The 57434-nt window shown below is 63.2% G+C and carries 52 protein-coding genes (1 of these 52 only partly in view); 31 read left to right on the top strand and 21 right to left on the bottom strand.

The genetic code is table 11. The features are described 5' to 3' along the window. Together GSQ88_RS13340 and GSQ88_RS13335 are read left to right on the top strand one after the other, a co-directional pair. Window positions 1-800, top strand: partial view of a polyprenyl synthetase family protein gene (locus GSQ88_RS13340; RefSeq protein WP_159008215.1) — the 3' portion only. It extends 124 nt beyond the left edge of the window; only the last 800 of its 924 coding nucleotides appear in the window; its start codon lies beyond the left edge, outside the window; its stop codon occupies window positions 798-800. A gap of 8 nt (window positions 801-808) precedes the next feature. Beyond that, window positions 809-1495: a DUF1345 domain-containing protein gene (locus GSQ88_RS13335; protein ID WP_159008214.1), complete on the top strand. Its 687-nt coding sequence runs from the start codon at window positions 809-811 to the stop codon at window positions 1493-1495. A gap of 218 nt (window positions 1496-1713) precedes the next feature. Here GSQ88_RS13335 and GSQ88_RS13330 read toward each other — a convergent pair whose 3' ends face one another. Continuing rightward, window positions 1714-3564, bottom strand: coding sequence for a caspase family protein (locus tag GSQ88_RS13330; protein WP_159008272.1), 1851 nt, complete (start codon window positions 3562-3564; stop codon window positions 1714-1716). Between the two features lie 126 nt (window positions 3565-3690). Between GSQ88_RS13330 and GSQ88_RS13325 the strand changes: the two genes are divergently transcribed. The 5 genes from GSQ88_RS13325 (at window position 3691) to GSQ88_RS13305 (ending at window position 7413) form a co-directional block, all read left to right on the top strand. Further along, window positions 3691-4065 (top strand): nuclear transport factor 2 family protein, encoded by a 375-nt coding sequence (locus GSQ88_RS13325; RefSeq protein WP_159008213.1) that lies wholly within the window; start codon window positions 3691-3693, stop codon window positions 4063-4065. Between the two features lie 90 nt (window positions 4066-4155). Further along, entirely contained in the window at window positions 4156-5037 is an 882-nt protein-coding gene (gene bla / locus GSQ88_RS13320) for a class A beta-lactamase (RefSeq protein ID WP_159008212.1), read from the top strand. A gap of 202 nt (window positions 5038-5239) precedes the next feature. After that, complete coding sequence (locus tag GSQ88_RS13315; RefSeq protein WP_159008211.1) at window positions 5240-6838, top strand: Na+/H+ antiporter; 1599 nt, start codon at window positions 5240-5242, stop codon at window positions 6836-6838. A gap of 66 nt (window positions 6839-6904) precedes the next feature. Next, window positions 6905-7135: a hypothetical protein gene (locus GSQ88_RS13310; RefSeq protein ID WP_159008210.1), complete on the top strand. Its 231-nt coding sequence runs from the start codon at window positions 6905-6907 to the stop codon at window positions 7133-7135. Further along, on the top strand, window positions 7132-7413 hold the full coding sequence (locus GSQ88_RS13305; RefSeq protein ID WP_159008209.1) for a type II toxin-antitoxin system RelE/ParE family toxin: 282 nt from the start codon (window positions 7132-7134) through the stop codon (window positions 7411-7413). The genes GSQ88_RS13310 and GSQ88_RS13305 overlap by 4 nt, the downstream gene beginning before the upstream one ends. Before the next feature lie 18 nt (window positions 7414-7431). Here the strand turns inward: GSQ88_RS13305 and GSQ88_RS13300 are convergent, their stop codons facing one another. Continuing rightward, complete coding sequence (locus tag GSQ88_RS13300; protein ID WP_159008208.1) at window positions 7432-8772, bottom strand: Rieske 2Fe-2S domain-containing protein; 1341 nt, start codon at window positions 8770-8772, stop codon at window positions 7432-7434. Between the two features lie 254 nt (window positions 8773-9026). Here GSQ88_RS13300 and GSQ88_RS13295 point away from each other — a divergent pair, with 254 nt between their 5' ends. From GSQ88_RS13295 to GSQ88_RS13280, 4 genes are all read left to right on the top strand, one after another. Continuing rightward, a complete protein-coding gene (locus GSQ88_RS13295; protein ID WP_159008207.1) occupies window positions 9027-9338 on the top strand; it encodes a hypothetical protein in 312 nt (103 codons plus the stop codon). 273 nt (window positions 9339-9611) lie between these two features. Further along, window positions 9612-10943 carry an ABC transporter substrate-binding protein gene (locus GSQ88_RS13290; RefSeq protein ID WP_174248000.1) on the top strand — a complete coding sequence of 444 codons (1332 nt, stop codon included), beginning with the start codon at window positions 9612-9614 and terminating at the stop codon, window positions 10941-10943. Then, window positions 10940-11896 (top strand): carbohydrate ABC transporter permease, encoded by a 957-nt coding sequence (locus GSQ88_RS13285; RefSeq protein ID WP_159008205.1) that lies wholly within the window; start codon window positions 10940-10942, stop codon window positions 11894-11896. The genes GSQ88_RS13290 and GSQ88_RS13285 overlap by 4 nt, the downstream gene beginning before the upstream one ends. Beyond that, a complete protein-coding gene (locus tag GSQ88_RS13280) occupies window positions 11893-12720 on the top strand; it encodes a carbohydrate ABC transporter permease (protein WP_174247999.1) in 828 nt (275 codons plus the stop codon). Before GSQ88_RS13285 ends, GSQ88_RS13280 begins: the two co-directional genes overlap by 4 nt. Before the next feature lie 197 nt (window positions 12721-12917). Here the strand turns inward: GSQ88_RS13280 and GSQ88_RS13275 are convergent, their stop codons facing one another. Continuing rightward, window positions 12918-13814, bottom strand: a complete 897-nt coding sequence (locus GSQ88_RS13275) for a TauD/TfdA dioxygenase family protein (RefSeq protein ID WP_159008204.1) — start codon at window positions 13812-13814, stop codon at window positions 12918-12920. Window positions 13815-13872: 58 nt separating this feature from the next. Next, window positions 13873-15162, bottom strand: a complete 1290-nt coding sequence (gene ispG, locus GSQ88_RS13270; protein ID WP_159008203.1) for a flavodoxin-dependent (E)-4-hydroxy-3-methylbut-2-enyl-diphosphate synthase — start codon at window positions 15160-15162, stop codon at window positions 13873-13875. Window positions 15163-15430: 268 nt separating this feature from the next. On the opposite strand from ispG, the gene GSQ88_RS13265 reads away from it, so the two are divergent. After that, window positions 15431-16306, top strand: a complete 876-nt coding sequence (locus GSQ88_RS13265; protein WP_159008202.1) for a sulfurtransferase — start codon at window positions 15431-15433, stop codon at window positions 16304-16306. 146 nt (window positions 16307-16452) lie between these two features. Beyond that, window positions 16453-18333 carry a hybrid sensor histidine kinase/response regulator gene (locus tag GSQ88_RS13260; protein WP_159008201.1) on the top strand — a complete coding sequence of 627 codons (1881 nt, stop codon included), beginning with the start codon at window positions 16453-16455 and terminating at the stop codon, window positions 18331-18333. 237 nt (window positions 18334-18570) lie between these two features. On the opposite strand, the gene GSQ88_RS13255 is transcribed toward GSQ88_RS13260, so the two are convergent. After that, window positions 18571-19368, bottom strand: a complete 798-nt coding sequence (locus tag GSQ88_RS13255) for a LuxR C-terminal-related transcriptional regulator (protein ID WP_159008200.1) — start codon at window positions 19366-19368, stop codon at window positions 18571-18573. A gap of 447 nt (window positions 19369-19815) precedes the next feature. Here GSQ88_RS13255 and GSQ88_RS13250 point away from each other — a divergent pair, with 447 nt between their 5' ends. The 5 genes from GSQ88_RS13250 (at window position 19816) to GSQ88_RS13230 (ending at window position 25104) form a co-directional block, all read left to right on the top strand. After that, window positions 19816-21048 (top strand): acyl-CoA dehydrogenase family protein, encoded by a 1233-nt coding sequence (locus GSQ88_RS13250; protein ID WP_159008199.1) that lies wholly within the window; start codon window positions 19816-19818, stop codon window positions 21046-21048. Window positions 21049-21121: 73 nt separating this feature from the next. Beyond that, complete coding sequence (locus tag GSQ88_RS13245; RefSeq protein WP_159008198.1) at window positions 21122-21925, top strand: alpha/beta fold hydrolase; 804 nt, start codon at window positions 21122-21124, stop codon at window positions 21923-21925. Between the two features lie 45 nt (window positions 21926-21970). Then, the gene (locus GSQ88_RS13240; protein ID WP_159008197.1) at window positions 21971-22414 is read left to right on the top strand and encodes a cupin domain-containing protein; all 444 of its coding nucleotides are present in this window, start codon (window positions 21971-21973) and stop codon (window positions 22412-22414) included. A gap of 59 nt (window positions 22415-22473) precedes the next feature. Continuing rightward, complete coding sequence (locus GSQ88_RS13235; RefSeq protein WP_159008196.1) at window positions 22474-23742, top strand: MFS transporter; 1269 nt, start codon at window positions 22474-22476, stop codon at window positions 23740-23742. A gap of 390 nt (window positions 23743-24132) precedes the next feature. Next, complete coding sequence (locus GSQ88_RS13230; RefSeq protein WP_159008195.1) at window positions 24133-25104, top strand: Dyp-type peroxidase; 972 nt, start codon at window positions 24133-24135, stop codon at window positions 25102-25104. Between the two features lie 23 nt (window positions 25105-25127). Here GSQ88_RS13230 and GSQ88_RS13225 read toward each other — a convergent pair whose 3' ends face one another. Continuing rightward, window positions 25128-25553 carry a GFA family protein gene (locus tag GSQ88_RS13225; RefSeq protein WP_159008194.1) on the bottom strand — a complete coding sequence of 142 codons (426 nt, stop codon included), beginning with the start codon at window positions 25551-25553 and terminating at the stop codon, window positions 25128-25130. A gap of 80 nt (window positions 25554-25633) precedes the next feature. Next, window positions 25634-25966 (bottom strand): heme-degrading protein HmuQ, encoded by a 333-nt coding sequence (hmuQ, locus tag GSQ88_RS13220; protein ID WP_159008193.1) that lies wholly within the window; start codon window positions 25964-25966, stop codon window positions 25634-25636. A 215-nt stretch (window positions 25967-26181) separates the two neighbouring features. Here hmuQ and GSQ88_RS13215 point away from each other — a divergent pair, with 215 nt between their 5' ends. The 3 genes from GSQ88_RS13215 to GSQ88_RS13205 all read left to right on the top strand — a co-directional run bounded on the left by GSQ88_RS13215 (window position 26182) and on the right by GSQ88_RS13205 (window position 29780). Further along, entirely contained in the window at window positions 26182-27024 is an 843-nt protein-coding gene (locus tag GSQ88_RS13215; protein ID WP_159008192.1) for an amidohydrolase family protein, read from the top strand. 83 nt (window positions 27025-27107) lie between these two features. After that, window positions 27108-28514: a class II fumarate hydratase gene (fumC, locus tag GSQ88_RS13210; RefSeq protein WP_159008191.1), complete on the top strand. Its 1407-nt coding sequence runs from the start codon at window positions 27108-27110 to the stop codon at window positions 28512-28514. Between the two features lie 33 nt (window positions 28515-28547). Further along, a complete protein-coding gene (locus GSQ88_RS13205; RefSeq protein ID WP_159008190.1) occupies window positions 28548-29780 on the top strand; it encodes a threonine/serine exporter family protein in 1233 nt (410 codons plus the stop codon). Between the two features lie 12 nt (window positions 29781-29792). On the opposite strand, the gene GSQ88_RS13200 is transcribed toward GSQ88_RS13205, so the two are convergent. Together GSQ88_RS13200 and GSQ88_RS13195 are read right to left on the bottom strand one after the other, a co-directional pair. Further along, window positions 29793-30668 (bottom strand): DMT family transporter, encoded by an 876-nt coding sequence (locus tag GSQ88_RS13200; protein WP_159008270.1) that lies wholly within the window; start codon window positions 30666-30668, stop codon window positions 29793-29795. A 108-nt stretch (window positions 30669-30776) separates the two neighbouring features. Further along, a complete protein-coding gene (locus GSQ88_RS13195) occupies window positions 30777-31268 on the bottom strand; it encodes a Fur family transcriptional regulator (protein WP_159008189.1) in 492 nt (163 codons plus the stop codon). A 257-nt stretch (window positions 31269-31525) separates the two neighbouring features. Here GSQ88_RS13195 and GSQ88_RS13190 point away from each other — a divergent pair, with 257 nt between their 5' ends. The 4 genes from GSQ88_RS13190 to GSQ88_RS13175 all read left to right on the top strand — a co-directional run bounded on the left by GSQ88_RS13190 (window position 31526) and on the right by GSQ88_RS13175 (window position 36089). Beyond that, window positions 31526-32008, top strand: coding sequence for a MarR family winged helix-turn-helix transcriptional regulator (locus GSQ88_RS13190; RefSeq protein WP_159008188.1), 483 nt, complete (start codon window positions 31526-31528; stop codon window positions 32006-32008). Continuing rightward, window positions 32001-33161, top strand: coding sequence for an HlyD family secretion protein (locus tag GSQ88_RS13185; RefSeq protein WP_159008187.1), 1161 nt, complete (start codon window positions 32001-32003; stop codon window positions 33159-33161). The genes GSQ88_RS13190 and GSQ88_RS13185 overlap by 8 nt, the downstream gene beginning before the upstream one ends. A gap of 6 nt (window positions 33162-33167) precedes the next feature. Then, window positions 33168-34730, top strand: a complete 1563-nt coding sequence (locus GSQ88_RS13180) for an MDR family MFS transporter (protein WP_159008186.1) — start codon at window positions 33168-33170, stop codon at window positions 34728-34730. Window positions 34731-35009: 279 nt separating this feature from the next. Then, complete coding sequence (locus GSQ88_RS13175) at window positions 35010-36089, top strand: LLM class flavin-dependent oxidoreductase (RefSeq protein WP_159008185.1); 1080 nt, start codon at window positions 35010-35012, stop codon at window positions 36087-36089. A gap of 39 nt (window positions 36090-36128) precedes the next feature. On the opposite strand, the gene GSQ88_RS13170 is transcribed toward GSQ88_RS13175, so the two are convergent. The 4 genes from GSQ88_RS13170 to pcaF all read right to left on the bottom strand — a co-directional run bounded on the left by GSQ88_RS13170 (window position 36129) and on the right by pcaF (window position 39655). Beyond that, the gene (locus GSQ88_RS13170; protein WP_174248003.1) at window positions 36129-37022 is read right to left on the bottom strand and encodes a dioxygenase family protein; all 894 of its coding nucleotides are present in this window, start codon (window positions 37020-37022) and stop codon (window positions 36129-36131) included. 15 nt (window positions 37023-37037) lie between these two features. After that, window positions 37038-37631, bottom strand: coding sequence for a protocatechuate 3,4-dioxygenase subunit alpha (pcaG, locus tag GSQ88_RS13165; protein ID WP_159008183.1), 594 nt, complete (start codon window positions 37629-37631; stop codon window positions 37038-37040). Continuing rightward, window positions 37632-38333, bottom strand: a complete 702-nt coding sequence (gene pcaH / locus GSQ88_RS13160; RefSeq protein WP_159008182.1) for a protocatechuate 3,4-dioxygenase subunit beta — start codon at window positions 38331-38333, stop codon at window positions 37632-37634. It lies immediately after the preceding gene. 113 nt (window positions 38334-38446) lie between these two features. Next, window positions 38447-39655, bottom strand: a complete 1209-nt coding sequence (gene pcaF / locus GSQ88_RS13155; protein ID WP_159008181.1) for a 3-oxoadipyl-CoA thiolase — start codon at window positions 39653-39655, stop codon at window positions 38447-38449. A gap of 258 nt (window positions 39656-39913) precedes the next feature. Here pcaF and mutS point away from each other — a divergent pair, with 258 nt between their 5' ends. After that, window positions 39914-42658, top strand: coding sequence for a DNA mismatch repair protein MutS (gene mutS / locus GSQ88_RS13150; RefSeq protein WP_159008180.1), 2745 nt, complete (start codon window positions 39914-39916; stop codon window positions 42656-42658). A gap of 98 nt (window positions 42659-42756) precedes the next feature. Here mutS and GSQ88_RS13140 read toward each other — a convergent pair whose 3' ends face one another. The 5 genes from GSQ88_RS13140 to GSQ88_RS13120 all read right to left on the bottom strand — a co-directional run bounded on the left by GSQ88_RS13140 (window position 42757) and on the right by GSQ88_RS13120 (window position 47159). Next, window positions 42757-43557, bottom strand: coding sequence for a hypothetical protein (locus GSQ88_RS13140; RefSeq protein ID WP_159008179.1), 801 nt, complete (start codon window positions 43555-43557; stop codon window positions 42757-42759). A gap of 212 nt (window positions 43558-43769) precedes the next feature. Then, on the bottom strand, window positions 43770-44279 hold the full coding sequence (locus GSQ88_RS13135) for an OsmC family protein (protein WP_159008178.1): 510 nt from the start codon (window positions 44277-44279) through the stop codon (window positions 43770-43772). A 93-nt stretch (window positions 44280-44372) separates the two neighbouring features. Further along, window positions 44373-45158: an ABC transporter ATP-binding protein gene (locus tag GSQ88_RS13130; protein WP_159008177.1), complete on the bottom strand. Its 786-nt coding sequence runs from the start codon at window positions 45156-45158 to the stop codon at window positions 44373-44375. After that, window positions 45158-45997, bottom strand: a complete 840-nt coding sequence (locus GSQ88_RS13125; protein ID WP_159008176.1) for an ABC transporter permease — start codon at window positions 45995-45997, stop codon at window positions 45158-45160. Before GSQ88_RS13125 ends, GSQ88_RS13130 begins: the two co-directional genes overlap by 1 nt. Before the next feature lie 187 nt (window positions 45998-46184). Next, window positions 46185-47159 (bottom strand): aliphatic sulfonate ABC transporter substrate-binding protein, encoded by a 975-nt coding sequence (locus tag GSQ88_RS13120; RefSeq protein ID WP_159008175.1) that lies wholly within the window; start codon window positions 47157-47159, stop codon window positions 46185-46187. Between the two features lie 203 nt (window positions 47160-47362). Here GSQ88_RS13120 and GSQ88_RS13115 point away from each other — a divergent pair, with 203 nt between their 5' ends. From GSQ88_RS13115 to GSQ88_RS13100, 4 genes are all read left to right on the top strand, one after another. Further along, window positions 47363-50158: a [protein-PII] uridylyltransferase gene (locus GSQ88_RS13115; protein WP_159008174.1), complete on the top strand. Its 2796-nt coding sequence runs from the start codon at window positions 47363-47365 to the stop codon at window positions 50156-50158. A 127-nt stretch (window positions 50159-50285) separates the two neighbouring features. Then, a complete protein-coding gene (locus GSQ88_RS13110) occupies window positions 50286-50522 on the top strand; it encodes a hypothetical protein (RefSeq protein ID WP_159008173.1) in 237 nt (78 codons plus the stop codon). Window positions 50523-50816: 294 nt separating this feature from the next. Then, complete coding sequence (locus GSQ88_RS13105; protein WP_174247998.1) at window positions 50817-51179, top strand: DUF1304 domain-containing protein; 363 nt, start codon at window positions 50817-50819, stop codon at window positions 51177-51179. Window positions 51180-51327: 148 nt separating this feature from the next. After that, a complete protein-coding gene (locus GSQ88_RS13100) occupies window positions 51328-52554 on the top strand; it encodes an ABC transporter substrate-binding protein (protein ID WP_159008172.1) in 1227 nt (408 codons plus the stop codon). 69 nt (window positions 52555-52623) lie between these two features. Here the strand turns inward: GSQ88_RS13100 and GSQ88_RS13095 are convergent, their stop codons facing one another. Next, complete coding sequence (locus tag GSQ88_RS13095; protein WP_159008268.1) at window positions 52624-53049, bottom strand: DUF1330 domain-containing protein; 426 nt, start codon at window positions 53047-53049, stop codon at window positions 52624-52626. Window positions 53050-53248: 199 nt separating this feature from the next. Here GSQ88_RS13095 and GSQ88_RS13090 point away from each other — a divergent pair, with 199 nt between their 5' ends. After that, a complete protein-coding gene (locus tag GSQ88_RS13090) occupies window positions 53249-55507 on the top strand; it encodes a transglycosylase domain-containing protein (protein ID WP_159008267.1) in 2259 nt (752 codons plus the stop codon). A 254-nt stretch (window positions 55508-55761) separates the two neighbouring features. On the opposite strand, the gene GSQ88_RS13085 is transcribed toward GSQ88_RS13090, so the two are convergent. Beyond that, complete coding sequence (locus tag GSQ88_RS13085) at window positions 55762-56601, bottom strand: M48 family metallopeptidase (protein WP_159008171.1); 840 nt, start codon at window positions 56599-56601, stop codon at window positions 55762-55764. Window positions 56602-56843: 242 nt separating this feature from the next. Beyond that, the coding region (phaZ, locus tag GSQ88_RS13080) for a polyhydroxyalkanoate depolymerase (protein WP_159008170.1) at window positions 56844-57434 on the bottom strand (591 nt) is incomplete at its 5' end.

Genomic DNA, 57434 nt, shown 5'->3' with positions numbered 1-57434 from the left:
GGCTGATGGACGCCATGCGTTATTCCTCGCTCGGCGGCGGCAAGCGGCTGCGGCCGTTTTTGGTGGTCGAGAGCTCGGCGGTGTTCGGCGTGGCGCGCGAGTCCGCGCTTCTGGCCGGCGCCGCGCTCGAATGCATCCACTGCTATTCGCTGATCCATGACGACCTGCCGGCGATGGACAACAGCGACCTGCGCCGCGGCCGGCCGACACTCCACAAGAAGACCGACGACGCCACCGCGATCCTCGCCGGCGACGGGCTGTTGACCTTGGCGTTCGACATCATCAGCCGCGACGAGATTCACCAGGACGCCATGGTGCGGCTGTTGCTGACCCGCGCGCTCGCGCGCGCGTCGGGCATCGGTGGGATGGTCGGCGGCCAGATCCTCGACCTCGCCGGCGAGGGCCGCTTCGGCGACCGCGAGCCGGTCGATGTGGCGCGGCTGCAGCAGATGAAGACCGGCGCGCTGTTGCGCTATGGCTGCATTGCCGGCGCGATCCTCGGCCAATCGACGCCAAAGGAATACCAGGCGCTCGACGATTACGGCCGCGCGCTCGGCGAAGCCTTCCAGATCGCCGACGACCTGCTCGACGTCGAGGGCGACGCCGCAGCGCTCGGCAAGCCGGCCGGCGCCGATGCGGCGCTCGGCAAGACCACCTTTGTGACCCAGCTCGGCATCGACGGCGCCAAGCAGCGCGTGCGCGATCTGTTGGCCCGCGCCGATTCCGCGCTCTCGATCTTCGGCGCCAAGGGCGACGTGCTGCGCGCCGCCGCGCGGTTCGTCGCCGAACGCAAGAACTGAAGCGGCCGATGACGGGCAACGAAGCCGAAGACGCGCTTCTTGTTCGTTTTCGCAAGATGTCGAAGCCGGTCCGCGTGGTCTATGCGCGGCCGCGCACGTTCATCTCGATCGTGGTCGGGATCGTGGCGTACGCGCTGCTGCCGGCTTCGCTGCGGCAAGTGACGCGCGCGCTGCTCGGCTGGGACATCTTCATCGCAGCCTATCTGCTGCTGGTCTACGCCATGATGTTCCAATGCGGACTGGCGCGCATCAAGCGCAACGCGGTGCTGCAGGACGATGGCCGGTTCCTGATCCTGCTGGTGGTCGCGCTCGGCGCGTTTGCGAGCATCGCGGCGATCGTGTTCGAGCTCGGCGCCTCGCAGCACAGCGTGCCGGCGCTGGCGCTGGCCACCGTGACCATCGCGCTATCCTGGGCCGCGGTGCACACCATCTTCGCGCTGCATTACGCCCATGAATTCTATCGCGGCGCCAAGCCCGGCGGCCTGCAATTTCCAAGCGGCGACACCCATGAGAACGCCGACTACTGGGATTTTGTGTATTTCTCGTTCGTGATCGGCATGACCGCGCAGGTCTCCGACGTCGGCATCACCGACAAGACCATCCGCCGTACCGCCACCGCGCACGGCATCGTTTCGTTCATCTACAACACCGCGCTGGTCGCCCTGATGGTCAACATCGCCGCCAGTGCGATTTGATGTTCAGCCCACCTCTCCCCGTCGGGGAGAGGTCGATTTGCTCCCGGCGATGCGAAGCATCGTCCGGCACAAATCGGGTGAGGGGCGCTTAACGAGAGGCCGTAACCCCTCACCCCAACCCTCTCCCAACGGGAGAGGGAGCGCGCTGTCGTTGCTGCTATGGCTTGATCTAATCTAATCTCATCTCATGATGCGCTAGCCGCATCCCGGAATGACGCTCAATTACAGACCTGCACATTGCCGCCGCCGCCTTCGACCGGGCCGCCTTGCGCGGTGGTTTTATATTCGACGTGGCATCCCCGGGAGACCGCAGCGCAGCCGCTGATGCCGCAAACGACCTGGCCCGCACCGGATCCCGACGCCCGCTGCGACGCCCTCGGCCTGGGGGCGCTGAATTCCGGCGCGTCGCGCTCCGGCAGATCCCGGTCATATCGATCGGCGCGACCCGCTCGTTCGCGGCGGTCGTTGCGTTCGCGCGCGGCGGTCGGGGTTTTACCGCGCCGCTTCTCGCATTCATTGTCGTCGTTGAGGAACGATCCGTCCCCGCACACGATTCTGCCACAGCGATCGCCCTCGGCCTTAAAACCGTGTTCGCAGACCAGCGGGCACACCCGCGACGATTTCTGCTTGATCGCGTCGAGCGTATCGAGGCTCGCGGCCTTGACGTCGAACCTGGTTCCAGCGTTGCGGTTGAACAGCGTCAGCGAACGCTGCGAGGCCGCGTTCCACTCTCCATCGGCCGCGCCGGTCAGGCAGCCGACCCGGCGCAATTCGATCTGAACGGATTTTGCCAGATCGGCTTGCGGCGGGGGCCCCGACGTCAACGCCGCGACATTGGTTTCGTGGGTCTTTGGGGTCTCTTGCGTCTTTTCGGCGGTGCCGGGAACCGCGACTGCGGCGGATGTCTCTACCGTCGCGCGCTTGCGTTCGGCATCGGCGGCTTGCTCCAACGCCACCTGCTTGGCTTTTTCGGCGGCGATGCGGGCCTGCTCGGCGGCCTTCGCGTCGGCTTCGGCGGCCTGCAATTGCTGCGCGGTTTGCGCGCCTTCAGCGGCCAACCGCGCCCGCTGCTGTTCGGCCAGCCGCGCCTTTTCGGTCGCGGCAATCCCGGCTTCCTCGGCGGCAATTTTGGCGAGCTGAATCCGGGCTAGGTTGGCATAGAAGCCATCTGGATATTGCGCGACAAAAGCGTTCAACGCGTCCTTATTGCCGACCTGAAGCGCCAGTTCGTAGTCGCGGCGCGCCTCGGACTGGGCACTGGGAGCGGGAGTGGTTGGTGCCGCGGCCGGAGCCGGCACCAGCGGCACATCGTCGCCGCCGAGCGAGCCATAGACAAACGGCTCCTGCCGGTTGGCGGTGTCTTTCAGCACGTCGTCGCGGACAAATCCAAAGGCGCGCCGCACATCGAGGCCCGGCGTGGTCAGATGTTTAGACAGAGCAATGGTGAACGGGCTGTTGGTGCTGTCGCCATCCAACGCCGTCGAGCCGGCCTTGGCGGAATAGGCGATCAGCGTATTGGGGCTCGCCGGCTCGACCTGGGCGAGGCCGCGCCCGATCGCGCGCGAGGCCACCGTCCGCTTCATGGATTTGGCGAACGGATTGTCGCGGCAGGCATCGAGGATCACCAGCCGCAACTGCTTGGCGGGCTCGATCGCCACCAGCACCCGGTCCAGCGAAACGGCTTCGTCGTAGACGTCGGTATCCCGTTCCAGTTTCGCATCCACCGGAATCAGATAATTGGTGCCGTTCACCTCCATGCCGTGGCCGGCGTAATAGACCACCGCGATATCGGCGTCGCGGGCGCGATCGGCGAAGTCGCGCAGCGCACGGCGCAACTCGGCTGCCGGAACATCGTGGCGGGAATCGACGACATCGAAGCCGGCATTCTTCAGGGTTGCCACGATCATCGCGCCGTCATGGACCGGGTTCGGCAGCAGCGCCACGTTTTGATAGGCGGAATTGCCGACCACCAGCGCGACGCGCTTGGTGGCAGAGGCCGGCTGACACAGCAGCAGCAACGCCGCGGCGAACAAAAATCGGTGGCATTTTCGCAATGCAGGCCAATTCATCATGACGCGCCCGACTGAGGAACCCTCTGGTCTTTAGTGCGCCCAGACCGCTTTCGGTTCAGCCTTTGCCAACCCCGCTTTTTGCGTCCAAAATCGAGCTCACAACCGGGTTTAGGAGATCTAGCCATGAGTCACGACCGTTCCACCGTTGAAGCCGTCGTCGGCCATTATTTCGACGCCCTCTACGAAGGCAATGCCGACAAACTGGGGGCGATCTTCCATCCCTCGGCCGATTTGCGCTGGCTGGAAAAGGGCGAGTTACAGGTGCTCACCGTGCCCGACTGGCTGGGCCGGGTGCGGAAGCGGCCATCGGCCAAGGCCGAGGGCAAGCCGCGCGAGGATTTTATTGTGACCATCGACCGATCGGACGCCTCCACCGCCTTCATCAAGGTGCGCTGCCAATTGCCGCCGCGCTATTTCACCGACTATCTGGTGGCGATGAAGCTGAGCGACGGCTGGCAGATCGTCTCGAAATCCTACCGCTACGATCTGCGCGAATGAACGCCACGCCGATCTGGCGCGCAACGCCATAATCCTGACGCGGAAGACTGGCGAAGCTCTCGGCCGTCAGTCTTCTAAAAGGATTTGTTCGTGACGCTTAATCGACGTGCTTTGCTGGTGGCGGCATCGGGGTTAGCCGTGTGGCCGGCGCTTGCCCAAAAAGCCGAAGACAAAACGACCGACGCAACGCTCCCTGCCCTCACGGCCTACGAGCGCGAGACCGGCGGAAGGATTGGCGTTTACGCCGAGAATCTCGTGACCGGCGCCAGGATCGCATGGCGTGCCGAGGAGCGCTTCGTGATGTGCAGCAGCTTCAAGGCCTCGCTGGCGGCCTTCGTGCTGGCCCGGGTCGACCGCGGCGAGGATCATCTGGAACAGATGGTGGCCTATGGGCCGCAGGATCTGCTCGAATATGCCCCGGCCGCCAAACAAAACCTCGCCAAGGGCGCGATGTCGGTGGCCGAGATGTGCCAAGCCGCCGTCGAACTCAGCGACAACACCTGCGCCAATTTGTTGCTGGCGCGGGTGGGCGGCCCATCCGCGCTGACCGCATTCTGGCGTTCGACCGGCGATAGCGTGACGCGGCTCGACCACAACGAACCCGAACTGAACCGCTCGCCGCCGGGCGATCCGAACGACACCACCACGCCGACGGCGATGGTTGGCAATCTGCGGCTTTTTTTGCTCGGTGAAGTCTTGTCGCAGCCATCGCGCGAGCGGCTCACCGACTGGATGTTGAACTGCAAGACTGGGAACAACCGGCTGCGCGCCGGCCTGCCGAAAGACTGGCGGATCGGCGACAAGACCGGCAACAACGGCAAGGATGCCTCCGGCGACATCGCCGTGGTGTGGCCGAGACCGGACCGACCGGTGCTGATTGCCGCCTACACGCAAGGGGGCTCGCCGAGCGCTGCGCAGCTCGAGGCCGTTTTCAGCGAAATTGGCCGAACGGTCGGCCGGCAGCTCAGCTAGAGCCCCGTTCCGATGGAATCGGAACGGAGCTCTAGTCTTTTGTTTTGACGCGTTTTCTTCACGCGAACCGGTGCCCACTTCGCTCGAAAACGCTTTGGCCCTCGATATCCTGCGACGGATCGGCGCAGATTCCGCCCGCGCGCGGCATTGACCGCGCTTGCCTTTCCGGGCGAATGGAAAAGGGCGAGGGATTTTCGAGACCGTGGAAGCTACGTTCCAGATTTTTCTGATTTTGCTGGCGGTGCTGGCCGGTACCGCGCTGATGGCGCGGCGCCTCAATGTCGCGCCGGCGATCCTGCTGATATTGACCGGCATCGTGCTGGCCTTCGTGCCGGGCATGCCCTCGCTGGAATTGCCCCCGGAACTGGTGCTGCTGGTGGTGTTGCCGCCGCTGATCTATTCGGCCAGCGTCGCCATGAGCTGGCGCGAATTCAAATCCAATTTGCGCCCGATCATCCTGCTGGCGGTCGGCTGCGTAATCTTTACCGCCTTCGCGGTCGCCGCCGCGACGCATTATTTGATCGGGCTGCCGTGGGACGTCGGCTTCCTGCTCGGCGCGATCGTGGCGCCGCCGGACGTGGTGGCGCCCCTGGCGATCGCCCGCAGGCTCGGACTGCCGCGGCGTATCCTGGTCGTGCTCGAGGGGGAGGGATTGGCCAACGACGCCACCGCGCTGATCCTGTATCGGTTCGCGGTGGTGGCGATTTCGACCGGCGCGTTTTCCCTGCCGAAAGCAGGCGGCAGCTTCGCCGCCATCGTCGTCGGCGAGGTGCTGTTCGGCGCAGCCGTGGGCTGGCTCAGTCTGAGGATGCGCTACCGCGCGCGCGATCCGCAGGTCGAAATCACGCTATCGCTGATCACGCCCTATGTCGCCTATTGGCTGCCTGAGCATTTCGGCGGCTCGGGCGTGATCGCAACCGTTGCCTGCGGGCTCTATATCAGCTGGAACGGCCCGCTGTTGATTTCGGCGGCGACCCGCTTGCAGGGCATCTTCTTCTGGAACTTCGTGATCTACCTGATCGAGGGCCTGCTGTTCCTGCTGACCGGCTTCCAGATGCGGTCGCTCTACGAAAAATCGAAAGCGTTTCCGCTTCACGACATCCTGTTCGCGACCGCTTTGGTCGCGGTGATCATCATCGTCGCGCGTTTCGCCTGGGTCTATCCCGCAACCTATCTGCCGCGCTGGATCAGCAAGCGGATTCGCCAGCGCGATCCACCTCCGTCATGGCGGACCATATTCGTGATCGCCTTCACCGGTGTGCGTGGCTCGGTATCGCTGGCCGCGGCGCTGGCGCTGCCGCTTGTGCTGCCCAGCGGCGAGGCCTTTCCGTATCGCGACCTCATCCTGTTCATCTCGTTCGGCGTCATCCTCGTCACGCTGCTCGGCCTGGGCCTTGGGCTGTCGCCGGTGGTGCGCTGGCTCGGCGTCGCCGAGTTCGGGCGCACCGAGCATGTGGCGGATATCGAAACGGAAGTCGCGGCGCGCCGCGAGGCGTTGGGAGCGGCCCTCGCCTCGCTCGACGCCATCACCGATGACCGCGAATTGTCCGACGAGGTGGTCAAGCTGTTGCGGGCTCGCCATGAGACCCGCATCAACCAGCTACCGGATTCGCTCGATCCCGCCGTCGACGATGTCACCGCGGCCGGTATAGATCTGACCCGCGAACTGATCGGCAAGGAGCGCAAGTTCATTCACGTGCTGCTGCGCGACGGCAAGATCACCGACGAGATCAGGCGCCGGATCGAGCGCGACCTCGACCTGGAGGAAGCCAGCCTCGCCAACCGCGAATATCGGAAGTGATGAATCTGTAAGGGTTAGGCGATCAAACCGCATGCAAAACAACCAAATATCGGGTAAAGTTCGCTCATGACACGAGAAGGACTGGAAATCCTGCTGGAGCGCGTCTCAACCTGGCCTGAAGAGGCGCAGGAGGAGTTCGTGAAATCGGTCGCCAACATCGAAAGCAAGCACTTCGGTATCTATCCACTGAACGAAGATGAACGAAGTGCTGTGCGACGCGGTCTAGCGGAAATGCGTGAGCGCAAGATTGCGAGCGACGACGCCGTCGCTGCGGTATTTGATCGCTATCGTTCGTGAAGGTTCGTTGGTCCGAGACCGCGCTAACCGAAATCGAAAATATTTTCGCCTATGTCCATCAACGCAATCGGTCCGCTGCTGCCGCGGTCGTAAGCCGGATCGAAGGGCTAACCTCATTGCTCGGGGAATTTCCGCTGATCGGACACCTGACCGATGAAACGCACGTTCGTATGCTTCCCGTTGTGCGCTACCCCTACTTGATATTTTACGCGATCGACCATGGCGCCGATGAAGTCGTTATCCTGCACGTCAGGCACGGCGCGCAAAAACACCCCTGATTTAAGCAGGCGAATGCCCTACTCCGCCGCCGCGTTGCGGCCGGGGCCTCCGACATAGCCGTTCGCGTCGCCGAAGCGTTCGACCATGACAGCATTCAGATCCTTGGATTTGTGGGTAACGCAGCCGCCGGAGCGCACGGTGTAGCGGTCCTGATGCGCCAGATGCGCGGGTGGCTGGCCCTGTTGCAGGGCGCGGGCGGCTTCCATCACCAGCTTGCGGAAATGCATGATGCCGAGATCGGTCGGGCCGAGATGTTCGCGGGTTCGGTCGGCGATCGGGCCCTGGCTGTCCTGCACCGCGGCATCCTGCTCGGAGACGCCCTTGATGCCGGTGTAGCTGGAGGTCTTCTGCAGCTTGCGGTCGATCAGATAGTCGTTGGCCTTGTTGCGCAGCGGCACGTAGTTCTCGTCGACCACCGACATCACGCCGTTGCCACGGTTATAGCCATCGCGCTCGGCAGGGGTCAGCGGACGATCCGGATTCCAGGCATAGGTGTAGATCCAGCAACTGGTATCGGACACCGGTACAAAACTCTGGCCGAAAATATTTTCGCCAGGCATCGAACTCGGCGCATAGCTATGCACCGGCATCAGGAACTGGGCGATGCGCCAGTAGATGTTGTCGCCGCCGGTGAGCCGTCCGCCGGCGACCGTTAAGCCTGCCTCGTGCGGGTTGATCTTGATCACGGGCCGCGGGTCTTCGGCGATCCATCGCATGTGATCGGTCGCGACCCTCGTCAGCGGATTGACGAAGTGCTTCTTGATGTCGAGAATTTCGTTCTCTTCCTTGTCGAAGGAAAGATGCGCGAAGGTGAAATGCGCGGTGTCGATCGAGCCTTCCATCGCCTGTACCCAGTTGCAGTCCTGCCATTTCTTGGTGACGTAGCGGTGCGAGGCCGGCACCAGCGCCATCTCCAGCGCCGGCAGTTCGGGCACAGAATCCGCCGGTCCCATATAGGCCCAGATCATCTCGCCCCATTCGCGCACCGGATAGGATTTGATGCGGATCAAATCCTTGGCGTTGAGATCGGGATACGACGTCGGCATATCGACGCAGCGGCCATCGGTATCGAATTTCCAGCCGTGATAGACGCAGCGGATACCGCATTCCTCGTTGCGGCCGAGCCAGAGATTGGCGCCGCGGTGCGGACAATATTGATCGATCACGCCGACCACGCCGCGCGAATCGCGGAACGCCAGCAATTCCTCGCCCATCACCACGATCTTCTTCGGCGGCCCGTCGGCTTCCAGCAATTCCTCCGACAACAGCACGGGCAGCCAGAAGCGGCGCAGCAATTCGCCCATCGGGGTGCCGGCATCGCTTTCGGTGAGAAATCGATTGTCTTCTGCGCGGAGCATGGGTGACCTCCGGGTTTTATGTTGCTTTTGCCCAAGATTGACGCAGGCCGGACCGGGCGTCAACGCGATTGGGAACAGGGGCATCCTCCTGGGCTGCGGGCTGTCCTCTTGGGCCGTCCCCTTGTCGTGCGGCAGACGCGTCCTAAAGCCGCACATCCCAGGATGGAGCCTGACAACACTGCTATTTCAGGTAACAATATTTCCATTGATGCCAACCCATTTACCGCAGCACTATTTTTCAGAGGGAAATAATCATGGCTACATCGGTAACGGAAATTCACGCGGCGCTGGAAACCGCGTGCCAGCTTCTCAAGGGCGTCGTTACGAGCTACCAGCAGACGATCAAGGCCTTGGAAAACCAGATACTCGGCAACGAGGAGAACCTCAACACACTCCATGCGCAGACAAATCCCGATCAGAGCACACTCGACCAGATCAAACAGATCAGCCAGATGCTGACGAGTTTGCGAGACCAGCTCTCCAAGCAGCAGGACGGTCTCGTCGCGGCCCAGGCCGACTACGAGGCCAACTGCCCTCCCCACCCGCCTTCCCCACCGACCAAATAAGGATTCGCCAAGGCGGGAAGCTGGTATTCCCGCGGGACCAAGTGTCCGTCGTGGCTGGAGCGAAAGCTTCGGTCCAGCCACACGGCCTCCTCACGCCGGCCACGCCGCGTGAATCGCCGAACGCCAGCAATTCCTCGCCCATCGCAGCCCAAAGCCTCCGTCAACGCGTGTTCGGAGCGACAAGCCATCACGACCCGGTTGTGAGAAATCCGGCAGATGCTAGTGTCGCATCAAAATAAGATGATCCAAGGAACGCAAAAGGGGGAGGCAACAATGAAAACAATCAAGAACAGCCTGATTTCGCGCCGTCACGTTCTTGCGGGCTCTGCCGCGGCCGGCCTGTTCGGGCTGACGGCGCCGCGGGCCTATGCGGCCGAGGTGAATTGGAAAAAATACGCCGGCACCACGCTCGAGGCCAATCTGGTCAAGGGGCCGCGCGGCGAATTGCTGCAAAAATATGCCACCGAATTCACCGACCTCACCGGCATCACGGTTGAATCGGAAATCATCCCGGAGCAGCAGCAGCGGCAAAAGGCCGTGATCGAACTGACCTCCGGCAAACCCAGCTTCGACATCATCCACCTCAGCTATCACGTGCAGAAGCGGCAATTCGACAGGGCCGGCTGGCTCGCCGACCTCACCGGCTTCATGAACGATCCGGCCATGACGGCGCCGGATCTGAGGGTCGATGACTTCTCCGCCGGCGGCTTGAAATTCGCCCAGAACGACAAGGGCGAAATGCATTCGCTGCCGTTGTCGGTCGACTATTTCATTCTCTACTGGAACAAGGAGATCTTCGCGAAAAAGGGCGTGGCGCTGCCCAAGACCTTCGACGAGATGGTCGTCGCCGCCGAGAAGCTCAACGATCCCGCCGCCGGCATTTACGGCTTCACCGGCCGCGGCTTGCGCAACGCCAACATGGCGCTGTGGACCAATTTCTTTCTCAACTATGGCGGCGAGTTTCTCGACGACAAGGGCAATATCCTGACCGACGGGCCCGAAGCTGTCGAAGCCACCAAGATGTATCAGCGGCTGATGAAGTCGGCGCCACCTGGTGTCGTCGGCTTCAACTGGATGGAATCGATGGCCTCGCTGACACAGGGGCGCGCCGCGATGTGGATCGACGCCGATGGCTGGGCGCCGCCGATCGAGGATCCCACCGCCTCGCGTGTGGTCGGCAAGATCGGCTATGCGCTGGTGCCGGCCGGACCGAAGGGACAATACTCATCGACCTATGGCGACGGCATCGGCATCGCCCAGGCCAGCACCAAAAAAGAGGCCGCCTATCTTTATTGCCAATGGGCGGTCTCTAAAACCATGGGCGCGCGGCTGCTACAGGCCGGCGGCGGGGTGCCGTTCCGCAACTCGATCCTCAACGACGAGGCCGTGCGCAAGGGCGTCAAGACCCAGGAGTGGCTGGATTCGGTGATCGGCTCCGCCAAGATCAGCAAGCTCGGGCTGCCGGTGATCGTGCCGGTCGCGGAATTCCGCGACATCGTCGGCGCGGCGCTGACCGCGACCCTGTCGGGCGCCGATCCCGCGACCGAGTTGAAGAAGGCCAACGATCAATTCCGGCCAATCCTGGAGCGCAGCGAAAAAGCGTGAGCGAAGCAACCGCGACAGCGCAGGGTCAGGTTCAGTCCAAGACTCGACCAGAACCCGACGCGCAGGGGACGGTCGGGTGGGAACGGCCGTCTTATTGGCCGTTCATCGCCCCGGCGTTGACGGTGGTGCTCGCCGTCATCATCTTCCCGTGGGCCTACACGATCTGGATGAGCCTGCACGAATGGAAGGTCGGCTCACCGCCGACCTTTGTCGGCCTCGCCAATTACATCCGGCTGCCGAGCGATGCGCGCTTCGTCGAATCGATCGGGCATACGCTGGTCTATACCGCGCTGTCGGTGGTGCTGCCGCTGATGTTCGGCACCCTGGCGGCGGTGATTTTTCACAACAAGTTTCCGATGCGCGGCCTGCTGCGCGGGCTGTTCATCCTGCCGATGATGGCAACGCCGGTCGCGATCGCGCTGGTGTGGACCATGATGTTCCACCCGCAACTGGGCATCCTGAATTATCTGTTGTCGCTGGTCGGCATTCCAGCACAGCTCTGGGTGTTTCATCCCGACACCGTGATTCCATCGCTGGTGCTGGTCGAGACCTGGCAATGGTCGCCGCTGGTGATGCTGATCGTACTCGGCGGCCTCGCCGCGATCCCGAGCGAGCCCTACGAGAGCGCGCAGATCGACGGCGCCACCCGCTGGCAGACGTTTCGCTACATTTCGCTGCCGCTGATCATGCCGTTTCTGTTCATCGCCGGCATGATCCGGATGATCGACGCGGTCAAAAGTTTCGACATCATCTTTGCCATTACCCAGGGCGGTCCCGGCAGCGCATCGGAGACCATCAACCTGTATCTCTACAGCGTCGCCTTCGTGTACTACGACGTCGGCTACGCCTCGGCGATCGTGGTGGTGTTCTTCGCCCTGATCGTGGCACTGGCGGGCGCGCTGTTGCGGCTGCGCCAGACCACGCACTGGAACGATACCGGAGGCAGCACATGAGCCGCTTCCGGGAGTTGCTCGGCCGTGCCGGCCTTGCCTTCGCCCTGCTGGTGATCGTGTCGCCGGCGGTCTTGTTTTTCCTCTGGATGATTTCGCTGTCGGTCAAGTTCGAGATCGACAACGCCTCCTATCCGCCGGTGTTCATCCCCGAGCATTTCAACTGGGGCAATTATGCCGCGGTGCTGTCGTCGAACCGGTTCTCGACCTATTTCATGAACAGCCTGATCGTCACCGGCGCGGCCACCGCGTTCGCGCTAGTGGTCGGGGTGCCCGCGGGCTATGGCCTCGCCCGGATGCGGGCGCACAAGGCCGCGATCGTGATCCTGATCGCCCGCATCACGCCCGGGCTGTCTTATCTGATTCCGCTGTTTCTGTTATTCCAGTGGCTCGGCCTGCTCGGCACGCTGTGGCCGCAGATCATCATCCACCTCGTGGTCACGGTGCCGATCGTGATCTGGATCATGATCGGCTATTTCGAGACCACGCCGATGGAGCTGGAGGAATCCGCACTGATCGACGGCGCCAACCGCTGGCAGATCTTTCGCTATGTCGCGCTGCCGATCGCGCGGCCCGGCATCGCGGTCGCCTTCATCCTCGCGGTGATCTTCTCCTGGAACAATTTTGTGTTCGGCATCGTGCTGGCCGGGCGCGAGACCCGGACGCTGCCGGTCGCGGTCTACAACATGATCTCGTTCGACCAGCTCAGCTGGGGCCCGCTCGCCGCCGCGGCGCTGATCGTGACGCTGCCGGTGTTGCTGCTGACGGTGTTCGCGCAACGCCAGATCGTCGCGGGACTGACCGCAGGGGCGGTCAAGGGCGGCTAGAAGATAATGGGTTTGGATTAAGCCGGCGACGGCCGGGAGTGCGTTCCCTGGATGCTGCGCAGCACGCCGCTTCGGCGTGATGCGCTGCTGATCCGGGGTCCACGTGCGCTGGAGCCGTAGCTGGGTCCCGGTTCTGCGGAGCAGCGCAGAAGAAGCGCTGCACCGCGCCCGGGACACGAATCCAAAGTCGTCGAGGCCTAAACCGGCCGTTCACCCTTCACGGTGACGCGGGTGCCGGCGCGGGTGTGGGGCCAGTAGTCCCACATCGCGCGGTGCTGGGCACAGCGATTGTCCCAGAACGCGATGGCGTTTTCGGTCCAGCGGAAACGGCACTGGAACAGCGGGTTCTCGGCGTGCTGGTAGAGATAGGCCAGCACCGCGTCGCTCTCGTCGCGGGGGATGCCGATCAGGTGGCGGGTAAAGCCGCGGTTGACGTAGAGCGCTTTCTTGCCGGTCACCGGATGGGTGCGCACCACAGGGTGCTCGGCGCTCGGATAGGCCGGCCGGTCGGCGACGCCGTAATTGGCGTAGAGCCCGCGATAGGTCTGCTCGCCGTCATGCAGCGCGGTGAGCCCGTCGAGATAGGCCTTCATGCGGTCCGACAGCGCCTCATAGGCCGCGTACATATTGGCGAACAGCGTGTCGCCGCCGCGCGGCGGGCATTGCTTGATGTAGAGGATCGAGCCCATCGGCGGCTCGACATCGCAGGAAACATCGGTGTGCCAGCCCTCGCCATTGGCGCGTGGGCTATCCTTGTCGGCATAGATCTTCATCAGCGCCGGATCGTCGCCCTCATGGGGGGCTGCGGGATGAATATGCAATTCGCCGAACTTGCGGCCGAAGGCGAGATGCTGCTGCGGGGTGATGTGCTGGTCGCGGAAGAAGACCACGAGGTTTTCGGCCAGCGCGCGATGAATTTCGTCCATCTGGCGATTGGAGCGCGCCTCGTCGGAAACCAGTCTGCCGATGTCGACCCCGGAAATCTCGGCGCCGATGATCGGTGTCAGCTTCTCGACCGCGATGGTCTCGTAGGGTTCGGTTTCGTCGGCGACGTGCCGATAGCGCGGTCCGGTTTTGCTGGACAACGAACTCATGCGCGTTCCCCCGTTCGTTCGAACACGGTCCTTCTTGTGCGGGACCGTGGCTTGTTGATTATTCCGCCGCCGTCACGGCTTCCGGCTTCTTGGCGCCGGCGCCGTACTTCTGGTCGATGTAGTCGATCACCAGCGCCTTGAAGTCGGCCGCGATCGACGGGCCGCGCAGGGTGCGGAATTTGTGGCCGTCGACGAACACCGGGGCTGCCGGAGTTTCACCGGTGCCGGGCAGCGAGATCCCGATATTGGCGTGCTTTGATTCGCCGGGGCCGTTGACGATGCAGCCCATCACCGCGACGTTGAGCGCCTCGACGCCGGGATATTGCGTCTTCCAGCCCGGCATTTCCTCGCGGATGAAATCCTGGATCGAACGCGCCAGTTCCTGGAACGTGGTCGAGGTGGTGCGGCCGCAACCGGGGCAGGCCGCCACCAGCGGCACGAAGGTGCGGAAACCCATGGTCTGCAAGAGTTCCTGCGCGACCTGAACTTCCAAGGTGCGATCGCCGCCGGGCTCCGGCGTCAGCGAAATCCGGATGGTGTCGCCGATGCCTTCCTGCAACAGAATGCCGAGCGCGGCCGACGAGGCCACGATGCCCTTCGATCCCATGCCGGCCTCGGTGAGGCCGAGATGGATGGCGTAATCCGAGCGCGACGCGAGCGTCTGATAGACCGCGATCAAATCCTGCACGGCGGACACCTTGGCCGACAGGATCATCTTGTTCTTGGGCATGCCGAGCTCTTGCGCCCGCGCCGCCGAGAGCAGCGCCGACTGCACCATGGCCTCGCGCGTCACCGCGCGGGCGTCGCGCGGAGCGGCCGAGGCGGTGTTCTCGTCCATCAATTTCGTCAGCAGTTCCTGGTCGAGCGAGCCCCAATTGGCGCCGATGCGCACCGGCTTGTCGTTCTTGTTGGCGATCTCGATGATGTCGGCGAACTGTGTGTCGCGCTTGTTCTTGAAGCCGACATTGCCGGGATTGATGCGGTATTTGTCCAGCGCCTCGGCGCAGGCCGGATAATCCGTCAGCAGCTTGTGGCCGATATAATGAAAATCGCCGATCAGGGGCGTGGTGATGCCGCGCTTGCGCAGGCCATCGCGGATATGCGGCACGGCGGCGGCGGCTTCATCGCGATCCACCGTAATGCGCACCATTTCGGAACCCGCGCGCGACAGCGCTGCGACCTGGGCGATGGTGCCTTCGATGTCGGCGGTGTCGGTGTTGGTCATCGACTGCACCACGATCGGCGCACCCCCGCCGACGGCGACATTGCCGACCATGACCTGGGTGGTTTGATGCCGGGCGCTGGGGCCGGCGACGTCGTCTTGCGGTGGCTTGATGGGCTTGTTCATGGGCTCACAAATATCAGGTTTTGGTGACATTCACCAAGGGAGCGGCGAGGATCGCGCGCACCATACGGATTCGGGTACTTTTCTCTTAGATATCAGAGACTTATATTGGCCGCCATCACTGAGTGCAGGGCCGAGGGCTTGAAGCGATCCCTGAGCGCTATATTGGACAGGAATCGCCGGATTGAAAGGGGAGGGAACGCCGGGGGCCTTCCTTTTCAGCCCGCAGGGTACATCCTATCATCGGACAAAACAGCGCCAGAGGCGGAACATGTCAGGTCAAAACGGACTCATCACCTCAACGGAACTCGCCGGTTTGCTGGGTCGGCCCGACCTGCGGCTGTTCGACTGCACGACGTATCTCGAACCCGCCCCTGCGGGCAGCGAGCACCCCTATGTCGCAGTTCCCGGACGTCACACCTTCGAGGCCGGGCATATTCCCGGCGCCGATTTTCTCGATCTGCAAGGCGAGTTCTCCGATCGAAGCACCACACTGCACTTCATGATGCCCGCCATCGCGCAACTGGAGGCGGCGTTCGGCCATCACGGCGTGTCGGCCGGCAACCAAGTGGTGCTGTACAGCATCGGCACGCCGATGTGGGCGACGCGCTTCTGGTGGATGCTGCAATCGCTCGGCTTTGCGAACGCCTCGGTGCTCGACGGCGGTCTCGACACCTGGAAGATCGAAGGCCGCGCCATCGAGACCGGGCCGGCAAAGGGATACCCATCCGCGACATTCACCGCAAAACCGAAGCCGGGATATTTCGTCGGCAAGAACGACGTGCTCGCCGCCAAGGACGACCGCAGCACCGTCATCGTCAACGCACTCGGCCCGCAATTCCATAGGGGGTTGGAGCCCAGCCGCTACGGCCGTCCGGGACGCGTGCCCGGCAGTTGCAACGTGTCGGCGGCAACCTTGCTCGATCCGCAAACCAAAGCCTTCGTGCCACTCGCCGACGCCGAGGCAAAATTCGCCGCCCAAGGCATCACAAAGGACAAGCGAGTGGTCGCCTATTGCGGCGGCGGCATCTCCGCCACCGTCGATCTGTTCCTGCTGCATCGGCTTGGTCATCGCGACCTCACGCTCTACGACGGCTCGATGGGCGAATGGGCCAAGGACGCATCGCTGCCGATCGAGACCGATTAGCGGGATCGTCATACCCACTACCGGGTCTCGCCTCGGCCGCGATTTGGCGCGCGCCATCCCGCGATTTTGCCCGGCGATGGCTAAGGTTTCATCGCCTTGGGAACAATTTGGCTCCAAATGTATTTGGTGCCTTTAGGGGTATTGTAATGGCGCAAGGCAAGAAGCTCGAACGCGACCTGTTCGAAAGCGAGCGTAATTTCCGGCTTTTGGTGCAAGGCATCACCGATTACGCGATTTACCTGCTTGACCCCCAAGGACACATCACCAGTTGGAACGCCGGCGCTGAGCGCATCAAGGGATATAAAGCCAAGGAAATCATCGGCAAGCATTTCTCCGTCTTCTACACGGAGGAGGACAAAGCTCGCGGCATGCCGAAACGCGCGCTGGAAATAGCCCTCAAGGAAAAACATTTCATCGCCGAAGGCTGGCGTATTCGCAAGGACGGATCGCGATTTTTTGCCTCCGTCGTCATCGATCCGATCTATGAAAAACGGAGATTGATCGGCTTTGCAAAGATCACGCGCGACATCACGGAGCGCGAGAAAATGCTTTCGGAGCTGAACAGGAGTGACAGCCAGTTCAAAACGCTGGTCAGCGGCGTAACCGACTATGCCCTGTACATGCTGGACCCCGACGGCATCGTTTCAAACTGGAATGCGGGCGGCGAACGCATCAAGGGCTATTCCGCGAAGGAAATCGTCGGGCAACATTTCTCGCGGTTCTATACGCCGGCCGATCGCGCCAACGGAAAACCTGCCAATGCGCTCAGAACGGCCTTGGAGACGGGTCATTATGAAGAGGAGGGTTGGCGCGTCCGGAAGGACGGTTCTTTTTTCTGGGCAAACGTCGTCATCGATCCGATCCAAAACGAGGCCGGCGAGCTGATCGGTTATGCCAAGATCACGCGGGATATCACCGAGCGCAAGGAGGCGCAGGAAAAGCTCGCGAAAATCCAGCAACAACTTGCGGAATCGCAGAAGCTCGATGCGCTCGGTCAACTGACCGGCGGCGTCGCCCATGATTTCAACAATTTGCTGATGATTATTTCCGGCAACATTCACACTATCAAGAAGGAAGCCAGCAGCCCGAAGTCGGTCCGTGCGTTGCGATCGATCGAGCTTGCTTCAGAGCGCGCGGCTGCGCTCACCCGCCAGTTGCTGACTTTCGCGCGGCGCCAAAGTGTTCAACCGCAAACCATCAAAGTCGCCGGGCGCCTCGATGCTCTGCGAGACGTCTTGAACAGCGGCCTGGGCGGCACGGTATCGCTGGTGATCGATGTCGAAGATGACACCTGGAACATCTTCGTCGATCCAAACGAATTCGAAACCGCGCTGGTGAACCTTGTCGTCAATGCGCGTGACGCGATGCCGGAAGGCGGTTTGGTCACCATCAAAGCGAGGAATATGCCGGGTGAAAATCTGGTGGCCATCTCGGTTGAAGATACCGGTACCGGAATTCCAGACGATATCGCGGCAAAGGTATTCGATCCGTTCTTCACCACCAAACCGGTCGGCAAAGGTACCGGTCTTGGCCTGTCGCAGGTGCACGGGTTCGCCTATCAGGCCGGGGGCTCGATCGATCTGAGGAGTACCCTGGGCGAGGGCACCAAAATCACGATCTGCCTGCCGAGATCGACAGCCGCGCAGGTGCCGCAAGATGACTCTCTATCGGCAGCCCGCAACGGCACCGTTCTTCTGGTCGAGGACAATCCCGAAGTGGCGGACGCAAGCAGCGGCTTGCTGCGACAGCTCGGCTACACCGTCCGCTGGGCCTCGGACGCTTCGGCTGCCTTGGTGGAGATCGAAAACAACAAAATCGATATCGTTTGCAGCGATATCGTAATGCCGGGAAAGCTGGATGGCGTGGGACTGGCCAGAACCATTCGAGAGCTGCACCCGAAAATGCCCATTCTGCTTCTGACAGGCTACAGCGGCAACGGAAGCGAGGTCGACCTGCCGTTTCCCATTCTGCGCAAGCCCTACCAGCTGCACGAATTGAGCAGGGAGCTGGAAAAACTCACGTCATGATCCGGGATGATTGGCGTCGAATGGGTGCGCGCCGATGGCGCACGATGCCGGCCGCGATTTCCCTTCACCTCTCCCGTTGGGAGAGGTCGGCGCGTAGCGCCGGGTGAGGGGTTAGGGCCTTTCGCTTGGTAGTAAGAACCCTCACCCGATTTGCTTCGCAAATCGACCTCTCCCCGGCGGGGAGAGGTGAAGCGAAGCGCGCGCTCCGGCTTAACTAGTGTCATCATGCACGCCTGGCTATTGCTGCGACATCCCGCCGAGCAGGCAGGCCACGAGGCCGGTGCGGTTATGGGTGCCGAAGCGTTTGCAAAGATTGGCGACGTGCTCCTTCACCGTCTGGTCGGAGATCCCCATCTCGCGCGCGATTTCCTTGTTGGTCTGGCCGCGGCACACCCGGATCGCCACGTCGGCCGAACGCGGCGGAAGTGCTGCCATCGACACGGGCGCCGCATTTCGCAGCAGGATGGCGGACGAACTCCCGCTCGCGGGAGATCCACTCTCACCGCCGGGCAAAGCCGTCTGGCCGGCTTTCCTGATGTTGGCCAGCGCCAGCGACGCGGCGCGGCACAACATCTCCATGCGCTGCCGCTGCAACGGCGTGTAGGCCGAGGCCTCACGGGTCGCGGTAAACAGCACGCCGACGATCCTGTTCTCGTGGCGCAGCGGCCCGCCCATGTTGCAGCCAAAACCCCAGTGCCGAAGCATCTCCAGCGACGTGCTGCGCGGCCAGCCGTCGGTGCCCAGCAGCGACGCGCCGTCCACGGTACGTCCCTGGGTGAGGATACAGTCGAGCACCGGATCGCTCTTCCAGAAGCCGGATCGATAATTGTCGAGGAAGTCTTCGGCGACATGCTGGCTGTAGGCCAAATCAGGCTCGACGGCATCCAGCAGATAGAGGCCGACCGTGGCGGAAGCGGTCAAGTCGCGCAGCGCCGTACCGCAGGCAATGCCGAGGGCGTCAAGCGACCGGCTTTCCGCGATCGACATCATGCGATCGGCCAAATGATCGTTCTGGAACCCGGAAACCGCTTGCACGCTTCCCTCGCTTGGATCTGACATAAAAACGGCGCAAGAGAACGACTCAAGGCGCGCCTTGAGCGCGCCTCCGCATTCCCCTTATACAGGCTCTCCGCAACCTGTTGTTTGGTCAAGCGAAAAAAAGCAGCAAGCCTTGAGGCGCAGCGCTTAGTTTTACCGCATCTGCTAACATCGGCCACCGAGCTAACGCCGGCGACTGAGCCGATCCCCCCATCATGGGGGATTGTCGGTGGCGTTGCGCTCCGCCTAGCTTCACAGCGGGATGCGACTGAGCGGCGACAAGGGATCGGCATGACCGTCGCGTCGTCGCCGCGCGATCCGAACAAGAATGTCTTCAACGTCAAGCGAGGCTCAAAGCCCCGGTTGCGTCCGCATGCGGGCGCGCGACCGGCCGTGCTTTGGCGCCGCGGCGGAGACAGCAGACTTAAACGAGGGATGTCGACCATGAACGTATCGGTGAAGCCCACCACGATCGAAACCGCTGCGACCCCGGTCGCGGAATTCCACGCGCGGCTCGACGCGTTGCTGCCGCTGATCGAGGCGCAAGCCAGCGAAGCTGAAAGCCTCACCCATTTGACCGACGACGTGGTGGCCGCGATGCGCAAGGCCGGCATCTACACCATGCTGTTCCCGAAAGCCGTCGGCGGCCCCGAGCTGTCGCCCTACGACGCCATGACGGTGGTCGAGCGGTTGTCCTACGTGCATGCCTCCGCTGCCTGGTGCGTGATCGGCAACAACATGGAAGGCACCACCATGGCGATCTACATCGCGGACAGCGGCATCGACAAGGTGTTCGCCAACGGGCCCGACATCACCATCGCCGGCAACGGCGTGCCGCGCGGCTTCGCGCGCCCGGTCGACGGCGGCTACATGATCCGCGGCCATTGGGCCTATGGCAGCGGCATCCAGCACGCCGAATGGGTGCATTCCGGCTGCTTCGTCACCGATGCCACGGGCAAGGACATGATCATCCAGCCCAACGGGCAGCCCAAGATCGTGGTCACGCATCATCCGCGCTCGACCATCAAGCTGCTCGGCAATTGGGATGTGCTCGGCCTGCGCGCCACCGGCAGCTTCGATTATACGCTGAGTGAAGGCGACGAACTGTTCGTTCCCACCGAGATGACCTACGACTTCGACATCGGCGCGCCGCGGCGCGGCGGCGCCCAAGGCGCGCTCGGCCTTGCCGGCTACAGCGCCTGGGCGCATTCCGGCTGGGCGATCGGCGTCGGGCGCCGGATGCTCGACGAACTGGTGAAAGTGATCGTGCCGCGCCGCGATCCCTTCGGCCAATCGAGCGACAGCGCCAGTTTCCGGTTTCAGTTCGCGCAGGCCGAAGCGCGCTACCGCGCCGCCCGGGCGCTGGTGCACGAAACCTGGCGCGGCGTCTCCGAGACCTGCAGTCGCGGCGAGAAGCCGTCGCTCGACCAGATGACCATGATCAAGCTGTCGCTGCGGCACATTCACGACGTGATTTCCGACGTCGGCACCTTCGCGCACCGGGCGTCGCGCGGCGCCTCGTTGCACAACACGGCGATGCAGCGCTGCTATCGCGACATCCATTCGGGGACCCAGCACATCCTGATGGCGGACCAGATCGTCGAGGAATGCGGCAAGGCGCTGCTTGGCCTGCCCGGCCCCACCGCGCAATGGACTGTGTTCGGCGTCACCGGTTGATTCCAGAGCACATCGCAAACCGCCGCCACACTGACATCGCATCCGTAAGCGCGTTGCATGGGAGACCGAAGGCATGACCGAGGGAAGTGGAAGCGCGATCGACAGCACAGCCGGCTTCGCGCGCGCCGAATACGACATCAATGGCATCCGTACCGTCGTGCTGTCGATCGGCCGCGGGCCGGAACTGGTGTTCCTGCACGGCACCGGGACATTTCCCGGCTTCGAGATGGCGCGCGGCTGGGCGGCAAAACACAAGGTGATCATTCCCTACCATCCCGGCTTCGGCGATTCCGGCGACGCCGAGACGCTCGACAGCATCGACGACTACGTGCTGCACTACATGGACCTGTTCGACCGGATGGGGCTGCACAATTTCGATCTGGCCGGCTTCTCGCTCGGCGGCTGGCTTGCCGCTGAATTCGCGATACGCCAGCCGCAGCGGCTGCGCCGCGTGGTGCTGGTCGCGCCGGCCGGCCTCGTGGTCGAGGAAGCGCCGGCGCCCGGGCTATTTGACTTCCCGCCGCAGGAATTGCCGGCCTATCTGGCGCATGATCCGGCCGTGGTGCTGCGCTATTTCCCGAGCGCACCGGATCCCGCTTTCGACGCGCGGCTCGGCCGCGAAGTCACCGGCTATGCCAAATTGATCGGCGCGCATCCGCAGGGCAACCCGAAGCTGCGGCAATGGCTGCATCGCATCACCGCGCCGACGCTCGTGCTGTGGGGCGCGCAGGACCGGCTGCGGCCGACCGCGCAGGCGCAGGCCTGGATGGCCGGTCTTCCCAACGGCACGCTCAAACTGGTTCCCGCGACCGGCCATCTGGTGTTCGAGGAGACGCCGGAGGCCGCTCACATCGTCACTGATTTTCTCACCGGCTGAGCCGGCTTGGGCTGAACCGGCGCGATCCGAACAGGAGGACCCTCGATGACCATGATGCCCGCCGGAATCACCCCGGCCAGCGAAGCATTCGACAACGTCGTCTGGAACATTCTCGGCCAGACCTACACGCTGAAACAGCAAAGTGCGGACTCGCTGGCCTGGCACGCGGTGTTTCCCGACGGCACCTTCGTGCCGCCGCATATCCACCCGACCCAGGACGAATTCGTCTATGTGCTGAGCGGTCGCTACGATCTGTGGCTGGACGGCAAGGATTTCACAGCCAAGGCCGGCGATCTGGTGCGGATGCCGCGCGGCATTCCCCACGGCATCTTCAACAAATCCGGCGAGACCGCCACCAGCCTGTTCTGGGTGACGCCGACCCGCTCGCTCAAAACCCTGTTCGACCGCATCCATCAGGTGCCGGACCCGGCGGAAGTGGTTCGCATCGCCGCCGAACACGACGTCAATTTCCTGCCGCCACCGGCCTGAACCGCCAACGTCTCCTCCAACGTCTTGCCGATTTTCAACCGATCAACAAGGGGTCGACCATGCACTGGACAACGCTTTCCGAATCCGACCGGGCCCGCATCGGGCGCTGGCAGAAATGGATGCTGGCTCTCGCTTTCGTGTGCGAGATGTTTCTCGCCGCCGACTGGTATGCCTTCGCGGCGGTGATTCCCTGGATCTCGCAGACCCTCAACCTCAACCCCGAGCAGGCCGGCCTCGCCCAAGGCATCTTCGCCGTCACGGTCGGCATCGGCATGGTGGCGTGGTCGCCGCTCAGCCGCAACATGTCGGCGCGCAGCCTCTTGCTGATCGGCCTCGTCGGCACCGGCATCGGCATGGTGTTGCAGGTGTTCGTGCAGAGTTACGCCCAGCTCTTGGCGCTTCGCCTGATCATCGGCTTCTTCGACGCCGCGATCTTCATCGGCAACATGAAGCTGATCTTCGGCTGGTTTCCGCAATGGCGCCGCGGTGCCGTGGTCGGCATGATCCTCGCGGCCTACAGCCTCGCGATCACCATGGACTTCGCGATGGGAATTCCGCTGACGCTCGCCACCAGTTGGCGGCACTTCTTCGCCGTACTGGCGGCCGGCACCCTGATCGTGGCCGTGCTCGACGCCATCTTCGTCAAGGCGGGGCCTGCCGAAATCGGCTATGCGGGTTTTGCCTGGGAAAACGAACCGGCGCGCGCGCATCTGCCGGTGACCGAAATCTTCAAGTCAAAATGGATCGCGGTTGGCGGCCTCGGTATCGCCGCCTGCACCTTCGCGCTTTCCGGCACCGCGACCTGGGTGGTGCCGGCCTTCATCACGGTGCAGCACATGCCGCCGGCCTCCGGCGCCATCATCGGCACCGTGATGGGACTGTCGCAGGTGCTGTTCCTGATCATCGGCGGCTACATGGCCGACAACATGGGCAAGACCTTCATGATCAAGCTCAGCGCGCTGCTGGCGACGCTGACGGCGATCCTGTTCCTGACCAGCACGGTCTATGAGATGAGCTTCCTGGCGCTGGTCGCGTATGCGGCGCTGAGCGGACTTGCGGTGCTCGGCGGCGGCGCGATCTTCTCGCTGATGAGCGAGAAATACCCTGATACGCTGGCGCCGGCCGCGATCGGCTATTCCGAGGTGTTCGGCATCCTCGCCAGCTTCGCAGCACCATGGTCAATGGGTGCGATCATCCACGCCACCGGCGGATCGTTTCCGGCAGCCTTTGTGCTGTTCGCGGCGGTCGAGGCCGGATTCCTCGTGCTGCTGCTGGTGCTGGCGCGCGACACCACGCGGATGCCTTCCGCCGTCACCGCGGCGGAATGACGGGAAGCGAGTCGCCGGCGCTCGGCTATTTTGTGATGAATACGGGTGAGGCGTGACGGCTATTCTTCTCCCTCGCCCCGCTCTTGCGGGGAGGGGCGTAGGCGGCCTGCCGGCCGCCGTCCTTACCTGATAGAAGAACGCCGATGCGAAGCATCGGCTATGGTGAGGGGCTCTTACTTGCAGCGAGTTCTGACTCGCGGAAAGGCCCCCTCACCCGAAATTCGCTTTGCGAATTTCGACCTCTCCCCGCAAGCGGGGGCGAGGTGGATGAACTTCCCGATCGCGCGACACCCGCGCGCCTTTCGCGCACGGCGCAACACCGCGTGCTGTTGCCTACCGGCTTGTGATCGCGATATCCTTTACTGCCGGGAGCAAGCGGGGAATTCGAACATGTCGGGCAAGAATTGGGACAGGGTGCCGATCGACGCGCAGAGCATCGACGCTCCGCTGTCGATGGCGGCGGTGTTTCTCGTGGTCACGGTTGCCAACGAAGCCAGCACGCTCGCCAAGGTTTGCTCGGTGCTCGATGGGCTTGACGATCTGGTCAAGACGGTTGGCTTCCGCGATCTTTCCGGCCGCCTTTCATGCATCGCCGGGATCGGCCGCGCGCTCTGGGATCGCTTGCGCCAGGACAAACGGCCGAAAGAGCTGAAACCGTTCGCACCGATCCAGGGAGCGGTTCATGCGGCGCCGGCGACACCGGGCGACCTGCTGTTCCATATCCGATCCGAACGCCCCGATTTGTGCTTCGAGTTCGAGCGGATCCTGCTCGACAGCCTTGGCGACGGCGTCACGATGGTCGACGAAGTCTCGGGCTTTCGATATTTCGATGCGCGCGATCTGCTTGGCTTTGTCGATGGCACGGCCAACCCGACCGGACTCGATTTGCCCGCATCGGCGCTGGTCGGCGACGAAGATGACGACTTCGCCGGAGGCAGCTATGTCGTCGTGCAGAAATATCTGCACGATCTCCGCGCCTGGAAGCAAACGCCAACGCCTGTCCAGGAAGAAATCATCGGCCGCACCAAGATCGACAACATCGAAATCGATGACGACGACGCGCCGCGCAAATCGCACAAATCGCTCGCCACCATCACCGATGCCGATGGCAACGAATATGACATCCTGCGCGACAACATGCCGTTCGGCCGACCGGGACATCAGGAATTCGGCACCTATTTCATCGGTTATTCGCGGTATCTGTGGGTGATCGAGAAGATGCTGCAACGCATGTATGTCGGCGATCCGCCAGGAGCGTACGACCGCCTGCTTGATTTCTCGACGCCGCATACCGGCGCGACGTTCTTCGCGCCGACCCGTTCCACGCTGCAGATGCTGGTTCAAGCGGCGCCGGAGAAGTAGCGCCTTCGCCGCCCGTCACCTTGCTATTCGGGAACCGCTTCGCCCGATCCACCCAACTCGGCCGGAAAATCCTTCAGCTTCGGCAGTCCGTCACGCATCGGCAACACGGTCTCGACATAGTTGACGTGGACGCCGGGAACGAATTTGAGCGTGGGCAAGGTCGCCGCGAAGACGTCGACCAGAGCGAGCGGCGGATGGTTGGTCATCAGATGACCGCCGCATTTCGTACAATATTGCCGCTGGCTGACCGGGGTCTTTTGATACATGCCGACATGCTCGGCGCCAGCCGTGACCCGCACCGCGCCTGGTTGCCAAAGCGTAAAAGCGTTGACCGGTCCGCCCGACCACGAACGGCATGACTGGCAATGACAATATCCCATGCCCTCCGGGTCCCCGGAGACTTCGAGCTTAACCGCGCCGCAAAAACATTCGCCTTTATGTATTGCCATTGTGCTTCCTCCGCTGGTTTCTTGATTATCTCCGACGATGGCGACCTATGATACCATCATCGCGGATCGACGCGACGGCGTCACGCCGCCGCGGTGGCGGCGCCTTTCACGGTCTGAACCGTCTCGAAACCCTCGAACTGAGGATGCCCGAGATACAGCGGCTTGTTTTCGCCGGCCCTGGCATGCGCGGCGCGAAACGCCTCCGATTTGGTCCACGCCTCAAAGGTGGCGCGGCTGCTCCAGATCGTGTGGGATGCATACAGCGTGTGATCTTCGGCTTCGGGGCCCCTGAGCAAATGGAATTCGACAAAGCCCGGCACCTTGTCGAGATGACTGTCGCGTGACGCCCAGACATGCTCGAAGGCGGCTTCGGACCCCTTGGTGACCTGGAAGCGGTTCATGGCGATAAACATCTGACGTCTCCTGAGTGCCGTTTGATAGCCAGTTCTACCCGCATTCAAGCTGTCAATAAATAGCTAGCGCCTGCGACCGTCGAAGCAGCAACGCTGCCGCGCCTTTGCGCTCTGGACACCGGCCCGCCGCATTGTCCAAAATCGTTCGGCCCAGACGTGTTGGGCCAAGACTTGCGCAGACTTGTCACTTATTTGGCACAGAGGAGCCGCCCCCGATGACGATCGTCGATTCCCAGGTCCATGCCTATGAAGCCAACACGGCGAAGCGGCCGTGGCACAGCGTGCCGAACTGGCCCGATCACGTCACCGGCGACGAGATGGTGGCGGCGATGGACAAGGTCGGCGTCGATGGCGCGATCTTCATCTCGGCCTTTTCGATGTACCGCTATGATTCGAGCTATGCCGTCGACGTGCAACGCGCCCATCCCGGTCGGCTCGCCATCGTCAAGCCGGTCGATCCGGATGATCCAGATGTCGCCGATGTGGTCGCCGACTGGAAGCACACACCGGGGACGGTCGGGATCCGCATCATGCTGACCAAGGAAAACAACCGCGCGCCTGACCATCCCGGGCTCGACCGGATTGCACGCGCCGCGGTTCGCCACGATTTTCCGGTCAACCTGTTGTGCTGGGACAATCTGGACGCGGGCATCGCATTGGTCGATCGCCATCCCGATACGCGCTTCATCATCGACCATCTCGGTATCCTGCAGCCACGCGTGCCGCCGGCGCCGCCAGAGCCCTGGGCCGACCTGCCGAAGGTGCTGGAACTTGCGAAGCGCCCGAACGCCGTGATCAAGGTCAGCGGCGCCTGCACGTTGTCGCGCGAGCCATATCCTTTTCCTGACATCTGGGATCCGCTGGCCCGCGTGTTCGACACCTGGGGTTTTGAGCGTTGCCTGTGGGGCACCGACTGGACCCGCGCCTTCGCCGTCGTCAATTACGAGCAGGCCGTCGAGCCCTTCCTGAGCAACAGCCGCCTCAGCGACAGCGAGCGCGCCATGCTGATGGGCGGCGCCTGCATCAAGGCCTATCGCTGGTCGCCGAAGAAGGCGTAGCGCCCGCCAATCCCCAGGCGTAAAGCCAATCGCAGGAGATCGACCCACCCTCCCTAGTTCCCATTGCAACGTAGGAGAGACCTATGGCCGGCATGAGGAAAGAGACCGACAGCCTCGGTGTTGTCGAAGTACCCGAAGACAAATTGTGGGGCGCGCAAACCCAGCGCTCCCTGGAGCATTTCAGTATCGGCAAAGATCTGATGCCCCGTGAGATGATCACGGCGTACGCCACCCTGAAGAAAGCCTGCGCCATTGCCAACCACGCCGACAAGCGGCTTGACGATCAGCGATACAAATTGATCGTTCAGGCCTGCGACGAAATCCTCGCGGGCGAGCACCACGACATGTTTCCGCTGCATGTCTGGATGACCGGCAGCGGCACCCAGTTCAACATGAATGTCAACGAAGTGATCTCCAACCGCTGCTGCCAACTCGCAGGCACGCCGCTTGGCAGCCACGCTCCGGTTCACCCCAATGACCACGTCAACATGGCGCAGTCGTCGAACGACACGTTCCCGTCCGCGATGTATATCGCCGCCGCCGTCAACGTGAAGCAGCGCCTGATCCCCGCGGTCACGGCGTTGCGCGATGCGATCGCGGCGAAATCGCAGGCGTGGAACGACATCGTCAAGATCGGGCGCACCCACATGCAGGACGCCACGCCGCTGACACTGGGTCAGGAATGGTCCGGCTATACCGGAATGTTGTCGGAGGCCCTGGAGTGGCTCGAGATGGCCCTGCACGGCGTGTATCGCCTGGCGCTTGGCGGCACGGCGGTCGGGACCGGCATCAACTCGGCGCCGGGCTTTGCGGAAGCGGCGGCCGCCGAAATCGCCAGGCTGACGGGACTGCCGTTCGTCACCGCGCCCAACAAGTTCACTGTGCAGGGCGCCCACGACGCGCTGGTTCAGCTCTCCGGAACGTTGCGCACTTTGGCGGTGTCGCTCTACAAGATCGCCAATGACATTCGCCTGATGTCCTGCGGACCGCGCGCCGGATTTGCCGAATTGGAGATCCCCGAGAACGAGCCGGGCTCCTCGATCATGCCGGGCAAGGTCAATCCGACCCAATGCGAAGCCCTGACGATGGTCGCGGTGCAGGTGATGGCCAACGACGTCGCGGTGGGTTTTGGCGGCGCCGGCGGCTACCTTGAAATGAACGTCTACAAGCCGCTGATCATCTACAACATTGCCCACTCCATCACGATCATGAGCGATGGCTGCGTGAACTTCCGCAAATTCCTGGTCGAGGGCACCAAGCCCAATTTGAAGAAGATCAACGAGTACGTCGAGCGTTCGCTGATGCTGGTGACCGCGCTTGCGCCGATCATCGGCTACGACGAGGCGTCGAAGATCGCCCATTACGCCACGGACAACGATCTGACGCTGAAGGCCGCCGCGTTGCAACTGGGCTTCGTCACGGAGGCCGAATTCGATCGGGTCGTCGATCCGAAGAAGATGGTGAGCCCCTATGTCGCAAGCGACGCCTGAGCGTCGGCCAAGACCAGATTGGGAGAAGCTGAGATGCCGTCGGATGAGCGATCCAATCTGGTACTCGCGCTCGCCGGTATTCTCTTCGTCAACGGACAAGCCACCGAACAGACCGTGGCGGCGACCGAGGGGCTCGCGCGCCGGCTGGGATTGCGCGTCACGCTGATGCCGCGCTGGGGCGAACTGCAGCTTCAATCCAGCGATAAAGACGTCAATCTGATCTCCCAGCTGGCCGCCGATCCCACCGGCGTGGACATGGACCGCGTGGCTTCCGCGATGCGGCTGGTCCAGGATGTCGAAACGGCCAAGGTTGCGCCCGCGGCCGCGATGAGGGTACTCGGCGCCATCTCACGGGCGCCACCGGCGCCGACCTGGCTTTTCACGCTCGCCGCCGCGGCTGGCGCGATGGCCCTGGCCGTGATCTTCGGCGTCAAACAACCCGCCGCCGCCGTGCTGATATTCCTCAGCGGCGGCGCCGGCGCGGTGCTGCGTCGCGGCCTGTCGCGATTGAGCGCGAACGTCTTCGTCCAGCCCTTTTGCGCGGCACTCCTCGCCGGAATCATTGGCGCGCTCGCCGAGCGTTACCAGTTGAGTTCGTCGCTGCGTCTGGTCGCGGTCTGCCCTTGCATGGTGCTGGTGCCGGGGCCGCACATCCTCAACGGCGTGCTGGACCTCGTCAACGGCCGCATCCATCTCGGCGCCGCCCGTTTGATCTACGCGATGCTCGTCACGGCGGCGATCTCGATCGGCTTGCTGCTTGGACTGGCGACGCTCGGCGTCTCGCTGCCGGCCGATGCGGCCGGCGAGACCGTGCCTTTGTGGCAAGACATGATTGCCGCCGGCGTCGCCGTGGCCGCTTACGGCATCTTCTTCTCGATGCCACCCCAGATGCTGCCCTGGCCGGTAGCGGTCGGTATGGTGGCCCATGCGCTGCGGTGGGCGACACTCACGATGTTCGGTTTCGGTGTCGCCGGCGGCGCCCTTGTGGCTTGCGTCGTGGTCGGGCTCGTCCTCACGCCGGTCTCGCGCCGTTGGCACATGCCGTTTGCGGCCATCGGCTTTGCCTCCGTGGTGTCGATGATCCCGGGCGTCTACATTTTCAGAATGGCCAGCGGCCTCGTGCAGATTGCCGGCGGATCGCAACCGAACCTCGAACTGATCGGGGCGACCATCGCCGACGGCACGACGGCCGCCACCATTATTCTGGCGATGAGTTTTGGGCTTATCGTTCCCAAGATGGCGATCGACTATCTCAGCGATCGATGAGCGCTGTTCAACTCACGCCGGAACGTTCGGATCAGGCACCAGCTTCGGATCCGGCTTGTTGACGAGATAGAGCCCCGCGATCACGAACAGCGCGGCGGCGCCGAACACTGGGGTCAGCGTGTCGTGCATGATGAAATAGCTCGCCGCGACACCGAACAGCGGCGTGATAAACGTGAAGGCCGACAATTTGCTGGCCGAATAGTTTTTCACCAGCGCGAACCACAGCACGAAGGTCAGCCCGACCACCCAGAACGCCTGATAGGCCAATAGCGCGACCGCCAGCGGACCGGGCGGATGCGTGATGGTCTCGCCCGAAACCCAGGCGGCAAATCCCAAGATCGGAATCGATACCGCCACCTGATAGCCGAGCACCTTTTCGGCCGCCGCGTTGCGCAAGCTCGTGCCCTTGGCAACCAGCGTGGTCGCGGCCCACAACGCACCGCCGCCGACCACCATGAGATCGCCGAGCAATACGCTGGCATTGACATTGGGCTGGGGCACGCCGATCGCCAGCGCGACGCCGGCGAAGCTCAAGCCCAGCCCGCCCCATTGCAACGCGGACAGCCGCTCGCCCAGGAACTGATGCGAGCCCAGCGCCACGAAGAACGGCGCCGCATAGAGAAATACCACCGCGCGCGACGCCGAGGTCAGCAACAGCCCTCGATAGATCAGCACGAATTCGAGGCCGAACAGCAGCCCCGCGAACAACCCGGGGCCAAGCGTGCCGTCGCGCCGGAAGAATTTCACGCCGCGCAGCCAGCCGATGCAAAGGATCACCGGCAACGCGCCGCAGGAGCGGATCATCGCCTGCAGCATCGGCGGAACGTCGGGCAATGCCAGCTTCACCGCGATCTGATTAAAACCCCAGCTCACGCACAACATCAGCATCAGCGCGATAGCGCCCGCGCTGAGCGGACTCCCGGCGGAGGAGGTCACTTGATTTGGCGGCATTATTCCTCGTGACCGGCTTGGCGCCGTGTTGTTTATCGAGCGCCTTTATCGCGCGCCCTGGCAGTGCGCGCAGGTACCGGTGATCTCGACCACGGATAATTTCGGCGTAAAGCCGCTAGAGCGCGCCGCGGCATTGAGGCTTTGCGCCACCGGCGCTGCGGGAATTTCACCGACCGAACCGCAGTGCTCGCAGATCAGGAATGCCACCATGGCGGCGGTGTCGTGGTCGTGCGCGCAGGCGAGATAGGCGTTGCGGCTTTCGATGCGGTGGACAAGACTGTTGTCCATCAGGAAATCGAGCGCGCGATACACCGTGATCGGCGCCGGTCGCGGCATCGATTTGGCGAGTTCGTCGATCACTTCATAGGCGCCCAGCGGCCGGTGACTGGACAACAGCGCCTGCAACACCCGACGCCGGATCGGCGTGAATTTCTGCGCCCGTTTCGCGCAAACCCCTTCGGCATGGCTCATCGCGTCCGCGGTGCAGCGGTCGTGGTCGTGATCCGGTGCCGGAAATGTCGGTTTGGCGGCTGTCATGGCCATCAACATGTAGCATTTAGCCCGGCAATCCCAAATGCCGCCGTGCCTTTTTCCTGCCCTGATTACGGATCGAGCCGCCGACCGGACTGGTTCCAGTCGAGCCGTCCTCGCCAAGGCAAGCCCCTGTCCAGGGACCTGACCTGTCCTGCCAATTTTCAAGCCATGTGCTTTCGGAGGGTCAGCCTTCCATTAAGCTGCCATCAATAAATCATAAGCAAGCTTATTATATGTAAGCTCATAGAGAAGAGATGCCGATGCCCCGTGGTTCCGCGGACGCGAGTTTTTTGTTTACGCTGGGCGAGTTGCACCGCCTGGTCCGGCTTTATGCCGACAGGCAGGCCGCGCGTTACGGCATTACCCGCGCGCAATGGGCGGTGCTGGCCAGGATCGAGCGCAGCGAGGGTCTGAAACAGACCGAACTCGCCGAACAGCTGGAAATGCAGCCGATCACGCTGACCCGACTGATCGACAAGCTGTCCGACCATGGCTGGATCGAACGCCGCGGCGATGACAGCGACCGTCGCGTCAACCGGCTCTATCTGCGCAAGGCGGCCCGCCCGCTGCTCGGGAAACTGAGCGGGCTGCGCTCCGAAATCACCGCGACCGCGCTCGACGGCATCAACCCGTCGGACGCGCATCGCCTGCTTGCCCAACTGGAATCGATCAAGGAAAACGTGCGCAACGCGATCCAGGTTCCCCCGGGCGAATCTCCCAAGAAAGAACCGCGTTATGGCTGATCCCGTCCTGAAATTCCCGCCCGAGCAGAAGGGCAGCCAGCCCGATGCGGGCAAGCAGCTCGCCGCGCCGCCGCGTCGCCGGCTGGTGGACGGCCTGAAGCGCTACCGCCGCGTGCTGTTGCTGGTGGTGTTGCCGATCGTGGCCGTGATCACAGGCTTCGTCTTCTATCTCAATGGCGGCCGCTATGTGACGACCGACGACGCCTATGTCGGCGCGCAGAAGGTGCTGATCACGCCTGACATCTCCGGCAAGATCGAAAAGGTCGTGGTTCACGAAGGACAGCTCGTCAAGCAGGGCGACGTGCTGTTCGAGATCGATCCGATCCCGTTCCGGCTTGCGGTCGACCAAGCCAAGGCGACGCTCGCACAGGCCAAGACCAGCTACAACAATTTCCGCGCCAATATCGGGATTTACGGCCAGATGGCCGACCTGATGCAGCAGGCCATCGACCTCAAGCACAAGGACGTCGAGCGTAAGTCGACGCTCGCCAAGAGCAATTTCGGCTCGCAGCTCGACCTCGACAATTCGTCGAACGCGTTGGTCACCGCGCAGGCGGAAGCCGCTTTCGTCCAGCAACAGCTTTCCAACGCCAAGACCCAGTTGCTCGGCGATGCCAATTTGCCGCTCGAGCAATTCCCGCCTTATTACCAGGCCCAGGCGGCGCTGGCCCAGGCCGAACGCAACCTCGACCATACCGTGATGCGCGCGCCGATGGGCGGCATCGCGACCCAGGTCGATCAGATCCAGCTCGGCCGTTTCGTGATGGCGGGCGCGCCGGTGTTCTCCGTGATCGACGTCGCGCAGCCCTGGGTCGATGCCAACCTGAAGGAATCGGATTTCACCCATGTCGAGGTCGGACAGCAGGTCGACATCGACGTCGATGCGTTCCCCGATCATGCGTTCAAGGGCACCATCGGCTCGCTGAGCCCCGGCACCGGCGCGCAATTCGCGATCCTGCCGCCACAGAACGCCACCGGCAATTTCGTCAAGGTGGTGCAGCGCGTGCCGGTGCGGATCTATTTCGACAGCAATGACAAATACGTGCAGCGGCTGAAGGCCGGCATGAGCGCCTACACCACGATCGACACCAGGCATCAGCGTTCGCTCGCGGCATTGCTCGGCCTGTCGAAGGCCCAGGCGAGCCAGGACTGATCGGCGATGAGCCCGACGTCGCTCCCGGTTTCATCCGCGGTTCCCGGCCTGCGCCGGAACATGGTGACGATCTGCGCGATGACCGCGACCATCATGCAGGCGCTGGACACCACCATCGCCAATGTCGCGCTGCCCTATATGCAGGGCAGCCTTTCGGCATCGCAGGACCAGATCAACTGGGTGCTGACGTCGTATATCTGCGCCGCCGCGATCATGACCGCGCCGGTGGGCTGGATCGCCAACCGGTTCGGCCGCAAGCGTATTTTCATCATCTGTTCGGCCGGCTTTACCATTGCGTCGGTGATGTGCGGCGTGGCGCAGAACATCAACCAGATGGTGCTGTTCCGGCTGCTGCAAGGCGTGTTCGGCGCGGCGCTGGTGCCGCTGTCGCAAGCCGTGATGCTGGATTCCTACGCGCTGCATGAACGCGCCAAGGCGATGGCAATCTGGGGCATGGGCGTGATGATGGGCCCGATCATGGGCCCTTCGTTGGGCGCGTGGCTGACCGAGACCTATTCCTGGCACTGGGTGTTCTTCGTCAATATTCCGTTCGGCATCGTCACGGTGGCCGGCCTGATGATCTTCATGGACGAGACCAACAAGAATCTTGACCTGCGGTTCGACTGGTTCGGGTTTCTCGCGCTCGCGATCGGGATCGGTAGCTTGCAGGTCGCGCTCGACCGCGGCGAGCAGCTTGGCTGGCTGGGATCCAATGAAATCATCGGCGAGTTCATCGTTGCGGCCGTCGGCTTCTATTATTTCTTCGCGCATTCGTTCACCACGCCAAAGCCGTTCATCCAGTTCGCGATCTTCAAGGACCGGAATTTCGTCTCCGGCTGCGTGTTCATGGCGGTGATGGGGCTCGTGCTGTATTCGACCATGGCACTGTCGTCGCCCTATCTACAGAACGTGATCGGCTATCCGATCATCACCGCGGGCCTGTTGCTGGCGACCCGCGGTTCCGGCACCTTCGTCGCCATGATGCTGGTCGGCCGCCTGATGAAATATATCGAGGCACGCACGCTGATCATCGCCGGCCTCAGCCTGACCGGCTTTTCGCTGTTCTACATGACCGGCTGGACCGACCAGACCGGCGTGCCTGAGATCGTGACGGTCTCCATCGTGCAGGGCTTTGGCTTCGGTCTGGTGTTCGTGCCGCTGAGCACGGTGGCGTTCCTGACCTTACCCAATCATCTGCGCACCGACGGCACCTCGATGCTGACCCTGATGCGCAACGTCGCCAGCTCGATCGGCATTTCCGTCGTGATCGCGCAGCTCACCGAAGGCGGCCGGCGCGACTACGCGATCCTGTCCGAGCACATCACTCCGTTCAACCATGCGATGCAGATGCCGAACGTGCGCGGCTTGATCGACATGAGTTCCGACGGCGGCCGGGCGCTGGCCGATGCCATGGTCGCGATCCAGGCGCAGATCATCGCGTTCTCGCAGGACTATCAGCTGGTGATGTTCTTCATCCTGGGCTCGATCCCGCTCGCGATCATGATCGGCTCGACCAAGGTAGCCCTGCGCGGCCAGCAGGCTGCCGCGGAACACGCCGTGATCGATTAGCGCACGATGATTATTGATTGAATCGGCCGCGATTTCCCTTCACCTCTCCCGTTGGGAGAGGTCGGCGCGCAGCGCCGGGTGAGGGGTTAGGGCCCCTCATTTGGTGTAAGAGCCCTCACCCGATTTGCACCGGACGATGCTTCGCATCGCCGGGAGCAAATCGACCTCTCCCCGCCGGGGAGAGGTGAAGGTATTCGACCCCTTGTCGACCCCTTGCCATCCCGGATGGCGGAGAGTTTATTTGGCGTCAATCAATCGCCAAAAGAACAGGGGAACGCCATGCCAGCAAAAATCCTCGGGATGATCGGCACCCAGATGGAGGGTGTCGCGGTCCACCTGATCAAGGGACAAATCTCGCGCGACTGGGTGATCGATTTCACGCGGCTGCACGAACAGTGGGATTATGATTCCGTGCTGGTGGGGTATTACGCCTCGGCGGCCGAAGGCTTTGGCATCGCGCAGTACGCGGCAACGCACACCGAACGGATAAAATTTCTGATCGCCCACCGGCCGGGTTCGGTGGCGCCCGCGCTGGCGGCGCGACAGGTCGCGACCTTCGACCAGCTGACGCAGGGGCGGATGTCGCTGCATATCATTGCCGGTACCACCGATCAGGATCAGGCCAGCGAGGGCGACTTCCTGCCCAAGGCCGATCGTTACCGGCGCGGCGGCGAATATCTCGAGGTCATGCAGAAGATGTGGCGCAGCGAAAGTCCCTTCAATCACCGTGGCGAATTCTACCGGGTCGAGGGCGCCTATTCCGACATCAAGCCCTATCAGTCGCCCTATCCCACGCTGTTCTTCGGCGGCTCGTCCGACGGTGCGTTGCAGATGGGCGCCGAATATTGCGACGTGTTCGCGATCTTCGGTGAGCCGCTCGCGGAGACGGCCGCCCGCGTCGATGACTTCCGGCGCCGTGCCGCCAAATTCGGTCGCAAGGTGGGCTTCAACATGTCGCTTCGCCCGATCATGGCGGCGACCGAGGGAGAGGCGTGGGACAAGGCGCATCATCTGCTGGCGGATGTCGAGCGCAAGACCGGCCCGGCGCCCAAACCGGGCAACCATTCCAGCGAACGCCTGGTCGCGTTCGCCGCGCGCGGCGATGTGCATGACGAGCGGCTGTGGATGGGAATAGCGCGCGCCACCGGCGCACCCGGCAATACCTCGTGCCTGGTCGGAACCGCCGAACAGGTCGCCTCGGCGGTGCTGCGCTATTACCGTCTCGGCATCCATTCGTTCCTGCTGCGTGGTTTTGAAAATCCGCAAGACACGGTCGCGATCGGCCGCGACCTGATCCCGCTGATCCGGGCCGGCGCGATCGAGATCGAGATCGACCGCGAAGTGCAGGCGGCCGAGTAACGCTTTACACGCGGCGACGCGCAAGCTTTCCCGTCGTCGCTATTTTATCGGCGGGCGCGGAAGCACGGCGTCGCCTGCTTCCATTTTGTAGACATGATCGAGCGAGTACCAGGGCGAACCGACATCGCGGTCGGTCGGATGCGCCTCGTCATGGCGCACGAAATTGCCGATCAACGCCTTGGTCACGCCGAACTGAACGTCGCTGTCGATGTGCGGATCGGCGGGATCGTAGATCTGCGAAATCAACACCTTGAATCCCGGTTTGAAGATCAGCGCGTGGAGATGCGCCGGCCGATAGGGATGCCTGTCCTGCGCCTTCAACAGCCGCCCGACCACGCCGTCGGTCGGGATCGGATAACCGATCATCATCACCGAACGGAACGAGAAGCATCCGTCGGTGTCCGTGGTGAACTTGCCCCTCAGGTTCATGTCGGCCTGTTCGGGATCCTGATTTTCGTAAAGACCCACCGGCGAAGCGTGCCACACGTCCACTTCCGCCCCAGTTACCGGATCGCCGGCCCGGTCCACCACGCGTCCGTTGACGAACAGCGCCGGACCGGGCGTCGCGGAGCGGACGATGGAGCCGCCGTTCTCGACATGGGGCGAGTGCAGCCGCCAAAACGGGCCGAGCAGGGATTGCGCGGTCTCGGTATTGCCCTGATCGCCATTGTTCAGAAGGCATACCAGCGACGAGACGCCCAGCGAGCCGGCGATCAGGATGACTTCGTTGTGCGTATCGGTCGAGAGCTTGCCCAACTCGCCGACGATGGCGGCGGCTTCGCGGAATTCCGCTTCGGTCAGCCGCACGTCACGAACAAAGCCGTGGAGGTGCTTGACCAGAGATACCATGATCTCGCGCAGCCGCGGATCGGACGTCCGCTCCATGACGGACGTCGCGGCCACCGTGACATCCTGCTGACGTTCGATCATTATGGCGCGCTCCACCCCTTACACGTCGAAAAAAACCGTCTCTTCGTCGCCTTGCAAGCGAATATCGAATCGATAGACGGCGCGGCCACCGCTGGTCTCGCGGGTCGCGATCAGCGTGGCGCGGCGGTCGGCCGGCACCAGCGCCATCACCGGGTCGGCGGCGTTACCCGCCTCGCCGTCGAAATAAATCCGCGTATAATTGTGCAGCAGCATGCCGCGCGCGAAAATCGCCAGCAGCAGATGCGGCGCCTGCGGCTTGCCGTCGGGATCGGGCACAATACCGGGCTTGATGGTGTCGAATACATAGTCGCCGTTCGGATCGGTGCCGCAGCGGCCGAATCCCTTGAAGCTCGAATTCGGCAGCGCGCGCGCATCCTGCGGATCGGAGAACCGCCCCTGCGCATCGGCCTGCCAGATCTCCAGCATGCAATCCGGCACCGGCGCGCCGTCGCCGTCGAACACCCGGCCTTCGACGCGGATACGCTCGCCCGACGTGTCCGGCGTCACCAGATTGTTGGTGAAGGCGTCGTTCCAGTCGTATTTACCATCCGGGGTCAGCCCATATTTGAAGAACGGGCCGACGGTCTGCGAGGGGGTCAAGCCGTTTTGCACTTACTTGGTCTCCATCGGCGTGGCGTTATGGCCGCGCAGCACAATGTTGAAGCGGTAGCACAGCGCCCAATTCGGCTGGGTATTCTCCAGGTCGAACGACGACACCATCCGCATCCGCGCCTTCTCGTCCGGCACCGAATTGAAGATCGGATCGAACTCGAACAAGGGATCACCGGGGAAATACATCTGCGTCACCAATCGCGAGATGAAGGAATGGCCGAACACCGAGAAATGGATATGGGCCGGCCGCCAGGCGTTGTGATGGTTGCCCCAGGGATAGGCGCCGGGCTTCACGGTGATGAACTTGTAATAGCCCTGCGCATCCGACTTCGCGCGGCCCGCGCCGGTAAAGTTCGGGTCGAGCGGCGCCGGATGCTGGTCGACCACATGGACGTAGCGGCCGCAGGCATTGGCCTGCCACAGTTCGACCAGCACGTTCGGCACGCCGCGGCCGTCTTCGTCGAGCACATGGCCGTGCACGATGATGCGTTCGCCGAGCGGCTCGCCGGCGGCCTGGATGGTGAGATCGTGATCGTTCTCGCGCACGGTCTCGTGGCCGTACACCGGTCCGGTCAGCTCTGTCAGCGTATGCCGCATCGGGATCAACGGCTTTTGCGGCGAGCGTTTCAGCGTGCTGCGGTAGCCAGGCGACAACCGCGGCGGATGCGCAATGAGGCTGGAGACGGGATAGGAAAGGGTCATCGGCGGGCTCTCCGGTAGCTATCCGTCATTGCGAGCGCAGCGAAGCAATCCAGGAAAACAAGCAAGACTGGATTGCGTCGTCGCTGCGCTCCTCGCAATGACGTGTTGGACGGTCAATTCACCATCTCGATCGCCATCGCGACGCCCTGGCCGACGCCGACGCACATGGTGGCGAGCGCGCGCTTGCCGCCGCGCTTTTCCATGCCGTGCACCGCGGTCATTGCGAGGCGCGCACCGCTCATGCCGAGCGGGTGGCCGAGCGCGATCGCGCCGCCATGCGGATTCACAAAGTCCGCATCTTCCTGAACGCCGAGCTGGCGCAGAACCGCGATGCCTTGCGAGGCAAAGGCTTCGTTGAGTTCGATCAGGTCGAAATCGCTGATCTTCAGGCCGAGCCGCGCCATCAGCTTGCGGGTCGCCGGCACCGGGCCGATGCCCATGATGCGCGGCGGCACCGCCGCCGAGGCCAGCCCAAGAATCCGCGCGCGCGGCGTTAGCCCGTGCTTTTTCACCGCGGCTTCGGAGGCGAGGATCATCGCCGCGGCGCCGTCATTGACGCCCGAGGCGTTGCCGGCCGTGACGGTGCCGGGATTGCGTACGATCGGCTTGAGTTTTGCCAGGGCTTCGAGCGTGGTTTCGGGACGCGGATGTTCGTCCTTGTCGACGATAACAGGGCCGGCCTTGCCGCCGGGAATCGTGATCGGGGTGATTTCCTCGGCAAAATAGCCCGCCGCGATCGCTGCGCCGGCGCGCTGCTGCGAGCGGATCGCGAACGCGTCCTGATCGGCGCGCGACACCTGGAATTCCTCGGCGACATTCTCGCCGGTCTCGGGCATCGCATCGACGCCATATTGCGCCTTCATCAAAGGATTGATGAAGCGCCAGCCGATGGTGGTGTCGAAAATATCGGCCGAGCGCGAAAACGCTTCCGACGCCTTGCCCATCACGAACGGCGCCCGCGTCATCGATTCGACGCCACCGGCAATCGCAAGATCGATCTCGCCGGCGCGGATCGCGCGCCCCGCGGCGCCGACCGCATCGAGGCCCGAGGCACACAGACGGTTCAGGGTCTGGCCGGGAACCGAGTCCGGCAGCCCCGCGAGCAGCAGCGACATTCGCGCCACATTGCGGTTGTCCTCGCCGGCCTGGTTGGCGCAACCGTAATAGACCTCATCGACCTGCGACCAGTCGAGATTGGGATGCCGCGCCATCAGCGCCTTGATCGGGGCGGCGCCCAGATCGTCGGCACGGACCTTGGCCAGCGACCCGCCGAAGCGGCCGATCGGGGTACGGACGGCATCGCACACAAATACATCACCCATTGAATCTCTCCCTGAATGCCGCGTTTCCACGCATAACGGCTGGATTGATGGCGAGTTTTAGGAGCGGCCAAGCGGCAGGTCAATTGTATCAGGCGGACCAGCGCCGCTTTGGTGGAAGGGCGGTCATGCCGGCAAGGCGGAGGTGATCCGCATGGCCCCGCGGCCACACATTAAACGTCACCCACGGGGCGTGGAAAACCCTGAAATCACCGGCAAACCGATAGGATCGGGCGGTGAAATTTTGTAGTTTGCCGCCCGATGACGATCCAGCAATCCATCCCCATGCCCCCAGAGTCCACACCGGCCACGGAAGCGCCTGCCACGGAAGCCCCGGCGCGCGTCACGCCGATGATGGAGCAATACCTCGAGATCAAGGCCGCCCATCCCGGACTGCTGTTGTTCTACCGGATGGGCGATTTCTACGAGCTGTTCTTCGAGGACGCCGAAATCGCCTCCAAAACGCTCGGCATCGTGCTGACCAAGCGCGGCAAGCATCAGGGCCTCGATATCCCGATGTGCGGCGTCCCGGTCGAGCGCTCCGAGGATTATCTGCATCGGCTGATCTCGGCGGGCCATCGAGTCGCGGTGTGCGAGCAGACCGAGAATCCGGCGGCGGCGCGCGCGCGCGGCAACAAGAGCGTGGTGAGCCGCGGCGTGGTCCGGCTGGTGACCCCGGGCACGCTGACCGAAGACACGCTGCTGGATGCCAAGGCCAATAATTATCTGCTGGCGATCGCGCGGGCCCGTGGTTCCTCCGGCGGCGACCGCGTCGGGCTGGCCTGGATCGATATTTCGACCTCCGAATTCATAGTCACGGAATGTCCGACCACGGAACTCGCGGCGACGCTGGCGCGCATCAACCCCAACGAAGTCATCGTCACCGACGCGCTTTACAGCGATGCCGAACTCGGACCGCTGTTGCGCGAACTGCCGGCGGTGACGCCGCTGACGCGGGATTATTTCGACAGCGCCACCGCCGAGCGGCGGCTGTGCGATTATTTTGCGGTCGCCACGATGGACGGCCTTTCCGCGATGTCGCGGCTGGAGGCGACCGCGGCGTCGGCCGCCGTCACCTATATCGACCGCACCCAAGTCGGCAAGCGCCCACCGCTGTCGCCGCCGAGCCGCGAGGCCGCCGGCACCACGATGGCGATCGATCCCGCCACCCGCGCCAATCTCGAACTGACGCGCACACTTTCCGGCGAACGCCGCGGATCGCTGCTCGACGCCATCGACTGCACGGTGACCCCTGCCGGATCGCGCCTGCTCGCGCAACGGCTTGCAGCGCCCCTGACCGACAGCACAGCGATTGCACGGCGGCTCGATGCGATTAGTGCCTTCGTGGCCGACAGCGCCGTGCGCGACCAACTCCGCGGCGTGCTGCGTACCGCGCCGGACATGTCGCGCGCGCTGGCGCGGCTGTCGGTCGGACGCGGCGGCCCGCGCGATCTCGCGGGCTTGCGCGACGGCATCCTCGCCGCCGATGCGGCGCTGGCGCAGCTCGCACGGCTGCAAGCGCCGCCGCAGGAAATCGGCGCGATCATGGAGGCGCTGCGCCAGCCGTCGCGCGATCTGGCGCGCGAATTCGAACGCGCATTGGCCGAGCAATTGCCGCTGATCAAGCGCGACGGCGGTTTTGTCCGCGAGGGTTATGAAGCCGCCCTCGACGAGACGCGCAATCTGCGCGACGCCTCGCGGCTGGTGGTCGCCGCAATGCAGGCGCGTTACGCTGAAGATTGCGGCATCAAGGGCCTGAAGATCCGCCACAACAACGTGCTCGGCTATTTCGTCGAGGTGACGGCGCAGCACGGCGACAAATTGATGACCGCGCCGCTGAATGCGACCTTCATCCATCGCCAGACGCTGGCGGGCCAGGTTCGTTTCACCACCTCCGAACTCGGCGAGATCGAGGCTAAAATTGCCAATGCCGGCGATCGCGCGCTCGGGCTGGAGCTCGAAATCTTCGACCGGCTCAATGCCATGGTCACGGCCGCCAGCGACAATCTGCGTACCGCCGCGCACGCGTTCGCGCTGCTCGATGTTGCGACCGCGCTGGCAAAGCTCGCGATCGACGACAATTATGTGCGGCCCGAGGTCGACGGCTCGCTGGGCTTTGCCATCGAGGGCGGCCGGCATCCGGTGGTCGAGCAGGCGCTCAAGCGCGACGGCCAGCCGTTCATCGCCAATGCCTGCGATTTGTCGCCGGGGCCGGCGCAGAAATCAGGTCAGATCTGGCTGATCACCGGCCCGAACATGGCGGGCAAATCGACCTTCCTGCGGCAGAACGCGCTGATCGCGCTGATGGCGCAGATCGGCAGTTTTGTCCCCGCGGCGCGCGCCCGGATCGGCATCGTCGACCGGCTGTTCTCGCGGGTTGGCGCCGCCGACGATCTGGCGCGCGGCCGTTCCACCTTCATGGTGGAAATGGTGGAAACCGCCGTCATTCTCAACCAGGCCAGCGAACGCTCGCTGGTGATCCTCGACGAGATCGGCCGCGGCACCGCGACCTTCGACGGCCTGTCGATCGCGTGGGCGTCGATCGAGCATCTGCATGAATCAAATCGTTGCCGCGCGCTGTTCGCGACCCACTACCACGAACTCACCGCGCTTTCGGCCAAGCTGCCGCGGCTGTTCAATGCCACGGTGCGGGTCAAGGAATGGCACGGCGATGTGGTGTTCCTGCACGAGGTGCTGCCGGGCTCGGCCGATCGTTCCTACGGCATTCAGGTCGCCAAACTCGCGGGCCTGCCACCGCCGGTGATCGCACGCGCCAAATCGGTGCTGGCCAAACTCGAAGCCCAGGACCGCGGCCAGACCGCCAAGGCGCTGGCCGATGATCTGCCGCTGTTCGCCGTGCCCTCGCGCGCCGCCGCCGAACCCGCGCCACCCAGCGAAGCCGAGCAAATGATGGCAGCCGTGCAGGCGCTTCACCCCGACGAAATGTCGCCGCGCGAGGCGCTCGATGCGTTGTATGCGCTGAAGGCGAAACTGCCGAAGAAGTGACGTTCCTCGTCATTACGAGGCGCGTAGGGTGGGCAAAGCGAAGCGTGCCCACCAATTCGAATGATGGTGGGCACGGCGCAAGAGCGCCTTTGCCCACCCTACATCTTCAACGCCACCTTCCTTCGCCCGCCCCACCACAGCGCCAGATTCCAGCCCACGCACGTCGCCAGCGCGAGGCCGAGGCCGATGGCCGAGCCGAAGTGCAGCACGGCTATATGAAGCACCGCGATGCCGGCCCCAAAGCCGAGCAAGCCCCAGCCTGAATTTGCAACCACCGCCGCGGTCGCGGGGCCGCCGATGCGCGGATGCAGGATCAGCATCATGCTGGAGAACACCACCGGAAACAGCGCGATCATGCCGCTGATGGTGGGGCCGACCCAGCCCGACAGCGTGACCACCGTCGCCACCAGGATCGCGACCAGCGAGGCGCGCAGCGGAATGTCGTACCAGCGCCGGGTGATCAGCGGCATCTTGACGTGCCGATATCGCGCCAGCAGCGGGATGCAGATCGCAAACGCAATCACATTCACGATCAGCCCGCCGATGAGCGACCAATGGATCATGCGCACCCCGAAAGCCAGCGCGATCCAGACCGCGGCCGCGCACGCCCAACTGACAAGCCCGCTATGGCGCTGCGCCAGCACGACATAAACAAGGCCAAGGAAAATCGTGGCGGCGTTGATCGGCAAGCTCGCCAGCGCGCCTTGGGCTACGAACGCCGCGTCGTGATCGAGCGCCAGGAAGACATAAGACGGCCCCGCCGAAATCGGCAAGGTCGCCACCAGCGCGCCGATCACCGGCCCCGAGCGCTCGGTGATGATCGACGCCGACACCACGAACATCGCGGTGATCGCCATGCGCAAGCCGAGCGTCAGGAGGAAGATGAGTTCGGGGGACATGAAGGCTCGGAGCGCTTTCTTACCCTCCCCTGGAGGGGGAGGGTCGGCTCACATGGAGCGCAGCGGAATGTGAGACGGGGTGGGGTGGCGAGGTGATGGTACGAGGCGTCGCCGCTTTAACTGGCTCCACCCCACCCCGCCTCTACCGGACGACGCTGCGCGTCGCCGGGGACGGCGACCCTCCCCCTCCAGGGGAGGGTGAAGGGCAAATCTCACACCCTGTGCATCGATACCGAGACCTTGGGGCCGTTCTTGATGGTCTGGTAGACCACGCAATAGCGCTCGGTGAGTTTCAGCAGGAGATCGAGCTTGTCCTGCGGCGCGTCGGTAGCGACGTCGAAGCGCAGGCGGATTTCGGCGAAGCCGACCGGGGCTTCCTTGTCGACGCCGAGCGTGCCGCGGAAATCGAGATCGCCTTCGGCAATCACGTTGCCCGTTTTGAGCGGAATTTCGATCGCGGTGGCGACCGATTTCAAGGTCACGCCGGCGCAGGCCACCAGCGCTTCGAGCAGCATGTCGCCGGAACACAATTCGAGCCCCGATCCGCCGGTGGCCGGATGCAGGCCGGCGACCGCGAGCGCGCGGCCGGTTTCGACCTTGCAAGCAATGCCCTCGTTGTCGATCGAGCCCTTGGCTTTGAGCGTAATCATCGCGGAGGCCGGATCGGTCTTGTAGCGATCCTTGATCGGGGCCTGGGTGGCGCGGAGTGTGGCGGCGTCCATTGTTGTTTCTCCCGGAGTTTTATGCGCTACCGGATGTAATGGGTCGCGGGGCCCATGTCACCACCAGATGTCACCACGCAACGTCACACATCGTCACCACCACATCGCTTCGCCGGCATTCGATTTCGCCACGCGATCGGGCACGTTGCGGTCCAGCGACCGATCGAGCGCGGTCAGCACCCGGCGTTTGAAATTGCCGAACAATTCGGAAGTGCGGTCGCGCGGCCGCGCCAGATTGATGGTGATCTCCTCAAACAGCCGGCCGGGCCGCGGCCGCATGACAAAGACGCGATCGGCCAGCACCACGGCCTCATCGACGTCATGCGTGACCAGCACCAAAGTGGGCCGGGTGTCGGCCCACAGATCGAGCAGATGATCTTGCAGGTCGCGGCGGGTGAACGCATCGAGCGCGGAGAACGGTTCGTCCAGCAGCAGCACCTCCGGCTGCGGCACCAGCGCGCGGGCGATCGCGACGCGCTGCGCCTGCCCGCCGGACAATTCGCGCGGCCATGCAGTGGCCTTGTCGGCAAGGCCAACCCGCGCCAGCGCGCCTGCGACCTTGTCGCGGCGAAGCGCGCGCGGCAAGTCCGACAGCCCAAAGCCGATATTGTCGGCGACGCTGAGCCAGGGCAGCAACCGTGGCTCCTGAAAGATGATGCCGATCTTGGCGTGCGGCGCCGTGATCGCGACCCCGTCGAGCGTCACGCTGCCCGAAGTGGCGCGGTCGAGACCCGCGATGGCGCGCAGCAAGGTCGACTTGCCGCAGCCGGAACCGCCGATGATGGCGACGATTTCGCCGAGCCTGATCTCGGCCGAAAAGCGCTCCAGCGCGTTGACGCCGTTCGGGTAGATCTTGCTCACGCGATCGAGCACCAGCATCAGGCCGCTCCGCTTTGGCGGCCGAAGGCGTCCTGCCAACGCAACAGTGGTGCAAAGCCGATCTCGATCAGCCAATCGGTGGTCTTGCCGAGCACGGCGAAGATCACGATCGCGGCCAGGATCTGCGCCGGTTTGCCGAGTTGCTGGCCGTCGATCAGCAAATAACCAAGGCCTTCGGACGCGCCCATGAATTCGGCGGCGACGACGAACATCCAGCCCAGCCCAAGACCCACCCGCAGCGCGACGACATAGGCCGGCAACACCGCCGGCAGCAGGATGCGGCGGATCATCGCCGGGCCGCTTAGCCGAAACGTGCGGCCGACCTCGACGATCTTGCGATCGACCGAAAGAATGGCGCCCATCACCCCGAGATAGACCGGGAAAAACACCCCGACCGCGATCAGCGCGACTTTCGAGGTTTCGAAAATGCCGAGCCACAGGATGAACAGCGGCACCCAGGCGATCGATGGGATCGCGCGCAACGCCTGCACGGTCGGATCGAGCAGCCGGCGCGCCAGACCCCAGTAGCCGGAGACGGCGCCGAGCAGCGTGCCCGCGACCACGCCAAGGGCGAAGCCCGCGAACACCCGGCTCAGCGTCGCCACGATATGATGCGTGAGTTCGCCGCTCCGCGCGAGCTCGACGATGGTCGCGAAAATTTTTGATGGCGGCGGCACCAGCCGCCCATTGGAGAGACCGAGCCAGACCATCATTTCCCAGACCAGCGCCACGCCGACCGGCAGCAACAGCCCCAACGCCGGTCGCGCGTAGCGGCGCAGCCGGCTGGACGCGGCGGGTATCACTTCGGTCTGTGCTGGTGCGGACAGTTCAACCGTCATGGCGATAGCCAAACCGCGTCCGGCGAGGGATTGCAAGGTGGTGGAGACATCCTCTCGTCGTCCCGGCGAACGCCGGGACCCATACGCCGTGACGTTCGTGTTTGTGCTCGGTGGTCATGGCCTTCTTTAAACATAGAGGCCAGGGTTATGGGTCCCCGCGTTCGCGGGGACGACGCAGCCCCCTTCCTCAATTCGTCGGCAGTGGAACCTGGTCGTCGATCAGGGCGTCGAGCGTGGCCTTGACGTCGACCTTGGCGTCGATCACGCCGGCCTGCTGCAATGCAATGCCGGCGGCCAGGATGGACTCGCGCTGCGGCGCACCGATCCGGTTATGGCTGAGGTCGGTGCGCTCCTTGAGCTGCTTGTCGACGACGCTGTCCGGCAATTTGGTGACCGCGATAAAAGTCTTCTTCAGGTCGTCGTAATTCACCACCGAATATTTGCGCGCCTCTTCGTAGGTCGCGAGCACGCGGCGAACCACGTCCGGATTATCCTTCAGGAACTGCTCGCGCACATTGAGGATGCCCCAGGTATTGGCCGCCGGATCCCGGAAGAACAGTTTGGCGCCGTCCTCGATCTCGGCCTGCGCCATCATCGGATCGAGCCCCGCCCATGCATCGACGTCGCCGCGGATCAGCGCGGTCTTGCCGTCGGCGTGCTGCAACAGCACCGGCGTGATGTCCTTTTCGGAAAGGCCCGCGCCGAGCAGCGCGCGCACCAGGAAGATGTGCGGATCGGTGCCGCGCGTCACCGCGACGCGCTTACCCCGGAGGTCGGCGACGGTCGCGATCTTGGAGTCCTTGGCGGTGACCAGCGCCGTCCATTCCGGGCGCGAATAGACATAGATCGACTTGATCGGGTTGCCGTTGATCCGGGCCACCAGTGCCGCCGAGCCCGCGGTCGAACCGAAATCGATCGAGCCGGCGTTGAGGAATTCGAGCGCCTTGTTGGAACCGGCCGATTGCACCCAGACGATGCTGATGCCGTCCTTGGCGAATTCCTTTTCCAGCAGGCCCTTCTGCTTGAGGACCAGCGACACCGGATTGTAGGTCGCCCAATCGATGCGAATCTCCTTGAGCGCATCGGCGGCAGAGGCCCCACCGGGCAGCAGCGCCCAGAGCGCGATCGATGCGGCCAAAGCGCGCCGTGAAATTCTGGCCATGGTGAAAGCTCCCTTTTCGGATTCGATCTTAAAACATATTTTATTTCAATGAGTTAGGCGAGTTCGTCAATGAGAAAATACGCACCGTCAGGGCGCGTCGATGAGGACAGCTTTGCTAAAATCGGCGTGAACGCAGCATGTAACAGCTGTTATCGCACAATGGCCCGTGACAGCACCGTTGGCGTCCGATATCGGGGTAGGTCATGGACAGCGTTGTCACCGAGAGCCGCCCTCGCGCGGACGAGCGTTTCGATACCGCGCGGGTTACCGCCGCGCTCGATGCGCTCGCCGAACAACATGCCGGCCGCGAGGATGTGTTTCGCGCCGCGATGGCGCAACTCCTGAAGGCCGAGTTGATCGCGGCCCGCGCGGCGGCGCAGGCGATCTTGCTCAAAGACCGTCACGGCCGGCGCTGCGCGGAACGGCTATGCTTCGTCCAGGACGAGATCATCCGCATCCTCTACGCCGCGGCCACCCGCCATCTCTATCGCTCGCCGATCCCGTCCGGCGCCGAGCGGATGGCCGTGGTCGCCACCGGCGGCTACGGCCGCGGATTGATGGCGCCGGAATCCGACATCGATCTGTTGTTCATCCTGCCCTACAAGCAGACTGCCTGGGGCGAGCAGGTCGCGGAAGCCATCCTGTATTGCCTGTGGGACATGGGATTGAAGGTCGGCCACGCCACGCGCTCGGTCGATGAATCGATCCGGCAGGCCCGCGGCGACATGACGATCCGCACCGCGATCCTCGAGACCCGGTTCCTGACCGGCGACCAGCCGCTCTATAACGAGCTGCTCGAGCGGTTCGACCGCGAGGTGGTGCAGGGCACCGCGGCCGAATTCGTCACCGCCAAGCTCGCCGAACGCGAGGAGCGTCACCGCCGCGCCGGGCAATCGCGCTATCTGGTCGAGCCCAACGTCAAGGACGGCAAGGGCGGCTTGCGCGACCTGCATACGCTGTTCTGGATTGCGAAATACGTCTACCGGGTGCGCGAGACTGACGAACTGCTCGAACGCGGGGTGTTCGACGCCGAGGAATACCGCATCTTCCGCCGCTGTTCGGATTTCCTGTGGTCGGTCCGCTGCAACATCCATTTCTGCACCGGCCGCGCCGAAGAGCGGCTGTCGTTCGACCTGCAGCGCGAGATCGCGGTCCGGCTCGGCTACACCTCGCATCCCGGCATGCAGGATGTCGAACGCTTCATGAAGCACTATTTCCTGATCGCCAAGGACGTCGGCGATCTCACCGCCTTCCTGTGCGCCAAGCTGGAAGACCAGCAGGCCAAGCCGGCGCCGGTGCTGAGCCGCATGATGGCGCGGTTGCGGCCCTCGATCCAACGGCGGCGGGTGCCCGACAGCGACGATTTCATCATCGACAACAACCGCATCAATCTCGCAGCACCCGATGTCTTCAAGCACGATCCGGTCAATCTGATCCGGATCTTTCGGCTGGCGCAGAAAAACAACCTGGCCTTTCATCCCGACGCGATGCGCACGGTGACGCGATCGCTGAAGCTGATCAACACCCAGCTTCGCGAAAATCCGGAAGCCAACCGGCTGTTCATGGAGATTCTGACGTCGAACGACGCCGAGATCGTGCTGCGGCGCATGAACGAGACCGGCGTGCTCGGTCACTTCATTCGCGCCTTCGGCAAGATCGTGTCGATGATGCAGTTCAACATGTACCATCACTATACGGTGGACGAGCATCTGTTGCGCTGCGTCGGCTATTTGCAGGACATCGAACGCGGCGGCAACGAGGAGTTCACCGTCGCCAGCGATCTGATGCGCAAGATCCGCCCCGAGCATCGCGCGGTGATCTACATCACCGTGCTGCTGCACGACATCGCCAAGGGCCGGCCCGAGGATCATTCGATCGCCGGCGCCAAGGTGGCGCGGCGGCTGTGCCCGCGGCTCGGTTTCAATGCCGCCGACACCGAACTGATCGCCTGGCTGATCGAGGAGCATCTGACCATGTCGACGGTGGCGCAATCGCGCGACCTGTCCGACCGCAAGACCATCGAGAATTTTGCCGCCGTGGTGCAATCGGTCGAGCAGATGAAGCTGCTGACGATCCTGACCACCGCCGACATCCGCGGCGTCGGTCCCGGCGTCTGGAACGGCTGGAAGGCGCAACTGTTGCGCACGCTGTATTACGAAACCGAACCGGTGCTGACCGGCGGCTTCTCGGAGGTCAACCGCGCGCAGCGCATCGAGGTGGCGCAGCGGGAATTTCGCGCGGCCTTCACCGAGTGGCCGGAGCCGGAACTCAACGCCTACGTCTCGCGGCATTATCCGGCGTACTGGCTCAAGGTCGAATTGCCGCGCAAGATCCGGCACGCCCGCTTCATCAAGACCAACGAGGAAGCCGGCCACAAGCTTGCGATCAATGTCGGGTTCGACGAAGCGCGCGGCGTCACCGAATTGACCATTCTCGCGGTCGATCACCCCTGGCTGCTGTCGATCATCGCCGGCGCCTGTGCCTCCGCCGGCGCCAACATCGTCGACGCGCAGATCTACACCACGACCGACGGACGCGCGCTCGATACCATCGCGATCACGCGTGAATACGATCGCGACGAGGACGAAGGCCGCCGTGCGACCCGGATCGGCGAAATGATCGAGGACGTGCTGGAAGGCAAATTGCGTTTGCCCGAGGTGGTGGCGCGCCGCGCCGCCAGCCGCGGCAGGACACGGCCGTTCGTGGTCGAACCGGAAGTCATCATCAACAACCAGTGGTCGGATCGCTACACGGTGATCGAGGTGTCAGGCCTCGACCGGCCTGGCCTGCTGTATCAATTGACCACCGCGATCTCGAAACTGAACCTCAACATTGCGTCGGCCCATGTCGCGACCTTCGGCGAGCGCGCCCGCGACGTGTTCTATGTCACCGACCTGCTCGGCGCGCAGATCAACGCGCCGACCCGGCAGGCCGCGATCAAGAGCGCGCTGATCCATCTTTTGGTGAACGACGAAGCCGCGACCCAGCCGGCGGCGTAAGCGACTGAAATTTCATCGATTTCGTCTGCCACTATCGATACACCGGCCCCGTGATTCTACGGCGCTGAAGCTGGCATCCGGCTTGCATATTGCATTGCAACATTAATTGCCGGATTCAGGAGGCCCGATGTTCGTTACGCTTGTTGCCGTTCTCTGCCACGGTTTGGCGGGGTCGCCGAACGCTTGTGTCGAAGAAATCGTCACCGACAGTTCAAAAAGTGACATCAGCTTACAAAGCTGCATGATCCAAGGGCAGATCGGTGTGTCGAAATGGATGTCCGAGCATCCGATCTACCACGCCGACTGGACGCTGGAGCGCTACAAATGCGCCGCCGGCCATTACCAATTGCACGTCAAGGCGTGATCCCAGAGCGGGATGGCTTTTAATTGAGTCGGTCTGGCTCGGTATTTCAGCCACCTCTCCCCGCCGGGGAGAGGTCGATTTGCGCAGCAAATCGGGTGAGGGGCGCTTAACGAGAGGCCGTAACCCCTCACCCCAACCCTCTCCCAACGGGAGAGGGAGCGCGCTCCCGTTGCTGCTATCGCTTGATCTAATCTCATCTCATCAATCCAGCGCGTCGACTTATCTGCTGGCGAACGACGAAGTGCCCGCGCGATAGATCGTGTTAGTGTCCCTCCGAAACCGGGGGGACACGACATGATCTGGATCGCCAATCTGCTGGTGGCGCTGGTCGCCGCATTGCATCTCTACTTCCTGGTGCTGGAGATGTTTCTCTGGACCAAACCGCTCGGCCTGAAGACGTTTCGCAATTCGCCCGAGAAGGCGGCCGACTCCGCCGTGCTCGCCGCCAATCAGGGGCTGTACAACGGCTTTCTCGCTGCGGGGCTGATCTGGGGGCTGGTGCAGCCGGTCCCGGCCTTCGCATTTGAGACCAAGGCGTTCTTTTTGCTGTGCGTGATCGTGGCCGGCATTTACGGCGCCGCCACCGTCAGCCGCAGGATTCTGTTGGTGCAGGCGGCGCCCGCCGCGATCGCGCTCATTCTGCTTTTACTGGCTTAGAAACGCTGATCTTTCCGGCCGGCATGTTCTTGCATTGCCAAATCCGTTCCGCCACACTCGCGGCAGCGATGGCGTCCGGCTGGGGCTGACAAAACCCTTTTCGGAAAAGACCGTCGATACAATCCCGAAAATGTGAGGAAGCAGCGACATGAGGAACGGCCTTTTTCATCTGTTCGCCGGTGCGGCGGTCACGATCGCCCTGTCGGCGTCATCGGCCTACGCGCAAAAGAAATACGATAGCGGCGCGACCGATACCGAAATCAAGATCGGGCAGACCGTGCCGTTCAGCGGGCCGGCCTCGGCCTATGCCAGCATCGGCAAGGCCCAGGCGGCCTATTTCAAGATGATCAACGACCAGGGCGGCGTGAACGGCCGCAAGATCAACCTGATCCAGTATGACGACGCCTATAGCCCGCCCAAGGCGGTCGAGCAGGTGCGCAAGCTGGTCGAGGACGACGAAGTGCTGCTGACCTTCCAGATCATCGGCACGCCTTCCAACGCGGCGGTCCAGAAATACCTCAACGCCAAGAAGGTGCCGCAGATGTTCGCCGCCACCGGCGCATCGAAATTCACCGACCCGAAGAACTTCCCCTGGACGCTCGGCTTCAACCCCAACTACTTCGTCGAGGGCCGAATCTACGGCCAGTACATTCTGAAAGAACATCCCGACGCCAAGGTCGGCGTGCTCTACCAGAACGACGATCTCGGCAAGGACTATTTGAACGGCATCAAAGCCGGACTCGGCGACAAGGCGGCCAAGATGATCGTCGCCGAAGCCTCCTACGAGGTCTCCGACCCGACCATCGATTCCCAGGTGCTCAAGATCAAGGACGCCGGGGCCGATCTGTTCTTCAGCGCGTCAACGCCGAAGCAGGCCGCACAGGCGATCAAGAAAATCGCCGAACTCGGCTGGCATCCGATCCATATCGTCGACATCAACGCCACCTCGGTCGGCGCGGTGTTGCAGCCGGCGGGCCTGGACGCTTCCAAGGGCCTGATCAGCACGAATTACGGCAAGGATCCGGGCGACCCGCAATGGAAGGATGATCCCGGCATGAAGCGTTATCTCGAGTTCATGGCGAAGTACTATCCCGACGGCGACAAGAACTCGAACTTCAACACCTACGGCTATTCGACCTCTCAGTTGATGGTGCATGTGCTCAAGCAGTGCGGCGACGATTTGACCCGCGAAAACGTGCTGAAGCAGGCCACCAACTTGAAGAACGTCGAGCTCGATCTGGCGTTGCCGGGAATCAAGGGCAACACCGCGCCGAACGATTACCGCGTCAACAAGCAGCTTCAGATGATGAAGTTCAACGGCGAGCGCTGGGAATTGTTCGGCCCGATCCTGGAAGATACCGGCGCGGCGGGCTGAGCGGCCTGCATTTCGTTTGAAGCGATGATCGGCGGTCCTGCGGGGCCGCCGATTTGCATTTGCGGACCGCTATTTCGGAATCTCGCCGAACGTCTTGCCGACCGGAAGTGCCGCATGCCGGATCAGGCGCGAATCCTCGACCGCGGCCTGGCGATGCTTCACCGCTTCGCGGTAGACCGGATCGCGGATCATCTCGGCGAAAGCCGCAACGCTCGGATATTCGGCGATGAAGCAATGATCCCAGCGTTCTTCCGAAGGCCCGATCAGCATCAATTCGAACCGCCCCTGCCAGACGATCCGGCCGCCCAGCCGTTCAAACACCGGGCCGCTTTCCCTGCCATAGGCCGCGTAGGCTTCCGCGCCGGTCGCCTGGCGGCCGTCGGGATAGGCGGCCTGCGGCCGTAGCCGGACCAAATTGAGCATGTGAATCGGGCCCGGACGATCATCGGCCCGAAATTGCGCGAACACTTCCTTGGTCGGATCGATATGGCCCATGTCGTGCCTCATTTGCCCCATTCGTAAAGCAATTGTTTTTGACATGCTCTCCGCCGCGCCGCAAATCGGCTATCCTGATACAATTAGCCTGGTTCCACGCACCCGCCGCCGGACCTGCTAATCCCGCATTAACCTCTGCGTAACCGGCCCTTAAACTCCGAACGCTAGCGTGCGCCGAGTTGGCGTGGGCGTTTTTCGGATGGCGTTGGGGCGGAAAAAAAGCAGCGGACGCAAGGAGCCGCTCTTCGGGCTGGCCGCGGCGCTCAGCGATTTGCGCCTTGGTCCCGAAGACCGTATCCCGAGCGCCGACAGCAAACCGAAAAAATCACCCGCCAAAAGCAAGCCCGATGACGACGGCGCCGCGCCTGCGCTCGATCGCAAGCCGCGCACACCCCGCAGTGGCGCCAAGCGCCGATCGAAATCGCGCTTTAGCGTCTCCCGCTTGTTTTATTGGGGCGCGGTACTTGGCCTGTGGGGGATGATCGCGGTCGCCGGCGGCGTCGTCTATGTCGGCGCGCATCTGCCGCCAATCCAGTCGCTGGAAATTCCGAAGCGCCCGCCGACCATCCAGATCACCGGCCTCGACGGCAGCGTGCTGGCGACCCGCGGCGAAATGGCCGGCGCCAATATCGCGCTGAAGGATATGCCGCCTTATCTGCCGAAAGCCTTCATCGCCATCGAAGACCGCCGGTTCTATTCGCATTACGGCGTCGATCCCTGGGGCATTTTGCGCGCGGCGGTCACCAACGTGCTGCATCGCGGCGTCTCGCAAGGCGGCTCGACCTTGACGCAGCAGCTCGCCAAGAACCTGTTCCTGACCCAGGAGCGCACCCTGCAACGCAAATTGCAGGAAGCCGAACTCGCGATCTGGCTGGAGCGCAAGCACTCGAAGGCCGAGATTCTCGAGCTCTATCTCAACCGGGTCTATTTCGGTTCCGGCGCCTATGGCGTCGAGGCGGCGGCGCAGCGCTATTTCGGCAAGTCGGCCAAGAACGTGACGATATCGGAGGCCGCGATGCTGGCCGGCCTCGTCAAATCGCCGTCGCGGCTGGCGCCGAACCGCAATCCCGAAGGTGCCGAAAAGCGCGCGCAGCTCGTGCTCGCCGCGATGACCGATGCGGGCTTCATCACCGAGGCGCAGGCGCAAGCCTCGACCGGGCACGGCTCCTACAATGTGAAGGCGGCGGGCGCCGGCACCGTCAATTACGTCGCCGACTGGATCGGCGAGGTGCTCGACGATTTGGTCGGCCAGATCGATCAGGACATCGTGGTCGAAACCTCGATCGATCCGAAACTGCAAGCCATCGCCGAGGCCTCGGTGATCGACGAACTCGCGGCCAAGAGCGTGAAATTCAATGTCAGCCAGGGCGCGCTGGTGGCGATGACGCCGGACGGCGCGGTGCGCGCGATGGTCGGCGGCCGCAATTATGCCGAGAGCCAGTACAACCGCGCGGTAACCGCGAGGCGGCAGCCGGGTTCCGCGTTCAAGCCGTTCGTCTATCTGACGGCGATCGAGGCCGGGCTGACGCCGGACACCCTCCGGCAGGACGCGCCGCTCAACGTCAAGGGCTGGAAGCCGGAGAATTTCGAGCACCAATATCTCGGCGCGGTCACGCTGACGCAGGCGCTGTCGATGTCGCTCAATACGGTCGCGGTGCGGCTCGGCCTGGAAGTCGGCCCCAACAATGTGGTGCGCACTGCGCACCGGCTCGGCATTGCCTCTAAACTGGAACCCAATGCCTCGATCGCCTTGGGCACCTCGGAAGTCTCGTTGACCGAACTGGTCGGCGCCTATGTGCCGTTCGCCAATGGCGGCCAGGGCGCCTCCCCGCACGTCGTGCTCAAGATCCGCACCAGCGCTGGCAAGGTGCTGTATTCGCGTCCGCCCGACCAGTTGGGCCAGGTGATCGACCCGCGCAATGTCGCGATGATGAACACCATGATGCAGGAGACCCTGCTCAGCGGTACCGCGCACAAGGCCGAGCTGCCGGGCTGGATGGCGGCCGGCAAGACCGGCACCAGTCAGGATTTCCGCGACGCCTGGTTCATCGGCTACACTTCGAAGCTGGTGACCGGCGTCTGGCTCGGCAACGACGACAGCTCGCCGACCAAGAAGGCCACCGGCGGCGGCTTGCCGGTCGAGATCTGGACCCGCTTCATGAAAGCGGCGCATCAAGGCGTGCCGGTCGCAGCCCTGCCGAATTCGCAAGCCCCGGGCTTCTTCTCGAATTTCGCGCAAGCCGCGCCACAACCGCCCAGTGGACCGCAGCCTAGTCCGCAAGTCACGGCATCGCAGATCACCGCGCCATATCCACCACCGGCCTCGGCGTCACTCGCGCCATTGCCGCAAGCCGGTGGATATCGGCCGCCGCCGACGCGCCCCTCGAACTCGTCGCGACCGGAAGCGGCGGCGGGATTGGATGGCTGGCTGGTGCAGCGGTTGTTCGGTGGGAATTGAGCGAGGCGACTTGCCTACCGATTTCCCCGTGGCAGGCAAATATCGAAAACAACCCCATGCAAAGTACAGACTTGGCTTCCCTGCCGACTCCGCCACCGGGTCTCGCCTCCGGCGAGCCCGATGACAGGCTCCAGCGGAGTATCCAGTATGCCGCAGCTTCCAGGTTCAACACCAATGCCCTGGAATACTGATCGCCCGCTTTCGCGGGCGATGACGGTGTCGAGCGTGGTGATGGCCGATGTTACGACAGTACCCTAATCCTGAATCCCGTAACGATGCAGGTCGTTGCCGTGGGTATCGAGCCAGTTCTTGGCGCGTTCGACCGACGGGCACACCTTGGCGACCACGCGCCAGAATCGCGCCGAATGGTTCATCTCGACGAGATGCGCCACTTCATGGGCGGCGAGATAGTCGAGCACGAAGGGCGGCGCCAGGATCAGCCGCCATGAGAACGACAGCGAACCCGCAGCGGTGCAGGAACCCCAGCGGCTCGATTGATCGCGGATCGACACCCGCTTGACCCGGACCCCGAGTTCGCCGGCGTAAGCCAGCGAGGCCTTTTGCAGATCCTTGCGCGCCTCGCGCTTGAGGTAATCATGGACCCGGCGCTCCATGTGCTCCGCACCTCCGGCGACGCAGAGGATCTTCTCGCCGCTGTCGCGCGTTTCGGTCCACACCGTGCCGCGCTCGCTGGCGCGATGCACGATGCGATGCGCAACACCGCGCAATGGAACCTGTGTGCCTGCGACAAACGGCGCGGCCTTCGGAAGACGGCCAAGACGCGCGGCGATCCAGCCGCCATGCAGCCGTGCGAAGTCCTTGGCCTCGGCAATGGTGCCGCGCGGCGGCATGGTGAGGATCGCTTCGCGATCGGTTGGATGAATGCGCAACGTATATCGCCGCGCGCGGCGATGCCGGCGCAGCCTCACCGAGTAGATTTGGGAGCCGTGTTTGACCAAAAGTGTCGAGGGTTCGGCAGGCCGCCGATAGAGGAGCGCGCGAGTAGCCATGTCTGACAGTCCGGGGGGCAGGAGTACGCCCGGATTCTGCCACATCCTCAGCCAGGTAAATCGGCCGGCGCAAAAACAAATCATTTGCCCAATATACAGGGGCTAGCCGCCGATGCTGCCTCTACAGGAAGGGGTCGGAACAAAATTTTCGGGCCGCCAAACCGGGTTCCAAGGCCCCCCAAAGGATGAAATTAAACTCATTCCTTCAGGCGGCGATGAATCCGGATTTCCGTGGTCAATTCAGAGGGTTATTCGCCCAGCCGAATCGGCGCCTACCACCGCGCTTCGCGTCGCAAGCAGGCCAGCGCCTGCTTGAAATCGCGGATTTATTCCGCCGCCACGGCCAATGCGGGCTTCGCAATCGCGGACGACACCATGAAATCGGAAATGCGCGGCACGATTTCAGATTTGAAGCGCGATCCGTTGAACACGCCGTAATGACCGACGCCCTTTTGCACGTAATGCACCCGGAGATGATCGGGAATCGCGCTGCATAGTCCGTGCGTTGCTTCGGTTTGTCCTAGACCGGAGATATCGTCGTTCTCGCCTTCCACCGTCATCAGCGCCACGCGCGTGATCTTCGACGGATCGACCGGCTTGCCGCGATGGGTCATCTCGCCTTTCGGCAGCGCATGCTTGACGAAGACGAGGTCGACGGTCTGCAGATAATACTCCGCGCTCAGATCCATCACCGCGAGATATTCGTCGTAGAAGTCGCGGTGCTTGTCGACCAGGTCGCCGTCGCCCTTCACCAGATTCTTGAACAGGTTCTTGTGGGCGTCGGTGTGGCGGTCGAGGTTCATGCTGATGAAGCCACTGAGCTGCAGGAATCCCGGATAAACGTCGCGCATCACGCCGGGATGCGGGAACGGCACCTTGGTGATGACGTTGCTGCGGAACCAGTCGATGCCGCGCTC

Source organism: Bradyrhizobium sp. S69 (assembly GCF_009766005.1).
In the GTDB taxonomy this organism is placed as follows: Bacteria; Pseudomonadota; Alphaproteobacteria; order Rhizobiales; family Xanthobacteraceae; genus Bradyrhizobium.
Note: the sequence above shows the minus strand (reverse complement) of the source record. Positions and strands in the feature narration are given on the sequence as shown.

Coding starts and splice junctions, on each gene's coding strand:
- pcaH (WP_159008182.1), bottom strand. CDS start 38,333: ATGACCCTTTCCTATCCCGTCTCCAGCCTCATTGCGCATCCGCCGCGG.
- GSQ88_RS13275 (WP_159008204.1), bottom strand. CDS start 13,814: ATGAGTTCGTTGTCCAGCAAAACCGGACCGCGCTATCGGCACGTCGCC.
- GSQ88_RS13245 (WP_159008198.1), top strand. CDS start 21,122: ATGACCGAGGGAAGTGGAAGCGCGATCGACAGCACAGCCGGCTTCGCG.
- GSQ88_RS13265 (WP_159008202.1), top strand. CDS start 15,431: ATGTCAGGTCAAAACGGACTCATCACCTCAACGGAACTCGCCGGTTTG.
- GSQ88_RS13205 (WP_159008190.1), top strand. CDS start 28,548: ATGCCGTCGGATGAGCGATCCAATCTGGTACTCGCGCTCGCCGGTATT.
- GSQ88_RS13290 (WP_174248000.1), top strand. CDS start 9,612: ATGAAAACAATCAAGAACAGCCTGATTTCGCGCCGTCACGTTCTTGCG.
- GSQ88_RS13105 (WP_174247998.1), top strand. CDS start 50,817: ATGATCTGGATCGCCAATCTGCTGGTGGCGCTGGTCGCCGCATTGCAT.
- GSQ88_RS13175 (WP_159008185.1), top strand. CDS start 35,010: ATGCCAGCAAAAATCCTCGGGATGATCGGCACCCAGATGGAGGGTGTC.
- GSQ88_RS13200 (WP_159008270.1), bottom strand. CDS start 30,668: ATGCTGATGTTGTGCGTGAGCTGGGGTTTTAATCAGATCGCGGTGAAG.
- GSQ88_RS13260 (WP_159008201.1), top strand. CDS start 16,453: ATGGCGCAAGGCAAGAAGCTCGAACGCGACCTGTTCGAAAGCGAGCGT.
- GSQ88_RS13100 (WP_159008172.1), top strand. CDS start 51,328: ATGAGGAACGGCCTTTTTCATCTGTTCGCCGGTGCGGCGGTCACGATC.
- GSQ88_RS13230 (WP_159008195.1), top strand. CDS start 24,133: ATGTCGGGCAAGAATTGGGACAGGGTGCCGATCGACGCGCAGAGCATC.
- GSQ88_RS13140 (WP_159008179.1), bottom strand. CDS start 43,557: ATGTCCCCCGAACTCATCTTCCTCCTGACGCTCGGCTTGCGCATGGCG.
- GSQ88_RS13225 (WP_159008194.1), bottom strand. CDS start 25,553: ATGGCAATACATAAAGGCGAATGTTTTTGCGGCGCGGTTAAGCTCGAA.
- fumC (WP_159008191.1), top strand. CDS start 27,108: ATGGCCGGCATGAGGAAAGAGACCGACAGCCTCGGTGTTGTCGAAGTA.
- GSQ88_RS13240 (WP_159008197.1), top strand. CDS start 21,971: ATGACCATGATGCCCGCCGGAATCACCCCGGCCAGCGAAGCATTCGAC.
- GSQ88_RS13135 (WP_159008178.1), bottom strand. CDS start 44,279: ATGGACGCCGCCACACTCCGCGCCACCCAGGCCCCGATCAAGGATCGC.
- GSQ88_RS13095 (WP_159008268.1), bottom strand. CDS start 53,049: ATGGGCCATATCGATCCGACCAAGGAAGTGTTCGCGCAATTTCGGGCC.
- GSQ88_RS13185 (WP_159008187.1), top strand. CDS start 32,001: ATGGCTGATCCCGTCCTGAAATTCCCGCCCGAGCAGAAGGGCAGCCAG.
- GSQ88_RS13110 (WP_159008173.1), top strand. CDS start 50,286: ATGTTCGTTACGCTTGTTGCCGTTCTCTGCCACGGTTTGGCGGGGTCG.
- GSQ88_RS13130 (WP_159008177.1), bottom strand. CDS start 45,158: ATGCTGGTGCTCGATCGCGTGAGCAAGATCTACCCGAACGGCGTCAAC.
- GSQ88_RS13115 (WP_159008174.1), top strand. CDS start 47,363: ATGGACAGCGTTGTCACCGAGAGCCGCCCTCGCGCGGACGAGCGTTTC.
- GSQ88_RS13300 (WP_159008208.1), bottom strand. CDS start 8,772: ATGCTCCGCGCAGAAGACAATCGATTTCTCACCGAAAGCGATGCCGGC.
- GSQ88_RS13085 (WP_159008171.1), bottom strand. CDS start 56,601: ATGATTTGTTTTTGCGCCGGCCGATTTACCTGGCTGAGGATGTGGCAG.
- GSQ88_RS13310 (WP_159008210.1), top strand. CDS start 6,905: ATGACACGAGAAGGACTGGAAATCCTGCTGGAGCGCGTCTCAACCTGG.
- GSQ88_RS13180 (WP_159008186.1), top strand. CDS start 33,168: ATGAGCCCGACGTCGCTCCCGGTTTCATCCGCGGTTCCCGGCCTGCGC.
- GSQ88_RS13250 (WP_159008199.1), top strand. CDS start 19,816: ATGAACGTATCGGTGAAGCCCACCACGATCGAAACCGCTGCGACCCCG.
- GSQ88_RS13335 (WP_159008214.1), top strand. CDS start 809: ATGACGGGCAACGAAGCCGAAGACGCGCTTCTTGTTCGTTTTCGCAAG.
- GSQ88_RS13325 (WP_159008213.1), top strand. CDS start 3,691: ATGAGTCACGACCGTTCCACCGTTGAAGCCGTCGTCGGCCATTATTTC.
- GSQ88_RS13195 (WP_159008189.1), bottom strand. CDS start 31,268: ATGACAGCCGCCAAACCGACATTTCCGGCACCGGATCACGACCACGAC.
- ispG (WP_159008203.1), bottom strand. CDS start 15,162: ATGAACAAGCCCATCAAGCCACCGCAAGACGACGTCGCCGGCCCCAGC.
- GSQ88_RS13090 (WP_159008267.1), top strand. CDS start 53,249: ATGGCGTTGGGGCGGAAAAAAAGCAGCGGACGCAAGGAGCCGCTCTTC.
- GSQ88_RS13190 (WP_159008188.1), top strand. CDS start 31,526: ATGCCCCGTGGTTCCGCGGACGCGAGTTTTTTGTTTACGCTGGGCGAG.
- GSQ88_RS13215 (WP_159008192.1), top strand. CDS start 26,182: ATGACGATCGTCGATTCCCAGGTCCATGCCTATGAAGCCAACACGGCG.
- mutS (WP_159008180.1), top strand. CDS start 39,914: ATGACGATCCAGCAATCCATCCCCATGCCCCCAGAGTCCACACCGGCC.
- GSQ88_RS13125 (WP_159008176.1), bottom strand. CDS start 45,997: ATGACGGTTGAACTGTCCGCACCAGCACAGACCGAAGTGATACCCGCC.
- GSQ88_RS13330 (WP_159008272.1), bottom strand. CDS start 3,564: ATGAATTGGCCTGCATTGCGAAAATGCCACCGATTTTTGTTCGCCGCG.
- GSQ88_RS13235 (WP_159008196.1), top strand. CDS start 22,474: ATGCACTGGACAACGCTTTCCGAATCCGACCGGGCCCGCATCGGGCGC.
- pcaF (WP_159008181.1), bottom strand. CDS start 39,655: ATGGGTGATGTATTTGTGTGCGATGCCGTCCGTACCCCGATCGGCCGC.
- GSQ88_RS13120 (WP_159008175.1), bottom strand. CDS start 47,159: ATGGCCAGAATTTCACGGCGCGCTTTGGCCGCATCGATCGCGCTCTGG.
- GSQ88_RS13280 (WP_174247999.1), top strand. CDS start 11,893: ATGAGCCGCTTCCGGGAGTTGCTCGGCCGTGCCGGCCTTGCCTTCGCC.
- GSQ88_RS13295 (WP_159008207.1), top strand. CDS start 9,027: ATGGCTACATCGGTAACGGAAATTCACGCGGCGCTGGAAACCGCGTGC.
- hmuQ (WP_159008193.1), bottom strand. CDS start 25,966: ATGTTTATCGCCATGAACCGCTTCCAGGTCACCAAGGGGTCCGAAGCC.